This window comes from Phascolarctobacterium faecium, from assembly GCF_003945365.1.
Taxonomy (GTDB): Bacteria; Bacillota; Negativicutes; order Acidaminococcales; family Acidaminococcaceae; genus Phascolarctobacterium; species Phascolarctobacterium faecium.
On sequence record NZ_AP019004.1, the window covers coordinates 2,358,186 to 2,415,856 of the forward strand.

The 57,671-nt window shown below is 45.5% G+C and carries 49 protein-coding genes and 1 tRNA gene (2 of these 50 cut by a window edge); 5 read left to right on the forward strand and 45 right to left on the reverse strand.

What is annotated here, in order from left to right; genetic code table 11:
• From PFJ30894_RS11355 to clpB, 16 genes are all read right to left on the reverse strand, one after another.
• A protein-coding gene (locus PFJ30894_RS11355; RefSeq protein WP_125669862.1) for a 2-oxoacid:acceptor oxidoreductase family protein crosses the window boundary here: on the reverse strand, positions 1-69 show its 5' portion. The gene continues 468 nt to the left of window position 1, outside the view; only the first 69 of its 537 coding nucleotides appear in the window; the start codon lies at positions 67-69; the stop codon falls past the left edge of the window.
• A gap of 2 nt (positions 70-71) precedes the next feature.
• Positions 72-893, reverse strand: coding sequence for a thiamine pyrophosphate-dependent enzyme (locus tag PFJ30894_RS11360; protein WP_044492193.1), 822 nt, complete (start codon positions 891-893; stop codon positions 72-74).
• Between the two features lie 26 nt (positions 894-919).
• Complete coding sequence (locus tag PFJ30894_RS11365) at positions 920-2,056, reverse strand: 2-oxoacid:acceptor oxidoreductase subunit alpha (RefSeq protein ID WP_125668817.1); 1,137 nt, start codon at positions 2,054-2,056, stop codon at positions 920-922.
• Positions 2,057-2,074: 18 nt separating this feature from the next.
• Entirely contained in the window at positions 2,075-2,257 is a 183-nt protein-coding gene (locus PFJ30894_RS11370; RefSeq protein WP_021719091.1) for a 4Fe-4S binding protein, read from the reverse strand.
• An 89-nt stretch (positions 2,258-2,346) separates the two neighbouring features.
• Positions 2,347-3,741, reverse strand: a complete 1,395-nt coding sequence (locus PFJ30894_RS11375; protein WP_125669863.1) for a DASS family sodium-coupled anion symporter — start codon at positions 3,739-3,741, stop codon at positions 2,347-2,349.
• 41 nt (positions 3,742-3,782) lie between these two features.
• Entirely contained in the window at positions 3,783-4,331 is a 549-nt protein-coding gene (locus tag PFJ30894_RS11380) for an HD domain-containing protein (protein ID WP_021716985.1), read from the reverse strand.
• Positions 4,332-4,354: 23 nt separating this feature from the next.
• Entirely contained in the window at positions 4,355-5,887 is a 1,533-nt protein-coding gene (gene citF / locus PFJ30894_RS11385; protein WP_125669864.1) for a citrate lyase subunit alpha, read from the reverse strand.
• Between the two features lie 2 nt (positions 5,888-5,889).
• The gene (locus PFJ30894_RS11390) at positions 5,890-6,765 is read right to left on the reverse strand and encodes an aldolase/citrate lyase family protein (RefSeq protein WP_125669865.1); all 876 of its coding nucleotides are present in this window, start codon (positions 6,763-6,765) and stop codon (positions 5,890-5,892) included.
• 1 nt (position 6,766) lies between these two features.
• Positions 6,767-7,048 carry a citrate lyase acyl carrier protein gene (gene citD, locus PFJ30894_RS11395; RefSeq protein ID WP_113078229.1) on the reverse strand — a complete coding sequence of 94 codons (282 nt, stop codon included), beginning with the start codon at positions 7,046-7,048 and terminating at the stop codon, positions 6,767-6,769.
• A 121-nt stretch (positions 7,049-7,169) separates the two neighbouring features.
• Positions 7,170-8,054: a LysR family transcriptional regulator gene (locus PFJ30894_RS11400; RefSeq protein ID WP_021716981.1), complete on the reverse strand. Its 885-nt coding sequence runs from the start codon at positions 8,052-8,054 to the stop codon at positions 7,170-7,172.
• Between the two features lie 90 nt (positions 8,055-8,144).
• Positions 8,145-9,062, reverse strand: a complete 918-nt coding sequence (locus PFJ30894_RS11405) for a hydroxymethylglutaryl-CoA lyase (RefSeq protein WP_125669866.1) — start codon at positions 9,060-9,062, stop codon at positions 8,145-8,147.
• Between the two features lies 1 nt (position 9,063).
• Positions 9,064-10,254 (reverse strand): CaiB/BaiF CoA transferase family protein, encoded by a 1,191-nt coding sequence (locus PFJ30894_RS11410; RefSeq protein ID WP_125669867.1) that lies wholly within the window; start codon positions 10,252-10,254, stop codon positions 9,064-9,066.
• Positions 10,255-10,267: 13 nt separating this feature from the next.
• Complete coding sequence (locus tag PFJ30894_RS11415) at positions 10,268-11,404, reverse strand: metallo-dependent hydrolase (RefSeq protein WP_113078226.1); 1,137 nt, start codon at positions 11,402-11,404, stop codon at positions 10,268-10,270.
• Between the two features lie 16 nt (positions 11,405-11,420).
• Positions 11,421-12,623, reverse strand: a complete 1,203-nt coding sequence (locus tag PFJ30894_RS11420; RefSeq protein WP_046430900.1) for an acetate/propionate family kinase — start codon at positions 12,621-12,623, stop codon at positions 11,421-11,423.
• A 149-nt stretch (positions 12,624-12,772) separates the two neighbouring features.
• Positions 12,773-14,482 carry an FAD-dependent oxidoreductase gene (locus PFJ30894_RS11425; RefSeq protein WP_125669868.1) on the reverse strand — a complete coding sequence of 570 codons (1,710 nt, stop codon included), beginning with the start codon at positions 14,480-14,482 and terminating at the stop codon, positions 12,773-12,775.
• A gap of 112 nt (positions 14,483-14,594) precedes the next feature.
• Complete coding sequence (clpB, locus tag PFJ30894_RS11430) at positions 14,595-17,144, reverse strand: ATP-dependent chaperone ClpB (protein ID WP_021716975.1); 2,550 nt, start codon at positions 17,142-17,144, stop codon at positions 14,595-14,597.
• Between the two features lie 239 nt (positions 17,145-17,383).
• Here clpB and PFJ30894_RS11435 point away from each other — a divergent pair, with 239 nt between their 5' ends.
• The 3 genes from PFJ30894_RS11435 (at position 17,384) to PFJ30894_RS11445 (ending at position 19,695) form a co-directional block, all read left to right on the forward strand.
• Positions 17,384-18,442 (forward strand): hypothetical protein, encoded by a 1,059-nt coding sequence (locus PFJ30894_RS11435; protein WP_046430898.1) that lies wholly within the window; start codon positions 17,384-17,386, stop codon positions 18,440-18,442.
• A gap of 168 nt (positions 18,443-18,610) precedes the next feature.
• Complete coding sequence (locus PFJ30894_RS11440; RefSeq protein WP_125669869.1) at positions 18,611-18,979, forward strand: CidA/LrgA family protein; 369 nt, start codon at positions 18,611-18,613, stop codon at positions 18,977-18,979.
• Entirely contained in the window at positions 18,979-19,695 is a 717-nt protein-coding gene (locus tag PFJ30894_RS11445; protein ID WP_021716972.1) for an LrgB family protein, read from the forward strand. The genes PFJ30894_RS11440 and PFJ30894_RS11445 overlap by 1 nt, the downstream gene beginning before the upstream one ends.
• Before the next feature lie 170 nt (positions 19,696-19,865).
• Here PFJ30894_RS11445 and PFJ30894_RS11450 read toward each other — a convergent pair whose 3' ends face one another.
• From PFJ30894_RS11450 to PFJ30894_RS11460, 3 genes are all read right to left on the reverse strand, one after another.
• Complete coding sequence (locus tag PFJ30894_RS11450; protein ID WP_021716971.1) at positions 19,866-21,137, reverse strand: SLC13 family permease; 1,272 nt, start codon at positions 21,135-21,137, stop codon at positions 19,866-19,868.
• 705 nt (positions 21,138-21,842) lie between these two features.
• Complete coding sequence (locus PFJ30894_RS11455) at positions 21,843-23,114, reverse strand: SLC13 family permease (RefSeq protein WP_125669870.1); 1,272 nt, start codon at positions 23,112-23,114, stop codon at positions 21,843-21,845.
• Between the two features lie 497 nt (positions 23,115-23,611).
• Positions 23,612-23,791 carry a hypothetical protein gene (locus PFJ30894_RS11460; protein ID WP_046430893.1) on the reverse strand — a complete coding sequence of 60 codons (180 nt, stop codon included), beginning with the start codon at positions 23,789-23,791 and terminating at the stop codon, positions 23,612-23,614.
• A 580-nt stretch (positions 23,792-24,371) separates the two neighbouring features.
• Here PFJ30894_RS11460 and PFJ30894_RS11465 point away from each other — a divergent pair.
• On the forward strand, positions 24,372-25,718 hold the full coding sequence (locus tag PFJ30894_RS11465; RefSeq protein ID WP_021718971.1) for a hemolysin family protein: 1,347 nt from the start codon (positions 24,372-24,374) through the stop codon (positions 25,716-25,718).
• A gap of 38 nt (positions 25,719-25,756) precedes the next feature.
• On the opposite strand, the gene PFJ30894_RS11470 is transcribed toward PFJ30894_RS11465, so the two are convergent.
• The 24 genes from PFJ30894_RS11470 to PFJ30894_RS11585 all read right to left on the reverse strand — a co-directional run bounded on the left by PFJ30894_RS11470 (position 25,757) and on the right by PFJ30894_RS11585 (position 51,698).
• Positions 25,757-27,271: a CYTH domain-containing protein gene (locus tag PFJ30894_RS11470; protein WP_125669871.1), complete on the reverse strand. Its 1,515-nt coding sequence runs from the start codon at positions 27,269-27,271 to the stop codon at positions 25,757-25,759.
• 12 nt (positions 27,272-27,283) lie between these two features.
• The gene (locus PFJ30894_RS11475) at positions 27,284-27,541 is read right to left on the reverse strand and encodes a hypothetical protein (protein ID WP_046430891.1); all 258 of its coding nucleotides are present in this window, start codon (positions 27,539-27,541) and stop codon (positions 27,284-27,286) included.
• Positions 27,542-27,547: 6 nt separating this feature from the next.
• Complete coding sequence (locus PFJ30894_RS11480; RefSeq protein ID WP_021718974.1) at positions 27,548-28,237, reverse strand: TVP38/TMEM64 family protein; 690 nt, start codon at positions 28,235-28,237, stop codon at positions 27,548-27,550.
• Positions 28,238-28,343: 106 nt separating this feature from the next.
• Complete coding sequence (locus tag PFJ30894_RS11485; RefSeq protein WP_021718975.1) at positions 28,344-29,063, reverse strand: ABC transporter ATP-binding protein; 720 nt, start codon at positions 29,061-29,063, stop codon at positions 28,344-28,346.
• The gene (locus tag PFJ30894_RS11490; protein ID WP_021718976.1) at positions 29,056-29,838 is read right to left on the reverse strand and encodes an ABC transporter ATP-binding protein; all 783 of its coding nucleotides are present in this window, start codon (positions 29,836-29,838) and stop codon (positions 29,056-29,058) included. Before PFJ30894_RS11490 ends, PFJ30894_RS11485 begins: the two co-directional genes overlap by 8 nt.
• The gene (locus PFJ30894_RS11495; protein ID WP_021718977.1) at positions 29,835-30,899 is read right to left on the reverse strand and encodes a branched-chain amino acid ABC transporter permease; all 1,065 of its coding nucleotides are present in this window, start codon (positions 30,897-30,899) and stop codon (positions 29,835-29,837) included. Before PFJ30894_RS11495 ends, PFJ30894_RS11490 begins: the two co-directional genes overlap by 4 nt.
• A gap of 5 nt (positions 30,900-30,904) precedes the next feature.
• Entirely contained in the window at positions 30,905-31,798 is an 894-nt protein-coding gene (locus PFJ30894_RS11500; protein ID WP_044492164.1) for a branched-chain amino acid ABC transporter permease, read from the reverse strand.
• A gap of 121 nt (positions 31,799-31,919) precedes the next feature.
• Positions 31,920-33,074 (reverse strand): ABC transporter substrate-binding protein, encoded by a 1,155-nt coding sequence (locus tag PFJ30894_RS11505; protein ID WP_044492165.1) that lies wholly within the window; start codon positions 33,072-33,074, stop codon positions 31,920-31,922.
• 382 nt (positions 33,075-33,456) lie between these two features.
• Positions 33,457-35,823, reverse strand: coding sequence for a homocysteine S-methyltransferase family protein (locus PFJ30894_RS11510; RefSeq protein ID WP_125669872.1), 2,367 nt, complete (start codon positions 35,821-35,823; stop codon positions 33,457-33,459).
• Positions 35,824-35,827: 4 nt separating this feature from the next.
• Positions 35,828-36,457 (reverse strand): vitamin B12 dependent-methionine synthase activation domain-containing protein, encoded by a 630-nt coding sequence (locus PFJ30894_RS11515; protein WP_021718981.1) that lies wholly within the window; start codon positions 36,455-36,457, stop codon positions 35,828-35,830.
• Complete coding sequence (locus PFJ30894_RS11520; protein ID WP_125669873.1) at positions 36,454-37,305, reverse strand: methylenetetrahydrofolate reductase; 852 nt, start codon at positions 37,303-37,305, stop codon at positions 36,454-36,456. Before PFJ30894_RS11520 ends, PFJ30894_RS11515 begins: the two co-directional genes overlap by 4 nt.
• A gap of 188 nt (positions 37,306-37,493) precedes the next feature.
• Complete coding sequence (locus tag PFJ30894_RS11525) at positions 37,494-40,769, reverse strand: response regulator (RefSeq protein ID WP_167457075.1); 3,276 nt, start codon at positions 40,767-40,769, stop codon at positions 37,494-37,496.
• Positions 40,770-40,925: 156 nt separating this feature from the next.
• Positions 40,926-41,492 (reverse strand): chromate transporter, encoded by a 567-nt coding sequence (locus PFJ30894_RS11530; RefSeq protein ID WP_125669875.1) that lies wholly within the window; start codon positions 41,490-41,492, stop codon positions 40,926-40,928.
• A gap of 12 nt (positions 41,493-41,504) precedes the next feature.
• Positions 41,505-42,074, reverse strand: coding sequence for a chromate transporter (locus PFJ30894_RS11535; RefSeq protein ID WP_197714948.1), 570 nt, complete (start codon positions 42,072-42,074; stop codon positions 41,505-41,507).
• A 201-nt stretch (positions 42,075-42,275) separates the two neighbouring features.
• A complete protein-coding gene (locus tag PFJ30894_RS11540; protein ID WP_125669876.1) occupies positions 42,276-42,632 on the reverse strand; it encodes a molecular chaperone Hsp90 in 357 nt (118 codons plus the stop codon).
• Between the two features lie 238 nt (positions 42,633-42,870).
• Complete coding sequence (locus tag PFJ30894_RS11545) at positions 42,871-43,299, reverse strand: MarR family winged helix-turn-helix transcriptional regulator (protein ID WP_125669877.1); 429 nt, start codon at positions 43,297-43,299, stop codon at positions 42,871-42,873.
• Between the two features lie 115 nt (positions 43,300-43,414).
• A tRNA-Ser gene (locus PFJ30894_RS11550) sits at positions 43,415-43,502 on the reverse strand.
• 56 nt (positions 43,503-43,558) lie between these two features.
• A complete protein-coding gene (tadA, locus tag PFJ30894_RS11555; protein ID WP_227203053.1) occupies positions 43,559-44,068 on the reverse strand; it encodes a tRNA adenosine(34) deaminase TadA in 510 nt (169 codons plus the stop codon).
• Positions 44,069-44,075: 7 nt separating this feature from the next.
• Positions 44,076-46,007: an ABC-F family ATP-binding cassette domain-containing protein gene (locus tag PFJ30894_RS11560; RefSeq protein ID WP_113078196.1), complete on the reverse strand. Its 1,932-nt coding sequence runs from the start codon at positions 46,005-46,007 to the stop codon at positions 44,076-44,078.
• Between the two features lie 100 nt (positions 46,008-46,107).
• A complete protein-coding gene (gene galE / locus PFJ30894_RS11565) occupies positions 46,108-47,097 on the reverse strand; it encodes a UDP-glucose 4-epimerase GalE (RefSeq protein WP_125669987.1) in 990 nt (329 codons plus the stop codon).
• Between the two features lie 12 nt (positions 47,098-47,109).
• Positions 47,110-47,991 carry a UTP--glucose-1-phosphate uridylyltransferase GalU gene (gene galU, locus PFJ30894_RS11570; RefSeq protein ID WP_125669878.1) on the reverse strand — a complete coding sequence of 294 codons (882 nt, stop codon included), beginning with the start codon at positions 47,989-47,991 and terminating at the stop codon, positions 47,110-47,112.
• A 92-nt stretch (positions 47,992-48,083) separates the two neighbouring features.
• Entirely contained in the window at positions 48,084-49,457 is a 1,374-nt protein-coding gene (locus PFJ30894_RS11575) for a phosphohexomutase domain-containing protein (RefSeq protein ID WP_125669879.1), read from the reverse strand.
• 112 nt (positions 49,458-49,569) lie between these two features.
• Complete coding sequence (locus PFJ30894_RS11580; protein WP_125669880.1) at positions 49,570-50,349, reverse strand: retron system putative HNH endonuclease; 780 nt, start codon at positions 50,347-50,349, stop codon at positions 49,570-49,572.
• Positions 50,346-51,698, reverse strand: a complete 1,353-nt coding sequence (locus PFJ30894_RS11585) for an AAA family ATPase (RefSeq protein ID WP_021718994.1) — start codon at positions 51,696-51,698, stop codon at positions 50,346-50,348. Before PFJ30894_RS11585 ends, PFJ30894_RS11580 begins: the two co-directional genes overlap by 4 nt.
• Before the next feature lie 115 nt (positions 51,699-51,813).
• Here PFJ30894_RS11585 and PFJ30894_RS11590 point away from each other — a divergent pair, with 115 nt between their 5' ends.
• On the forward strand, positions 51,814-53,031 hold the full coding sequence (locus PFJ30894_RS11590) for a DUF401 family protein (RefSeq protein WP_125669881.1): 1,218 nt from the start codon (positions 51,814-51,816) through the stop codon (positions 53,029-53,031).
• A 67-nt stretch (positions 53,032-53,098) separates the two neighbouring features.
• On the opposite strand, the gene PFJ30894_RS11595 is transcribed toward PFJ30894_RS11590, so the two are convergent.
• A complete protein-coding gene (locus PFJ30894_RS11595) occupies positions 53,099-53,521 on the reverse strand; it encodes a DUF3887 domain-containing protein (RefSeq protein ID WP_125669882.1) in 423 nt (140 codons plus the stop codon).
• Positions 53,522-53,541: 20 nt separating this feature from the next.
• Positions 53,542-57,671 carry the 3' portion of a YadA-like family protein gene (locus tag PFJ30894_RS11600; protein ID WP_167457076.1) on the reverse strand. It continues 3,661 nt past the right edge of the window, so only the last 4,130 of its 7,791 coding nucleotides appear in the window; the start codon falls outside the window, past its right edge — the gene reads right to left on this strand; the stop codon is at positions 53,542-53,544.

Sequence of the window (57,671 nt, forward strand, 5' to 3'; positions counted from 1 at the left end):
TGCCAGAATGATGCCGGCTGTGATCAGGCCCTGGCCGCCGGTACCGGATAAACGTAATTCCTGTTTCATGATTATTTACCTCCCTGCGCTCTGGCGATCAGCTCGTCGTAGGCTGCTGTATATTCCTGTCTGCCTTCAACCTGATACAGTACGCCGATCGGGAATTTGCCCGCTTTTTGTTCTTCGGTCATTTTATCCCAGGCTGCCAGCGGTACTGCGTGGTCGCGCTGCCATTTCATCATGTCGGCGGGACCGCCCATTTTATTCTGGCGTCCGTAGGAGATAGGGCAGGCAGTAACAGCTTCGATCAGGCTGAAGCCTTTGTGTTCGATACCCTTGGCGATCAGGTCGGCCAGGATCTGGGCATGGAAAGTGGTGCCGCGGGCGACAAAGGTAGCGCCGGCCGCTTTGACCAGCTCGGCTACGTTGAAGTCCTGTTCGATCGTCGCATAAGGAGCCGTCGTCGCTTTGGAGCCTGTCGGTGTCAAAGGCGAATACTGGCCGCCGGTCATACCGTAAATACTGTTGTTGTAAAGTACGACGGTCATATCGATGTTGCGGCGGGCAGCGTGGATCAGGTGGTTGCCGCCGATCGCTGTAGCGTCGCCGTCGCCGGTAACGACGATGACAGTCAGGCCGGGGTCAGCCAGTTTAACGCCGGTCGCTACCGGCAAAGCGCGTCCATGTGCGGAATGGACTGTATTGAAATCTAAATAGCCGGAGGCACGGCTGCTGCAGCCGATGCCGGAAATAACTGCGACTTTGTCTTTATCAAGGTCAAGCTTGGCAACTGCCTTGACGATGGTGCCGGTAACGACACCGTTGCCGCAGCCGGGGCACCAGATATGAGGCAGGCGGCCCGGACGGAAATATTTATCGATCATTGCTTCCATGTTCATAATCAAATCTCCTCTCCTTCTTAGGCCATAGCCTTTTTGATCTCAGCCAGCAGCTGAGCGGGGGTAGCCGGTTCGTTGTCGTATTTTGCGTACAGCGCAACCGGTACCTGTCCTGCGACGACGCGCTCTACTTCCAGTACATACTGTCCGTAGTTGAGCTCGTGCACCAAAATACCTTTGACCTTGGAGGCCAGTTCTTTGATCTGCCTGTCAGCCAGCGGCCAGATCGTGATCGGGCGCATCAGGCCGACCTTGAGACCTTCCCTGCGTGCCATATCCACAGCTTCGTAAGCGGTGCGGGCACCGCCGCCGAAGGCGATAACTGCATATTCGGCATCTTCCATCTGGTAGTTTTCTACCTGGACGATGTCGTCAAGATTGTTGTAAAGTTTGTCATGCTGACGGTTGGTAGCGGCTAAAGTAGCAGCCGGTGTACCTTTCGGGAAACCGGTCTCGTCGTGTACCAGACCGGTGACGTGCCAGCGGTAGCCGCTGCCGAAAGCGGGCATGGCGGGTACAAGGCTGTCGTCGGTAGCGTAGGCTTTAAATTCTTCGGGGCTGCATTCAGGCTGTTTACGTTCTGCCTGCGGGATCTCGCTGTAATCGTTCGGCAGTTCGATCTTCTCGCGCATATGGCCGATAACTTCGTCCATCAGCAGTACAACGGGAACACGGTATTTTTCGCTGAGAGCGTAAGCGCGCAGCGTCAGTTCAAAGCATTCAGGCACGCTGGCCGGGGTCAGGGCAATGAGCCAGTGATCGCCGTGCGTGCCCCAGCGGGCCTGCATCAGGTCGCCCTGGGAAGGAGAGGTAGGCTGGCCGGTAGACGGGCCTACGCGCTGCACGTTGACGATGACCAAAGGGATCTCGGCCATGCAGGCATAACCGATCAGCTCCTGTTTTAAAGAAAAGCCGGGTCCGCTGGTCGCGGTCATAACTTTTTTGCCGGTCAGCGCTGCGCCGATAATAGCGCCCATGGAAGCGATCTCGTCTTCCATCTGGATGAATTTACCGCCGACGAGAGGCAGGCGTTCAGCCAAAGATTCAGCAACTTCGGTAGAGGGTGTGATAGGGTAGCCGCCGAAAAATTTTACACCGGCAGCGATGGCGCCTTCGACCACTGCCTGGTTGCCTTGTAACAAAAGGATTTTGGACATGATTTCAACTCCTCCGTTTTACTTTTCTACAAAAATCGCAAAGTCAGGGCAGCGTGTTTCGCACTGGCCGCATTGGATACATTTATCCTCGGCGACCACCTCTACTTTTTCGATCTCGCTGATTGCCAAAACCTGTTTGGGGCAAAATGCTACGCAGATCCCGCAGCCTTTGCAGCGATTTGTATGGACCTTCAGACTCATAATCGCGACCTCCTTCTTTCCTTTGATAAATTTGATACCGGTTTGATTTTTTTATCAAACCGGTATCAAGAAATTTTATTGTAAAAAAATTACCACAAGCCCAGTACTTTCCAATATCCCAGACCGACCGTCATATAAAGGACAAAGTTAAAAGCAACTAAAACTGCTCCTATTTTCCACCATGTCTTTTGCGGCACATAACCGGTCCCAAACAAAACCGGACCTACTGCACCACCGTAATGAGTCAATAAACAGCCATATGCTGAAGATGCACCAAGCAAAAATACCAACGGAAGCGGTGGTACCTGAGCCACAAGCCCTAAAGTGAACAAGACAGGAATAAATGCGCCTACATATGCACCCATGGAAGCAAACACATATCTGACCAGAATACTTATCACAAGCAAAATCCCCATAACAAGAGCTTGATTGACGCCGACAAAATTCATATGCTCACCAACTACTTTTGCCAGCCAAACGAAAAATTTTGCTTTACTCAATATTCCGGAGATCCCCATGATAGCTCCGTACCAGATAAGAGTATTCCATGCACCATTATTCGCAAGTACATTCTTCCAATCAATAAGTTTAAATATAGCACAGCAGGCAAAGAACAATAAGGCTACAGCAGTGCCGTCCAGTTTAGTAAAGCTGCTTGTTGCCCAACCAAGAATTGCCAGAACAAAAAATATTACCAGTAATTTCTCTTTTCCTGTCATTGGCCCAATCTCTCGAAGTCCTTGCGCCGCCAGTTCTTTATGATTAGAAATCTCTTTAAGCTCAGGCGGATACACTTTGTAAATCAAATACGGAACTACCAGACAGACCAAAAGCGCAGGAAAAGCAAGACCGATAAACCAGTCCATCCAGCTGATATCTACTTTTAAAATATCTCTGGCAAAACCTACCGTAAGAATATTAGGAGCACAAGCTGTTAGAAAAACTGCCGAAGTAGACAAACTGATCGCGTAACCGCTGATCGTTATATACGAACCGATTCTGCGTGGGTTATCTTCAGGTTCAGAATTCAGAGTGCTGGCAACATTTCTGAAAATCGGATAAACGATACCACCGGAGCGAGCTGTATTAGAAGGTGTCGCAGGGCTTAAAATAAGATCTGTCAGCATCTGTCCATACACCAGCCCCAAGGATGATTTGCCAAATCTTCCGATCATCCAGTAAGCAACACGTCTACCAAGCCCTGTATCAGCAAAAGCCTGCGTAATAAGAAAAGCTGTAAATACCAGCCACACAGTGCCGTTACCATAACCACTGAGTAGTTGACCGACTGGAACGATAAAAGATCCAAAGGCTATCACACTGAGCATTACCACCGCTTCACCCGCCGGCCTCAGGATCAGTCCTAAGATGGCTGCTATATAAACAGCAAATATTTTCCAGGCCAGCGGTGTCAGTCCACTGGGAACAGGTACCATTAAAATAGAAACCGGGACTAATAATAAAAGCAACCATCGTACTACCATAACACTCGCCTTCTTTCTTTATTTATCCAAATAACTTTTATTTAAATCATACCCACAAAAGCCTTCAAGCCTTCAAAATTCAGCATATCGCATTTGTTGACAATAACCCCTTCCGGACTTCTCAGCGTTCCATCGCCTTCTTTAGCATGATTAGCGATAATGTGTGCAACTTCAACAGGCAGTCTATGTTTTACCGCAAGTGCACAGCCAGAAAATGGATGTCGGAGATTTTTTCCCAGCTGTGATTTCTGTGTTTTACCATCAGCAGTCTTTTCATACTCAATCAACTTTCCTACATCATGTAAAAGTGCTCCTGCCAACAGATAATCTTTATTAAGTTTAAATTTTTCTCCGTATACTTCCCATTCTTCATAAGCTTTCATAGACATTCTTGTAACCGTTCTGACATGGGTCCTGTAACTGATCACTGTATCCGGTATCAATAAAGTAAAGGGTATTGTATCAATATCATTTAGCTGCCATCCGCCTGTCTTCAACGCTTCCTCGTATGTTTCTACCACCTTTTTCTGCAGCTCCTTGTCACTGATCATTACAATTTCAGGAAAAACATCATACCAACTGTTATACATATTATTCACCTCTTTTTATAAAATCACGGCAAATCGTAAACAACATCAATAATTGTACCATCACGGTATTCTACTAAACCACAAACTCTATCACCTAAAATCGTTTTTTCAGCAACTCCAGCCAGTTTTTGCGCTTTCTGATGTAATTCTTCTACTGTCATTACCGGCAGTGATGTTTTTTGTAAAATTTCATATAGATCAAGCCGTTTCGGATTAATTGCAATCCCGTAATCAGTTACTAAAACATCTACAGTTTCACCGGGAGTGACTACTGTTTGTACCTTTTCCATCAGCATCGGCAGCCGTCCACGCAAAAGCGGCAAAGCTACTATCGTCACCTCAGCTCCAGCAGCTGCATCAGGATGACCACCAGGTGCACCAATCAACTTACCATAAGAATCAGTAAGTACATTAACATTAAAATTAATATCTACTTCCGTAGCACTTAAAACAGCCACATCCAACAGATTGACATAGGGATTGGCACTGAATGGATTCGCATATGCAGAAGCAGAAATCTCGTGATGTCTGCTATTAAAATACAGTGATTCAATAGCTTTTGTATCAAAGTCCTGTGGATCAAAAAACGTCCCGATATAGCCATTTACAAGCATCTCAGTCAAGAATCCCGAAGCCCCGCCGATCCCGGCTGCAGCTTTTATACCAGTACGCTGCATTTCTGTCTGTACAAAACCAGCAGCAGAAATTGCTATTCCACCGCTGCCAAACTGAAAAATAATCCCTTCCTTTAGAAGCCCTGCATACTTTATGACCTCAGCCACATATTTAGAAATAACCAGCTCTGCAGGATTTTTGCTTATTCGGATCGATCCTGTAGCTATACCAGAAGGATCACCAATACTTTCCACTTCAACTATATAATCAACCTGGGTTTGCGGAATGCTGACATATTCCAAAGGTACTGAAACTAATCCGTCAGTTACAGCTACAACCTGTTCCGCATATTCGGCATCCGGCATTGCATATCCTAATGAACCACAGGCCGACTTTCCCTGCACACCGTTGATATTTCCATATTTATCACAAGTCGGAGCTGCAATAAACGCTACATCTATGTGCAGCTCGCCGCTTTCAATCGCCCGTGCCCGACCGCCATGAGTGCGGAAAATAGCAGGTTTTTTCAATTTATTTTTTTGAATAAATTCTCCTATCCTGCCTCTTGCCCCACTAGTATCTATAGCCGTAATCGTCCCATCTTCAAAATATGGAAGTAATGCATCCTGAACAAGACTCAGTGAACTTGCTGATAATGTAAGATCTTTAATACCTTTTCTGGAAATGGCCGCTACAACTTTTTGCATCACCAAATCGCCATTTCGCAGCGCATGATGAAAGGAAATCGTCATCCCGTCTTTAAGTTCTACTGCATCTAAAACCTTATCCAGCTCCAATACTTTATCTTTACCGGGCACAACACATTTCACCGGTCTTCCTGCCATTCTCCCAAAAGGTTTTACGGCAAACGCTCCCTGATATGGCATTTTATTTTCCCAACCGGGTATTTTATTAATCAACTCCATAATCCCTTTATCCATTTTCAAACCTCCATTCCTGCAGCTTTAGCATATGACAGGATGGACATTGCTCTTGTAACCATTGGTTTATCAATCATTTTCCCATTAAGCGAAGTAACCCCTGAAGCATTTTTTAGTGCGTCTTCATATGCGTTTAAAATCTCTTTAGCAGACTCTATTTCTTTTATAGTTGGTGTGTACAGCTCATGTACCACGCCAATTTGATTAGGATGCACTACTGATTTCCCCGTATAACCTAATTGCTTACCTAGCTTAACATCAGCTCTAAACCCTTCGGTATTTTTAATATTACTATAAACATAATCCATTGCCATAATTCCCGCAGCATGTGCGTTCAACGAAATCAAATTCCTTGCAAATAATATCTCAGATGCATCTTCGGAACGTTCCATACGCATATCTGTACGGAAATCTTCTGCGCCTAATCCGATTGCCAGCATACGTTTGGAAGCGCTGGCTATTTTATAAGAATTTACTACCCCCAACGCAGTTTCGATACTGGCAACTATTTTAACAGCCCCAATCTCAATAGCATGTTTTTCTTCTATCTCAGTAATCAATACATCTAATTTTTTTATATCTTCCGCAGTCTCTGCTTTTGGTAATCTAAGAAAATCCGGCTGCAAAGGAACCATACTACTTACATCATCTTCATAATATGGTGAATCCGCTTGATTAATTCTTATCCCAACCCTGCAATCCGGGCGATTATACTGCAAAGCATATTTTACTAAAATTCTGGCACTGTCTTTCTCAAAAATTGATACTGAGTCTTCCAAATCATAAATAATACAATCAGGACGATAAATTTCAGCACCTATAATTTTTTTAGAGTCATTGCCTGGCACAAAAAACATCGTTCTATAAAGAGAATTCATGTTAATACTCCTTTTCTGATAAAAATCTTTGTATTGCCGTTTCCAGTCTGGCTCTTATTACAAAATCCAGGGCACCATGATCTTCAATCAGCACACGCGCATTTCCCAAATTGGCTGCTGCTAAAATTTCCTTGACACTTTTTTCAATAGACTGTCCATATTTAACTAGAACTTTACTGGTGATTTCTATTTTTACACCGTCACTTTTAGTAATTTCCAATGTTATTAAAGCGTCGCCTTTATTAGCTGTTCCCGTAGTTATTTCATGACCTCTGAACACCATATTCACACCGCCTTTTTATGTTTTATCCTAATTCAATTATATATACTTTCCAGATATATGAAAAATAGGCATTTTCGATGTTAATCATCAAAAATGCCTATCTCAAAAGCTCCTGTAAATATTAATGATTTCTCTGAAAACTGTCAAAATCAGAATCAATTACAAATTCTAAAAAGACTTTTGGTAATCTTAAATCGAGCAGCTCTTTTTTATAAATCAGCCATGTTTTTCTTTCCAGCTTAGAACCGTTCTTATGCACTAAAGGAATAGAATATAGTTGAGGATATTCTTCAATTAAAATTGATGGCAAAATTCCATACCCCAATCCGTTGAAAACCATTTCTTTACAAAGATCCAAATTACTGACCCGCGTACCAATAATAGGAGAATCCTCAAAAGTTTCATGCCACCAGCCATCAAGTAAATTTTGATAATATTGGTCTGTATCATAATCTACACGGACCATATGGGGAAGATCCTCCAGTTTAAACGGCTGAGCAGCTACGGCACACACATGATTCGTAGTTAAAAGTACGCGTTCGTCCTCCCGCCAGTCAAAATCATTTCTTACAAAACCGAAATGAATTCCCAAGGAACTGGCAAGGCTTATAACATCACTGCTTTGTGCAATCTGTACATCAAATTTCGTTTTGGGATACATATCCTGGAATCTACCCAGCAGCTTTGGCAAAAAATATCTGGCAAGGATACTTGGAGCAGCAATACGCAGGGTTCCTGCAACATCTTCCTGCATATTGGTAATAGTTTCTCTCAGCTCCTGCATTTCGCCAAGTATATGTTCAGCAAATTTTACCGTATATTCTCCGGTTTCAGTAAAAGTTATACCTTTGTTGCCGCGATATAATAATTTCGTTCCTAAAGACTCTTCAATTTGTTTAATCCGGGCAGTCAATGTCGGCTGAGACATATACAAAACTCTTGCCGTTTTTGTTATATTTTTTTGTTCATACAGTGTTTTGATGATCTGCCAGTCCCGTTCTTCCATAATGCACCGCCTAATATACAACCGTAACTTTCGTTAATTATATCATGTCCGTACCCATATATTCATATAAAATAAGCAACTATAATTCTTTTATTTACTTTTAATATCACAATTACGCCCGGCTCTTAACAAAGCACTGGAACGGCTCCCACCTATATACCGCTCTACTTTATATCCAAGCTCTAAATATTTCTCTAAATCTGCTCCTGTCATAATTCCCATTTCCTTACACATATTTATCAAGTCTTCAGTAGCAATATTTCCTGAAGCTCCGGGAGCAAACGGACAACCGCCCAAGCCTGCAAAACAAGCGTCATAATTTGTAATTCCTGCCATTAATCCTGCTAAAACATTGGCTAATCCCATACCACGTGTATTATGAAAATGCAGTACCCATTCGATATCAGGAAATAATTTTTTTATATGAACTCCATACTCATAAACTTGCAGAGGATTAGCCATCCCCGTCGTATCTGACAATGATATTTCCTGAATTCCTAATTTTCGCAGCTGAAAAATAATATTGACCACTTGTTCTAATGGTACAATTCCATCTATAGAACAGCCAAAAGATGTTGATATAGCGCCAGACAGCACTATTTTTTTCTGTTCAGCATATTCAGCCAGTTCAGCAAATGACTTTACAGCTTCCTCCGGAGTTTTATTCATATTTCTCAAGCAATGTGATCTACTGGCCGAAACAGTTATTTTAGCTTTACTGAGACCAGCAGCTTCCGCCCTTTTCAATCCCTGCATATTGAAAATCAGCCCTCTGTACTCAACGCCCGCTTCTCTGTGCAGTCTTGCAGCGATCTGATCTGTATCAGCCATCTGCGGTACTGCTTTAGGATTGACAAAAGATCCGATTTCAATAACTTTTATACCTGCTTCAGCTGCTGTTTCAATCAGTTCCAGCTTTTGTTCGATCGTCAGAAATACTTTTTCATTCTGCAGACCATCCCTCGGCCCAACTTCACAAATTTTAATAAAATCAGGTAAACTTTTCATCTTAAATCACTCTTTCTGCGTGCAGCTCTGCACATACCGACTGAGAAAACCCCAACAGCCCTTCATATATTTCATCATTATGCTCACCAAGCTGTGGCCCTACCCATTTAATTTCGCCTGGGGTTTCACTGAATACAGGTGTTATCCCCGGCATTTTTATTGTTCCCAATACTGGATGAGACATCTCAACAATATCATTTCTTGCGGCATAGTGCGGATCAGCAAAGATATCTTCGATACTGTAAACTAAATTTACAGGCACCCCAGCTTTATCTACAATCTCTTTCAGCTCAATATACTCTTTACTGCCTATCCAATCACTAACTATTTTATCCAGAGAATTGTCGTTGGTTACTCTTGCCCTCATCGTTTCATAGAGCGGATTTGTCATCAAGTCTTCTCTGTGCATTGCTCCAGCCAAATATTCCCAAGTTCTGTCAGTACTGCAGACCAAAACTACCCACTTACCGTCTTTAGTTTTATACGTACCTCCAGGACTGGAAGTCCCATTCAATTTTGGTTTTCTCTCCCTTATAATACCGTTCTTATCATAATCAGCGCACAATATTTCCATAAACCTAAAAATACCTTCATATAAGCTTACATCTATTTCCTGTCCTTTGCCATGAAGGGCATCCCGGTGATATAAAGCCATCATAGTACCCATAGCTGTATATAACCCTGCAATATAATCTGTAAGCGAAAAAGACGGGCTGACCGGAGGCCTGTCTGGGTATCCCGTAATATATGTCATTCCTGAAAAAGCAGTCGCCGGTGTTCCAAAACCAGGAATATTTTTGTAAGGACCTGTTTGACCATAACCTGTCACATGGCTGAGGATTATATCCTGTTTCCTTAATTTCATCGCCTCATAACCAATGCCCCACTTATCTAATGTCCCAGTTCTAAAATTTTCAATTACAACATCACTTTTTTCTACCAGCTGTAAAAATATTTCTTTACCCTTTTCCGTACGCAGATCTAAAGTAATTGATTTTTTATTTCTGCCCATACAGGCAAAACGCATAGCCTGCCCTTCATGATATGGTCCCAGTCTGCGAAAAGGATCTCCTCCGTCCGGCATCTCCACCTTAATAACTTCAGCGCCAAAATCAGCCATCAATCCAGCGGCAAATGGTGCAGCTATTACTGTTGAAATATCTAAAACCCTGACACCTTCCAATAATTTCATACTAATACTCCTCTCATAAAGAAATACTGCGATACACAATTTCTCCACCAGTAATAGTCAGCTGCGGTACAAGCACTTCTCTGCCTATTCTTGTTTCCTTCTGTGTATCACTGAAGCAGATATATTTATCACAACGTTTTAAAATTGCCACATCCGCAAGAAATCCTTCCTGCAGTTGTCCGATTTCGCTTTCCATCCCCATAATCTTTGCCGGAATGCTGGTACAACGCGCAATAATTTCCGGCAGCGGCATTTTTAAGAACAAATACTTTGACATCAGATACGGCATTGAAAACACCGGATCTTTAAACAAAGTTTTTACTGTCAAATCAGTAGAGATGATATCCGGATAAAAGCCTTCAGCTATAGCTTTCTCCGCTACTTTAAATGACCAATGATTGCCTCCATTAGCCGCATCAATAATAACGCCGCGTTTTTGCGCCTCACGAACCGCTGGGAGCACTTTGCCATTATTATCCAAAATCGTATATCCTGTACCATGATAACAATGAGCCAAAACATCGTCAGGACGCAAAAGCTTAACAACTGTTTCCATTGCCTCAGGAGGATTTGTCACATGTACTGCCAGTCTGGTTCCCAGCTTTTCAGCAACATTAACTGCCTGTTTTAAAACATTGATCCCTAAATCGCCAACTATTTCTTTACTGATCCTTATTTTTAATCCCAGCAAAATATCATGGTGCTCTGTCAAAACATCCCTTAATCTTCCAACATCCCAACATGACGGCTCAACATTTTCATGATATTTCATCGTAGCAAGCCCTGCAGGGCAGAGATTCACAAAAGCTTTGATACGCATTTTAGAGCGTTGGATAACATCTTTTTTAAAGCATTCAAAATTTGCAATACCGGTACTACCTGCATCAACAGCAGTTGTAACACCTTGCGGTATAAAACTTAAATCAGGTTCTATTCCTATCTCTGTCCCGTCCGCAAAAACATGACTGTGGAAATCGATCAACCCGGGAACAACCAAATTTCCTGAAGCATCGATAACAATATCAGCGCCCGTAAAATTTTTAGCACTGGCTATTCTTCCGCTTTGGATATAAACATCACGCTGTTCCTGGGTTTTAAATATTGGATCTACAACAACACCATTTTTGATAAGAATATTTTTCTTCATCATTTTACCCTCCTTTAATTTACTGCTTAACAGCAAATAATTTTTTCGTTTCTCTGGCAATCATAAGTTCTTCATTAGTTAAGATCGTCCAAATAGCAACGTCAGAATCAGACTTGCTTAAATCCGCATCCTCTCCGCGCACTTCATTTTTCTTCAGATCCAGATGTGCTCCAACAACTTCCAGCCCACTGCATATTTTAGCGCGCATGTACGGTGAATTTTCACCAAGCCCAGCAGTAAAAACTATTGCATCCAGACCTCCCATTGCAACCACATAACTTCCGATGTATTTTCTTACCTGATAGGCAAAGACATCTATTGCCATCTGTGCTCTCTGGTCTCCTATCTTAGCTGCACTTTCCAGATCTCTAAAATCACTGGATAATCCTGACAATCCAAGTATCCCTGATTTATTGTTCAAATATCTATATACCTGCTTACCAGTCATATCCTCCTGTTCCATAATAAAGGGAATAATAGCCGGATCAATCTCTCCGGACCTTGTTCCCATAATCAAACCCTCCAAAGGAGTAAAGCCCATGCTGGTATCAATTGATCTCCCATCTTTAACAGCAGCAACACTGGCTCCATTTCCCAAATGGCAAGTAATTATTTTCATTTTCTTAAGGACACGGCCTATTTTCTGCGCTAATGTGTCCGCAACATACTGATGAGAAATTCCATGAAATCCATACCGCCTGATACCATATTTTATATACAATTCATAAGGCAGCCCGTAAAGATAAGCTGTTTCCGGAATAGTCTGATGAAATGCTGTATCAAAAACTGCAACCTGCATAACACCAGGAAATAAATCCTGACAAATTTTTATTCCTTCCAGATTTACAGGATTATGCAAAGGAGCTATGGTTATGCAGGAACTGATTGTTTTCAGTACTTCGTCATTTATAACAACCGACTCTTTAAACCTTTCCCCGCCATGTACCACTCTATGTCCAATACATTCTATCTCTTCCAACGACGCAATAACCCCGTAATTTTCCTGTACGATACTTTCTAAAATCAACTGGATCCCAGTTTTATGATCAGGTATGGTCCTTTTGATTTCAATGACATATTCGTGCTTTCCAAGAAATTTTAAAAGGCTTCCATCCATTCCTATGCGTTCTACTTGCCCTTTAGCCAATAACATTTCGTTTTCCATTTCCAGCAGTTGAAATTTAATAGAGGAACTACCGCAGTTTATCACTAACACTTTCATAATATCAGCGCTCCAAATTGTATAATTTCCTTAAATTCATTATATTCTAAGCCTCATTAAATGAAAAATAGGCAATTTCTATATTGAATATAGAAATTGCCTATTACAAATTTTGATGTCACTATTCAGTTAAAATATTTCAAATATAACTATTCTTTCTTTTCGCCGCTTTCAGTTTCATAAGGCCAGCTGCTCATGCTTCCTTCCAGGCTTTGGACATTTTTATAACCTAAGGCCCGCAGCATAGTTTCAGCTTCATAACCACGCAGATTGATCTGACAGGAACAAACAAGTTTAGCGTCTTTATCAGCCAGCACATTCTCGGCTTCACTGCGCACCTTGCCCAAAGGTAAATTGATGATATTAGCACAGCCAGCGATACGGTTACTTTTATATTCTCCCGGAGTGCGCACATCTACCAAAGTATATTCACCGCTTTTACGCAATTCTTTAAAATCTTTCGGATTAATACTGCGCAGGCGTCCTTCTATTTTATTCATCAAAACATTGGCGGCTGTCGCAATATTATCTATTGGCCCGTTAAAAGGCGGCGCATATGCGAAATCAATATTGCTCAAATCTTCTAATGTCGCTCCGAAGTTCATGGCAGCAGCCAAAGCATCTACACGTTTATCAACGCCGCCGGTTCCTACAACCTGAGCCCCTATAACCTTCTGAGTCTTAATTTCCGCCAGCAGCTTCAGCACCAAACGCTGCGCGCCGGGCATATAACCTAATCTGTCAAATCCAGGTACGACCACAGACTCAAACTCAATCCCTGCGGCTTTGGCCGTTTTTTCGTTCAAACCCGTACTTCCGGCTTGCCAGTTCAATATCTGACAGATCCCTGTTCCTAAAACACCGGGATATTTTATCATGTCACCACAAATATTGTCCGCAATAACACGTCCATGTTTATTCGCAGTGGAACCCATTGGTGCAAATATTCTTTTCTTGCTGATAAGATTCATATTTTCTGCACAGTCACCGCCGGCATAAATATCAGGATCACTGGTCTGCAAATATTCATTAACAGCAATCGCCCCGCTTGTACCTAGCTCCAGTCCGGCAGCACTTGCCAACTCTGTATTCGGGCGTACACCTACCGCCACAATAACCAACTGAGCCGGAATCGTACGTTTATCAGTCTTTACTGCTGTAACTCGTCCATTTTCGCCTTCAAAACCCAGCGTCTTTTCTTCCAGATATAACCTGATACCGGCTTTTTCTAATGGTTTCTTAACTAAATCAGCCATTTCCAGATCCAGCATCTGCGGCAGAATACGATCCTGCATCTCTACAATATTTACAGTCAGCCCCTGCTTATGAAAAGCCTCCGCCAGTTCCATGCCTATCAAGCCCGCCCCAACGATAACGACATCGGTGACTTTATAAGCTTCCATCTCTTCCTTAACCTTTAGTGTCTCCCAGGGGAACCAGAAATTATGTATCCCTCCCAGTTCAGCTCCAGGTAAAGACAGCTTTACAGGCGTAGCCCCAGTCCCTAACACTAATACGTCGTATGACATTTCCTGTATTGCCCCAGTTTCTTTATCCATTACGGTTACCGTTTTATTCGCGCGGTCTATTTTTTGAGCTTCATGCCCGGTAACAACATCAAAGCCTTTAACATTTTTAAAAAATTCCGCATCACGTGCAAACCCCTGCGGTGTATGAGTAAAACTGGAAAAATCCTTTACATCTCCGCCAATGTAATAAGGAAAACCGCAGGCTCCATAACTTACCTGCTGTCCACGTTCCACTACTGTGATTTCTGCGTCCTTATCTCTGCGGCGCAGGCGTGAAGCTGTTTTCATTCCAGCAGCAACACCGCCAATAATCACTACCTTTTTAGCCATTCTGATCGCTCCTTCCAATAAAAAAATTCCTTATATACTCATTATATACGTAAACAAGGCTGTGTTCAACGAACACAGCCTTGTTTTACAGAAATCTTTACTTTTTTAATACTTAGGAAACCTGCTCAATATCAATTACACCATTCTTCAGGACTACTCTTACAGTTTCACCGCTCTTGATCTCTCCGCTGACAATTTTTCTTCCCAGCAGATTTTCAACAGTATGTACGATCAAGCGTTTTAAAGGACGGGCACCAAAAGCGGGGTCAAACCCTGTATCTGCCAGATATGCCACAGCTTCATCACTGCATACCAGCGTCAGATCAAGCTGTTTTTCCAGTCTTTCACCAAGCTCTTTCAGAATCATTTTCACGATATCATTAATCTGCTCTTTTTCCAAGGCCTTAAAGACCACGATATCATCCACACGATTCAAAAATTCCGGTCTGAAGAACTGCATCAGCATACTCTGGATATCTTCTCTGGAAATTTGTCCCTGCTTTTTCATGATCTCGGCCGAACCAAGATTACTCGTCATAATAATCAACGTGTTTTTGAAATCAACATTGCGTCCCTGTCCGTCGGTCAACCGGCCATCATCCAGTACCTGCAGCAGTACATTAAACACATCAGCATGTGCTTTCTCGATTTCATCCAGTAAAATTACAGAATAAGGATGGCGACGCACTGCTTCAGTCAGCTGTCCGCCTTCATCATAGCCTACATAGCCTGGAGGTGCACCGATAAGACGGGAAACAGTATGTTTTTCCATATATTCACTCATATCGATACGAATCATATTGCGTTCGTCGTCAAACAATATCTCGGCTAAAGCCTTAGCCAGCTCTGTTTTGCCAACGCCGGTAGGACCAAGGAAAATAAATGAGCCGATCGGACGATCAGGATCTTTTATGCCGGCACGGGCACGAACGACAGCTTCGCTGACAGCCTTAACCGCATCGTCCTGACCGACAACGCGCTGATGCAGGATATCTTCAAGATGTACGAGCTTTTCGCGTTCGCCGCCGCTAAGACGCGAAACAGGGATCCCTGTCCAAGTACTGACCACCTTAGCGATATCTTCTTCATCTACTTCTTCTTTCAGCAGCACATTCTCTTTATCATTTTTATTGTTTGCTTCGACTTCTGCAAGTTCCTTCTCCAAAGCCGGCAGCCGTCCATACTTAAGTTCTGCCAGTTTATTCAGATCATAGCTGCGCTCAGCGCCTTCCATTTCCTGTTTAACGGCATCGATCTCTTTTTTCACTTCGCGCACACGGGCAATAGAAGCTTTTTCGCCGTCCCAGCGTTTAACGAGCTCTTCATTTTCCTTTCTCAGCTCAGACAGCTCTTCTTCAATTTTCACCAGCCGTTCTTTAGACTGCTCATCCTGTTCTTTGCCAAGGGCCTGAGCCTCGATCTCCAGCTGCAGTATCCGCCGCTTACTTTCGTCAAGCGCTGCCGGAAGCGAATCGATCTCGGTCCTCAATCGTGCTGCCGCCTCATCGACCAGATCAATCGCCTTATCAGGCAAAAAACGATCGTTGATATAACGGTTACTCATTACAGCAGCCGCAACTAAAGCCGCATCCTTAATCCTTACACCGTGATGCACCTCATAACGTTCTTTCAATCCACGCAGAATCGAAATCGTATCCTCAACGCCTGGCTGTTTGACCATTACCGGTTGGAAACGACGCTCTAAAGCGCTGTCTTTTTCAATATACTTGCGGTACTCATTTAATGTAGTCGCGCCGATACAACGCAATTCACCGCGGGCCAGCATCGGTTTCAGTATGTTACCCGCATCCATGGCTCCTTCGGCTGCACCAGCACCAACCACGGTATGCAGCTCATCAATAAACATAATGATCTGTCCTGCAGAATCGGAAATAACCTTCAAAACCTTTTTCAAACGTTCTTCAAACTCTCCGCGATATTTAGCACCAGCAACCAAAGCTGCCAGGTCTAAAGCGTATAAAGTCTTGTTTTTCAGATTTTCAGGTACATCACCTGCTACGATACGTCTTGCCAAACCTTCAGCGATTGCCGTTTTACCAACGCCAGGCTCACCTATCAGCACCGGATTATTTTTCTTACGACGCGATAAAATTTCAATTACACGGCGAATTTCCTCATCACGGCCAATAACTGGATCCAACTTGCCTTCCATCGCTTTAGCAGTAAGATCCTGTCCATATTTTTCAAGTGTCTGTTTGCTTTCTTCATCAGCTTGCCCATTAGTATAAGCCATATACAAGCCCTCAACCTTTTTCTTATCAATACCATACTTTTTAAGCAGAGAAACAGTCTCGCTGTCACCGTCACCGGCTAAAGCTGCAACCAAATTGCCAACATTCACTTCACCTTGACCGGCGGCCTGCGCTGCCAGCCCTAATACTCTGGCTAAAGCTGTGCTCATCACCAGCTGACGATCCTGTCCCTTTACAGAAGGAATGCGCTGCATCAACGCTTTAGCCTCCTGTGCAAAGTTTCTTTCATCTGCCTTGACATTAGCGAGTAAAAATCTGAAAAAACCTTCACTGCTGCTTAAGGCCACCAAAATATGCGCACATGACAGCTCCTGCTGATAATTCATTACAGCCTGCTGCTGCGCTGCTTCCAAAATACTTTTTACTTCTTCACTGTAGCGTTCCTGCATATCGCTACACCTCCTGACTATCATCTAATTTAGAATTTATTAACTTATTTTTACAGAAAATTTTTATCGTCACGCAGGGAAACTAAACTCTGCGGCGAATAAACCAATTAAGTAAGCTGCTTTTGCATAGTAAACGAGATAATATCTCTCTACGCCAATGGGCTTCTGCACTTGTTGCTGACCTGTATCATTCAATATCAACCAGCAAATCATCAAAGTAATATAATATGGAGGCAAGTATGAATACATCCATGATCGTTTACAGATTGTTTGACGTCGCCGACGAAATCAACCTGGACCTTGTACAGGCCCTGTGGACCAGCCGCAATAAAATAGCTTCACGTCTGCGTCTGGACAGGATCTCGACAAAATCCATTACCTTTAAAGACCCGCCTGTTTTGGTAGAACTTGGTTCACACGAAATGGAACTTGGCGGCAAAACCTATCTGGCTGAAATCAAGGCCCGTATTTTTGATTTGGGAGTTATCAGCCTGATTATCAGAATCCCATTTGAAGACGATGTAACTTACGACGAATATCTCGATATGGCTATCGTCAGCGAAAATATGCCGGAAGACGAGATCCATCATTATCTGGACGCCGTTCTGGAAACGATTCGTCCCGCCTGCTCAAACGAGCGTGTTTCGGATTTCGACGAAGACTTTGTTGTTTATTACTTCAAAGAGAATATCCCTGACTGGGATCTGGTCCCGCTGCTACTTAAAGATAGAACCCCTGTCAGTGAACAAACTCGCAGGGAAACACTGGAAAATCGCTTCTCCTATGCCGACGACATTACTTATCTGGCCTGGGATTCAGCCGTAGTTTACGACCAAAGTGGAAGCCTTGACGTTCCTGATCTGCTTGAATTTGCCAATGCACAGTTTTTAGAGCTGCGCTATTATGATAACGCTCTCAACAATGCCATTGATAAAACCTATGATGAACTTGAAGAAGCCAATATGACCAGTAAAGCAACGCGGCTCGAAAGCTATCGCCAGATCCGCGGTAACCTGATGGAACTGATGGCCGATGTCAGCAGTCTCACCAGCAATATCAACAATGCCCTGCAGGTAACAGAAGATATTTTCTATGCACGTATCTACACTCGATATCTGTCGTTGCTGCGCGCTTCTGTCTGGAAAGACAATATTGAAAATAAAATCCACGTTATCCAGCGCAGTTATACACTGCTCAATGAAGAAGTATCCATGTACCGCTTCGAACTGCTGGGACTGTTTGCCATGGGCCTTTTAGGTTTGATTCTTTTAACTAATCTTTATATAGCTTTTAAGTAGGATAATTCGCAAGGAAGCTGGCATCGCCGGCTTCCTTAATTTTTATTATAAACGCCAAAAGTCAAAAAGTCAAATATTTTTATTATTATTTTAATTCATCAAAATCTTGACAAACATATATGCAAGAGTACAATAATAGTTATTCTATACAAATTGAGGGGAAAATTTATGACAGCTGGTTCTATTTTACGTGGTATCGCTATTCTGCTGGCTCTGCAATGGGTCAGTGTTTTGTTTTTGCAGGCCCTGCACATTGCTTTTCCACCGGCACTGCTTGGTATGATCCTGTTGGCTGTTTTGCTTTTGGCAGGTGTCATCCGTGAGGAAAGCGTCGAAGACGCCTGTACTATCCTGATCGAAAAGATGGGCATGCTGTTTTTACCAGCCGGTATCAGTATGCTGCTTTATCTCGATATTATTAAAGCTGAAAGCATCGCAATTTTTATCACAATCATCGTCAGCAGTCTGATTATTCTTATTACTACTACAGCTTTTGTCGAGCTGGTTTCCAAACACAGCAAAGGAGGAAAACATTGATGTTCTTTCCCGAAGCCTTATTAAATTCACCCATGTTCGGCATTGGACTGACCATTATCGTTTACGTCTTCTGCGAACTGATCGTCAATCGTTTTGAGCTTAACATTATTCCACCTTTCGTACTGGCCTGCCCTATTATTATGGGCATCATTTATTTTCAGTCACCTCATATAACTTATGAACAATACGCTGCCGGAGCAAACTTCATAAACTTCCTTTTAGGACCGGCTACAGTAGCTTTGGCACTCCCTTTATACCGTAACCGTCAGACCCTTAAAAACAATCTTGCCGTCATCGTCAGCGGAGTTGTTGTCGCTACAGTCATCGGCATTGTTTCCATCTTCGTCTGCGGAAAGCTGTTTGGCGCCAGCGAACAGGTTCTGCTTTCTCTGATTCCCAAATCAGTAACAACGCCTATTGCCATGGATATTTCCAGTGTCATTGGCGGTATCCCCTCCTTAACCGCTGCCTGTGTTATTTTTACAGGTATGTTTGGTTCTACCTTCAATCATAAAATTTTATCCTGGCTGGGCTTTAAAAATGATATCGCTATCGGTCTGGCTATTGGTGCCTCAAGTCACGGTCTCGGAACCAGTGCCTGCGTCAATAAAAGCGCATTGCAACTCGCCATCGGCGGTGTAGCAATTGGTCTTACCGGTATTGCTACTTCTATTTTAGCGCCACTTCTACTGCCATTGCTGACTAATTTGTTTTGAATAAAGCTTTAAATATTTAAGAAATAAAAGAGCCTGTTCTAAAAAGAACAGGCTCTTTTATCATTTTCCTGAAAGACTCATTAATTGCCCACAAAAAAACGGAAGCACCGACATGTGCTTCCGTTCTAAAAAGGAGAGATTTATGTACTATTCTTCCGCAGCTGTCCCAATTAACCGGGGAAGAAAGGCCATACCATTGGGATAACTATAATGGAAACGATAAAACAGAGTACTACCAGAGGCACACCGACTTTTACATAGTCCATAAACTTATAACCGCCAGGTCCAAGTACTAAAGTACATGGCGGAGTTCCGACCGGAGTTGCGAATGCACAGGAAGCAGCTACGCCGATCGCCATCAGTACTGCTTTCGGAGAAGCACCCAGCTGCTGAGAAATCGCTACACCTACCGGAGCCAGCAAGGCGCAGGCTGCTGTATTGGACATAAACTGCGTCAAAGTGCAGGAGATAATAAATAGTACCGAGGTCATAATGATCGGGGTAGGAGATCCACCCATCAGGCTTACTGCCCATTCAGCGATCAATTTGCCGGCACCTGTTTTATCCATAGCAGCCGAAACAGGCATCATACCTGCGAACAGGAAAATAGTTACCCAGTCAATAGCTGAATAAGCCTGCTTTTCAGTCAAACAGCCAGTTAATACACAAACCAGTGCACCAACAATAGCGGTCATTTCCAAAGAAATAGCTTTAAGGTCAAGTGCCATAACAATAATGCACACTGCTAAAATCAAACCAGAAACAATTTGTTTTTTACTGTCAGTCACAGTAGCCTCAATTTCCTGTTCAATTTCCTGGTCAGCGTCCAATTCTGCTTTCGGAAGCAAATACTTACCGATAAACATCATGTAAGCGATAACCACAAAGGTCAAAGGAATACCTATCCAGGCAAACTCGAAGAAAGAAAAGGATTCATATCCAAAGGAAGTAAGAACACCGGATACAATAATATTAGGCGGCGTGCCAACCATCGTAATAACACCGCCGATGCCGGCCGCATAAGCTAAAGGCATCAGCTGGCGGGAAGCAGGAATCTTAGCTGCAGCACAAATACCCAAAACAACGGGCATCAGACATGCTGCTGTGCCAGTGTTAGATAAACAGGAGGACAATGCTGCACTGACAACCATAATACCAAACATTAAACTGCTTTCTTTAGTTCCGGAAATTTTAACAATACCTATACCAATTTTTTGTGCCAGGCCGGTATGAAACAACGCCGCACCCACAACGAACATACCTGCAAAAAGCACTACCGTTGAATCCGAAAGGCCTGAAAAAACCTGTTGAGCCGGAATAAATCCCAAAAGCCCGCAGGCTATAGCTCCTCCCATTGCAGTAATAGCCAGAGGAATAAGTTCAGTAATAAATAATAAAGCCACTATTGCCAAAACAATTAAACATTTTACTGCCGACGACATACTTTCACCTCAGTTTCAAATAATTTTGTAAAACAGCAAATATATGAAATTCACCTCCACTTTTATGTTGATTGCTTTAAGCAATCACAGGTTAAGTATAGAAATTTTATTTTTATGCACTCCAGTTAGAAAACAGTTAAAATAACGAACTTTATTATCTTAAATCTTTTAATTTATTTAAATAAACATCCAATTATTTGTTGCTATTGCAACAGCATATTATTCTTCGCTCTGCACCTGGCTCTGCAATATTTGTTGCTGAAGCAAAAATCATATTTCATGAATATTTTTTATAATTTATTTTCACTTCAAAATTAATTATTATTATATAAACTGCAATAAAATACATTACAAGCACAAAAAATACCTGCTCATCACTCCTTTAGAACAATAAAAAAGCGGAAGTACCAATTAGTACTTCCGCTCCAGCGAAGGAGAACTTTATGTGCTATCTCTCTCGGATCATCTTACTTGACCGGAAAGACTGACATACACGAATTTTGTTTTTTAGAATCAACTTCTAACGAGCCACCAGCAAGTAGAGAAAATAATTGCAATAAGACCACCAGCAATAACTTCTGCTCCCATACCAGTCACACCTTCTTTCCCTCTTAAATCCCAGGTCAACTAGCAGAAATACCACCCAAAAAGCATTTCTACTTTTAAAAGGAGAACTTATGTACATTCTTCCGCAGCTAGTCCCAATTAACCGGGAAAGAAAGGCCATACCATCGGAATAACGATGATGGAAACGATGAAGCAGAGGATAACTAAAGGCACGCCGACTTTTACATAGTCCATAAACTTGTAACCGCCAGGTCCCAGCACCAACGTACAGGGAGGAGTGCCTACCGGAGTTGCGAATGCACAGGATGCTGCTACGCCGATCGCCATCAGTACTGCTTTCGGAGACGCGCCGAGCTGCTGGGAAATCGCTACGCCTACCGGCGCCAGCAATGCTGCTGCTGCCGTATTAGACATGAACTGCGTCAAAGTACAGGAGATAATAAACAGTACTGAAGTCATAATGATCGGGGTAGGAGAACCACCCATTAGGCTTACTGCCCACTCGGCGATCAATTTACCGGCACCGGTCTTATCCATCGCATTAGATACAGGCATCATACCTGCGAACAGGAAGATGGTTACCCAGTCGATAGAAGCATAAGCCTGTTTTTCAGTCAGACAGCCGGTCAGTACACAAACCAGCGCACCGATTACAGCTGCCATTTCCAAAGAGATAAATTTAATATCAAGTGCCATAACAACGATTACTACTGCCAGAATCAAACCGGAAATGATCTGTTTTTTACTGTCATGTACAGTAGCTTCGATTTCCTGCTCGATTTCCTGATCCGCATCCAGCTCAGCTTTCGGAAGCAAATACTTGCCGATAAACATCATGTAAGCGATCGCTACAACTGTCAGAGGAATACCTATCCAGGCAAATTCGAAAAAGGAGAACGGCTCATAGCCAAAGGATTTCAAAGCACCGGAAACGATAATGTTAGGCGGTGTACCTACTAAGGTAATGATACCGCCAACGCCTGCGGCGTAAGCCAAAGGCATCAACTGACGGGAAGCCGGGATCTTAGCTGCGGCGCAGATGCCAAGAACAACTGGCATCAGACAGGCTGCCGTACCTGTGTTAGACAGAACGGAAGATAAACCTGCGCCGACGATCATGATACCAAACATCAAACTGTTTTCGCTGGTACCGGAGAATCTAACGATAGAAATACCGATTTTCTGTGCCAGACCAGTATGGAACATGGCAGCACCAACAACGAACATACCTGCGAAAAGTACTACTGTTGAATCGGAAAGACCTGAAAAAACCTGTTTGGCCGGGATAAATCCTAAAAGGCCGCAGGCGATAGCGCCACTCATAGCTGTAATAGCCAAAGGAATAAGTTCAGTAATAAATAACAGAGCCACTATCGCTAATACGATTAAACATTTGATTGCAGGAGCCATAAACTCACCTCATTTCCCAAAATAGTTTACACATAATCCTCCTTCTTGGTTACTTGATCACCTTTGTGATTACACTTTTATTGTAGAAATTTATAATTACAGCGTCTAGTTTAACAATATATTAAAATGACGAACATTATTGCCGCTAATAGTTTAATTAAATTAAACAATAGTTTAATTTTTTGTTGCTAGAGCAACATGCAATCAAACATGGCTCGCCAACAGCATTTACACCTACTGTTGCTGCAGCAAATTTTAACCATTATAGATATATTTTCATATTTATTTTCGAGTCATAAATTTTAAAAATACTTGCAATAAAATATTAAAGCAGTTCCATCTCTTTTTTAGACGAAACTGCTGTTTCAATAACTCATTTTTCATGATAATGAGCAGTAAAATACTTTTTTCCTTACGATTACTCATACCCCCTCTGCCATAGAACTAACAAAATTACAAATACCGACAAAATTCTCATTCTCTATCTGATCCGTTACTTACTTTTTTAAATACAGTCTCAACTTAAAACAGCTGTAGCTGCAATAATACAAACGTTTGCGCCCAACTCGTTCCATATACACATGATGAGTTTTGTTACAGGCAAATTCTTTTCCACAGATAGGGCAAATCTGCATCAGCCATTTATGGCATTCTTTTTGCTCCTGTTTTTCTTCCATTTACTCCATCTGCCTCCTTTCAAAACCAAAATACTGCCCCGCAGCAGATACATATGCCCTGCCTTTCTGAGTTTGTCAGTTCTTTCAGTCTCCAGCTTCCAACCAAGATACTTAACGATCAATGGTAAATGTTTTTTACATTTAATTTTCAGCCTATCCAGACCATAATTCCACTTTAAGTACCACTGCGCTGTATATTCAGCATTATATTCTGCTGACGTAATATTATAGACTTAATAATTTAAAGATTTCCTGTGCCCAAGCAACATTATAAATTTTTCAAGTTAAATATATCAGATGAAATATAGTTATTTTTTACAATTAACAGCTCTCTAGTTGTAAAAAACCTTTTAAACCAGCCAGTATTTTTGAAAAACTGCGATATACAGCGTTTAGACTACCATACATTCTTCGCAGGAAGTAATTAGCCTCTTACCTGCGAAAATGGCTTGTTAACAACTAATTTATACAAAAATGAAACTTTGTTTATAACATTGATATATGATAAAATTATTTTTATATAATATACTGCTTTAAGCAGTAATGGAGGTGAACATGTTTCCTGACGGAAACAGATTCTTTGGAATATTTTAGTATACTTTTAAATGTTATTATCATCCTGTTTTTAGTTGCTCTCAACGGCTTTTTCGTTGCATCAGAATTTTCTATAGTTAAAGTGCGACCTTCGCGCCTTGATACTTTAATAAAAGAAGGTAACCGGCAGGCAGTCTATGCCCGACAGGTCACAGAGCATCTTGATGCCTATTTATCTGTAACCCAGCTTGGTATTACGCTTGCTTCTTTAGGTCTTGGCTGGATCGGTGAACCCGCCGTAGCTAAAATGCTGACACCGCTTTTTCATTTATTCAATATCCCGGCGCAGCTTGAACATACGATCGCCTTCGTTGTAGGCTTCTCTGTCATTACCGCACTGCACATCGTTCTTGGCGAGCTTGTACCAAAATCTTTATCTATCCAGAAAACAGAAAAAGTAGTGCTGTTTATAGCCTGGCCCCTGATCGTATTCAATAAGCTGATGTATCCGGCAGTCTGGTTTTTAAACCATGTCGCCAACTGGACCCTTAGGCGCATGGGTATCCATGCTGCCAGCGAAGCAGAAGAAGCACACAACGAAGAAGAGATTCGTATTTTAATGGAAGAAAGCTATAAATATGGTTATATCGATAAAACCGAACTGACCTATCTTGATAATGTCTTTGATTTTTCTGAACGTCATGCCAGTGAGATCATGGTCCCGCGTACGGATATGATCTGCCTGTATCTTAAGGATTCCTTTACAGAAAACATCGAAGTCGCTCTCAGTGAACGCATGACCCGCTATCCGATCTGTGAAGAAGACAAAGATCATATTATCGGTTTTCTGCATATCAAAGACCTGCTGCGTGCTTTAAACGCAGGCCAAAAGCCTGACTTACGCACTTTAGCCCGTGAAGTTCTGGTAGTACCAGAATCAATGCCGATCAGTAAACTTCTGCGTCTGCTGCAGAAACAGCGCAAACAACTGGCAATCTTAATCGACGAGTACGGCGGTACTGCCGGTATGGTAACCATCGAAGATATTTTAGAAGAAATCGTCGGTGAAATTCAGGATGAATTTGACGAGGAACGTCCTGAAGTTGAAGAAGAAAGCGATAAAACCTACTCTATTGATGGTAAAATGCTGCTTGAAGATGTCAATGACCTTTTCGGCCTTGAATTAAGTTCTAACTCCTGCGACACAATCGGCGGCTGGGTTTATTCCCAGCTTGATTACCCTCCGCAGCTGGGACAGTCTGTAAAACTGCCCAAAGCGGAATTCCTGGTCGAAGAACTGGATAATATCCGCATTACCCGCCTGAAAGTTAAATTACTTCAGGAGCCCGGAAGTATCCATCAGGGCATGCTTGAAGAACAGCTCAATAAATAAAAAACACCGCGAATTATTCGCGGTGTTTTTTATTGCCATTATTTCTTTAAAGCTTCTACTGCCCTACCATATGCTTTTAAGGCTTTAGTATTGGCAGACTGCATAGATTGCAGACGCCAGCCTATCAAAAGTCCGCTGTCGCGATAAAGCGCACGGCTGTTATTCCCCTTAATACAGTTCAGCAGGCATTTGCTGCTGTAAACATCATAAACCAGTACCTGGATCCGCTGGTACAGTTCTTTGATATCTTTCCAGGCAGTTTTACTGAGCCTGTCAATTTTAAGACTGCGGCGGGCATAATAAATAGCTTCACAGACGCGTAAAATACTTTTAGCCTGCGCTTCGTCTATTTTTTCCCCTTTAATATCAAGTTCTTTCAGCATATTATACCAGTCTTCTACACGACAGCCTGCCAGCTGTTCAACTTCCACATAATAACTGTTCTGCCATAATGATTGTTCAGTCCACGCCAGCAGTTTAAAAATACAGTGACTGTACACTCCCTGTTCCAGCTGTTTTGCTACTTCCGCAAGAATATTTTCTATTTCTTCCGTCAACTTTTCTGCCAGCTGCGGGCGCTGCAAAATAGTGCTGCCCGCCGTTCCATGCAGCAGCTGCCACTGCATCAGCAGCCGTTTATAACGAAACAGTACATCCAGTGTACCAGCAGGTTCCGCCAGTAATTTACGTATTTTATCATACTCCCCTTCAGCCAATAACGGCTTGATAAGCGCCAGTAAAGCCTGCAAATGCTTGAACTGCGGCAGCAGCAGCTTATCGGCCTGCACCAGCACATTTTTATCCGTTATCAGTCTGTTTTGCAGCTTCAAGATCCGATCACCATAATACTCCAGCAATTTGCTGAGCTCATCCTGCACCATACCGCCACGGTCGATTTTCAAGCGTCCCTTTGGTATTTCATGTTCTTCGCCATTACCAAGCAAATGCAGGCCACGGGCAAATTTGCTGCGCGGTTCAATAAAAATCGGTATTTTAGCAGCTATTTGAGCCGTGAAATCTAATAAATCCGCTTTCGTTCCAGCTTTGATTTCCAGCTCAACTTCATCGATTTTTTCTTTTTGTTTTCCGGCATTGATCTTGCCCTGGTCAATCGCCATTTCCAAAACAGTCTCAGGAGTTACCTGCAGCAGCCTGATCTCCCTTTTCACTTCTACGGTAAAAAGCTTCTGCAATTCTTCTCCTGCCAGCAATTCTTCCAGATCAGTCTCCAATCCTAATTCTGTGAAACCACTCACTGTCGGACTATCTTTTTTCAAAGGCATGTTAAACTCACGTCGAGCCGAAAGTCCTCCCCCAGACGCTTGCTCTGTTTTTACTGTAGCCTCATATTTTTTGCCGTTACGCCTGATGCGATATGCCATTCCAGATTCGGTCAATTTGTATGACGCAGTATCGTAATACGTTGTCAGCAGCTCCTGTTTTGCCAAACTTCCCTTAATCATTGTAGCAGTAATAAGCTCAGATGCCAGCAGTTTTTTCAGATCCCTACGGGCAATCGTCAGTTTCATTTCCATTTCCACTGTTTTATCCATGTTATCGCCTTCCTATTCCGCTATTGAACCGCGGACATCTGTAAAAATAACCTGGGGAACATCTAAATCATATACCCTGGGAGTAAGCGCACGCAGGTCTTCGATCCGCCAACCGGCATTCTGTTCCGCCAGCTTTGACAAGGCTTCTTCCAGACTTTCTGCAGCTACGATTGCCAGTGCATCCAGATAAAAATGGTTTTGCACACAGGGCTCATTGATCATACTGTGGCTGTGATAAGTTTTGTTATGACGCCAAACGTAAACCTTCATCAGTATCTACTCCTTTAATTTTTTATGTTCACCGCCCAAAGCCCACCACGCCAGAGGCAGGCCAAAAGCTATAATAACTACAGCTACAGACACATACAATCCTCGGCCGCCTAAAATAGAATCAGCCAGTAAATTATATGCAATCGCTCCCGGAAGCATTCCCAGTACAGTTGCAGCAGCATACAGCTGCAGGTTCATCTTACAGCAGCCGGCAATAATGCTTACCGGATCATACGGAAAAATAGGTACTGTGCGCAGCCACAGCATCTTAACAAATCCGCCGCTGCCGCTTAAGTAATTAGTCAGCCTTTCACCCCACGAGCCGCCATAACGATCTAGCAGCCTCCTGCCGCCGCCAAGACTTCCCAGCGCATAACATAAAACAGCACTGCTCAGACCACCGCACAGCAAATATACGATACCCAGCATTGGTCCAAATAAAATACTGGCGCTGAGATTTAAAAAAATACTTGGAAAAAACAGTACCGGCCGCACAGTATATAAAGCTATATAAACTAACGGCCCCAGACTGCCGTACGACGCTACCCAACGGCGCACATCTTCGACTGAGGAAGGATGCAGGATATAAGGCGAACTATGCAGCTGCCAGACAACCCAGATAATAAATATCGCCAAAACAGAAAAACGCAGCATTTCGCGATGACGCCTGCAACTGTTCAAAAAATTTTCTATCATTTATTTACCACCATTCTCTTTTTATATGATAGCCTGTTCTGACTATTTTCGCAAGGAAATGCTGGAAAATACAAAAACAGCCGGCAAATACTGCCGGCTGCTGCATTTATTTCTGATTTCTTTTTTTGCCAAGGTAAGCGGCTTTGATATCAGGGTTTTCCAAAAGCTCCTGACCGGTCCCGCTCATAGTTATTTTGCCAGTCTCCAGTACATAAGCCTGATGAGCCACCTTCAGCGCCATATTAGCATTCTGTTCGATCAAAAGGATCGTCATACCTCTGCTGTTGATCTCCTGAATGATATTAAAAATATCTTTAATGATGAGCGGCGCCAGTCCTAAAGACGGCTCGTCCATCATCATCAGCTGAGGCCGCGACAGCAGTGCCCTGCCTACAGCCAGCATCTGCTGCTCACCGCCGGATAGAGTGCCGGCCATCTGCCAGCTGCGTTCCTCCAGACGCGGGAACAATTCATATACCCATTTGATGTCTTTGGCTATTTCTTCTTTATCATTGCGCATATACGCGCCGATCTGTAAATTTTCCAGGACCGTCAGATTCGGGAAAACCCTTCGTCCTTCCGGAACTAAAGTAATACCTGTTTTAACGATTTTCTGTGAATTAAGCCCGGTAATATTCTGTTCATTATAGCTGATAGTACCACTTTTAGGCTTTACCAGCCCAACAATGGTCCGCAACAAGGTGCTTTTACCGGCCCCGTTAGCGCCTATCAGCGTAACGATCTTACCTTCCGGCACTTCCAGGGAAATACCTTTGAGCGCTTCGATGCCTCCATAAGCTACAAATAAATCCTGCACTTTAAGCATCTTCATCCACCCCCAGATAAGCGTCAATAACGCGCTTGTTATTTTGGATCAGCTCCGGTGTGCCTTCAGCAATAGTCATACCAAAATCCAAAACATAGATACGGTCAGATATTTCCATAACCAGATCCATATGATGCTCGATCATAAACACCGTCAGATCATACTCGTCACGGATCTGGCGGATAAACTCCGTCAGTTCATCAGTTTCTTTAGGATTCATACCCGCTGCCGGCTCGTCTAAAAGCAACAGACGCGGGCCAGTTGCCAACGCACGCACGATCTCCAAACGACGCTGCTGCCCGTACGGCAGACTGGACGCCTTTTCATCGCGCAGCTCCCATAGATCAACTTTCCTCAGCAGGGCTTCGACCGAAGCTTCCATCTCACGCTGCTCTTTATTATACCAGGGCAGGTGCAGAGCCGCCGACATAAAATCGGATTTCAGGTGCAGATGCTTGGCAATCATAACATTTTCATATACCGAAAGATTTTTGAACAGACGGATATTTTGAAAAGTACGTGCTACGCCCATTTTGGCGATTTCGCTGGGTCTTTTACCGGTTATTTTCTGTTCTTCACCCTGCGCGTCTGTATAGATCACGTCGCCGCTGGTTGGAGTATAGACCCCGGTAATCATATTGAAAGCCGTCGTTTTACCTGCACCGTTAGGACCGATCAGTGCAACAATCTCGTGTTCATTGATCTCAATATTAAGCAGATTTACAGCTGTCACACCGCCAAACTGCATTGTGATATTATCAGTTTTTAAAATCATCTTTCTGCTCCCTTCCGCCCAAAGAAGCTGAATGGATTTTTACAGAAGGCACGGATATTTTTCCAGGTCAGCTCGCTGGTCCCCATGATCCCGTGCCGCCAGAAAAGCACGCAGGCCATCAGCAGCGCCGAGAAAATCACCATCCTGAAACCAGGACGGAAAAGCGGAATATCCATACCAAAAAGCATCAGGGGTTCGTCAAATACACGCAGGAACTCCAGCCCGGCCGTAACGATGACAGCACCCAGCATACTGCCGGTAATACTTCCCATACCGCCTAAAACGATAATCAGCAAAAAATTATAGGTCAATGTAAAAAGGAAATTCTTCGGATCAACAGTTCCCAGCAGCGCACCATACAAGCCGCCGCCCACGCCGGCAAAAAAAGCACTGATCATAAATGCCAGATTTTTGTGCCAGAACAGGCTTACTCCCATCGCTTCAGCCGCGATCTCATCTTCGCGGATCGCTTTAAACGCACGGCCATAAGAAGAATTGATCAGAAGTGCTATAAAAATAAAAGTCACTGCCGTCGCCAGAAAAATATAACGCACATCATTAAGAGGCGGTATATCTTTGATACCCAAAGCCCCGTTAGTGATGCTCTGCGCATTAGTTATCCAGATACGGATAATTTCGGAAAAGCCCAGCGTCGCCACAGCAAGATAATCCCCGCGCAGACGCAATACCGGCGTACCGATCAGAAAAGCCACTAAAGCGGCTAAAAGTCCACCGGCAATCAAGGCCAGCCACAAGGGCATTTGAATATCAGCGATCAGCGGGTTCATCGGTGCCGCATAAAAAACATTAGGCCGCAGCTCTACAGGCACGGTAAAAATGCCTACAACATAAGCGCCTATAGCCATAAAACCAGCCTGCCCCAGCGAAAACTGACCAACAAACCCATTCGTCAGATTCATGGATAAGCCGATAATTGCATAAACCAGACACAGATTGACGATCCTGCGGATATAAGAATCCATCTCGGTCTGGACGAAGCAGGCAACGCCAAAGAGTGCGGCAATAGCGATCAAAGTAAGGAAAACATCTTTCTTTTTCATCTTCGTCACACCTTCTCAGTCGTTTTTTCGCCCAAAAGGCCGGTAGGTTTATAAAACAGAATCACAATAAGCACGATAAAAGCAAAGGCATCTCGGTAACCGGAAAGCTGCGGAAAAAAAGCAACGATCAGGATCTCTCCCAGGCCGAGTATAAAGCCGCCCAGCACTGCACCCTTGATATTGCCGATACCGCCGATAACCGCCGCAATAAAGCATTTCAAACCCGGCATAACCCCCATCATCGGGGTAATGCCAGGATAGCGGATACCCCACATAATAGCGCCGATAGCGGCCAAAGAGGACCCGATAATAAATGTGATCGAAATTATTTTATCAATATCGACGCCCATAACGCGCGCGATCTCATAGTCTTTGGAAACTGCACGCATAGCCATACCTGTTTTAGTATGATTGACGATGTGCAGCAGCACAACAAGGCTGATTATTGTAATAACGGGAATGACCAGACAGATCGCCTGGATCTGAATCCCGCCGATAGAAATATTCTGCGATAAAAGTTCAATATTAGGAAAACGCATCGGACGGCCGCTGAATAAGTAATTAGCCAGGTTTTCCAATAAAAATGAAGCGCCGATAGCAGAAATAAGAACAGAATTTTTCGGTGCGTCACGCAACGGACGATAAGCCGTCCGTTCAATCACTACACCTAAAATTGCCGTAGCAATAATGACTCCGACAAAAGTAATATACCAGGGAATGTGAAAAACGGTAATACCGAAAAAGGCAAAATAACATGCCATCATAACGATATCGCCGTGTGCAAAGTTTATCATCAATAAAATGCCATAGACCATCGTATAACCGATGGCGATCAGGGCATAAAGACTGCCGAGAGATATGCCGTTAGCCAAATGCTGCGCAAGACTGTCACCGGACATATTCGCAATCGCTTGGAAAAATTCCATGAAAAACACCTCATGACACAAAAGAATTGCTCCCTTCCCTTAAGGAGAAGGGAGCACTAACATAAAGCAAAAGGGTTATGAAAGAACCAATGAATTATTTAGCTTCTACAAAATCCAGGAATGTAAATTTGCCGTCTTTAACAGTTTTGATCACAGCGCCTTTAATAGGATCGCCGTTTTTATCAAGAGTAGTCATACCGGTTACACATTCCAGATCTTTAGTTGCTGCGATAGCGTCACGAATCTTAACGGTATCAGTAGAACCTGCGCGTTTGATGCCGTCGATAGCGATCAGATAAGCATCATAAGCCATTGCAGTCAATGCGGAAGGCTCGCCTTTATACTCTTTTACGTATTCATCCAGGAATTTTTTAGCTTCCGGAGTAGTTGCTTTTTCACGGTCAAACGCAGTAGAAAGAGCTACGCCTTCAACATCTTTGCCGCCAACATCGATGAATTCCTGAGTTTCCCAGGTATCGCCGCCCATAAAGGGAGCTTCGATGCCAAGCTGACGGGCTTGTTTTACAAGCAGTGCAGATTCGGTAAAGTTACCGGGTGCGAAAATCGCATCAGGATTTTTAGCTTTGATATTGGTAAGAATAGCACTGAAATCTTTATCGCCTGTTTGATAGTTTGCGATCTCAACAATGCTGTTTTCATCACCGGTCAATTTTATGAAAGCTTCTTTGAAGAATTTTGCCAGACCAACTGCATAGTCATTGGAAACTTCCTGCACGATAGCAACTTTTTTAGCACCTTGTTTAAATGCATAGTTAGCCATAACGGTACCCTGGAACGGATCAATAAAGCAGGCACGGAAATAATAGTCATTATTAGCAGTTACCTGCGGATTAGTACAGCTGGTACCAACAGCCGGAACTTTACTGTCTTTTACGATATTACCTGCCGCCATAGACAGCGAAGAACCATAAGAACCTACGATAACGCTTACTTTATCTTTTTCGATAAGGCGGGCTGCAACAGAAGCAGCTTCAGCTTTATCAGATTTGTTATCAGCTACAACAAGCTCGATCTTTTTGCCTAAAACTTCAGGATGCAGTTTGTTGGCAAGCTTGATACCGCGGAGTTCCAGTTCGCCTCCGGCAGCATTATCACCGGTCAATGGCAGGAAAACACCGACTTTGATCACGTCGGATGCTTTAGCATCTTCCTTTTTCTCGCCGCCGCAGCCTGCTACTAAGCTCATTGCTACTGCTGAAGCCAACAGCGCTGATAATATTTTTTTCATTTTCAATGTAATCTGTCCCTTCTTTACTGTTTGCACAGCTTTTTCCCCTTAACTGTAAATGATTATAACATCAAAGCACGGATGTGACAATATTACTATTTCTTCACAATTTCTTTACAGTTTTCAAACAGCATTTTTCGTATTTTAACATTTTTGTAAGAATAATGTTGCTGTAAAGCGTTGCTTTTTCACTGTTTTGTCCTCACAAAAAGAACTTTCCCGAAAACAAAAACACGACAAGTCCACCTCTCGTGTACAGTGACATCAGAGATTTTCTCGCCGCGCGTTTTTGTATACAATATACTTTGCATATTTTTTTTGTATATCTGCCCTTAACAGCCGTTCTTGCAGCTGTCCCCCGCTGCAAAGGCCTGTCAGCAAATCATTTTTCTACAACTTCGTTGACATAACCAACAGCACTGACAGCGTTAGGCGCGTAGTGATCGGCGCCGATACTGTCAGCATAGTCCTGTGTCAAAACAGCACCGCCCACAACTATACGGCAGTTGCAGACATCACGCAAAGCCTTGATCGTAGCTGCCATTGCACCTACTGTAGTCGTCATCAAAGCTGACAGTCCTACAACATGAGCCTTGCGCTCCAATACAGCTTTCACTATTGCTTCTACAGCTACATCCTTACCAAGGTCGATAACGTTATAACCATAATTTTCCAGCAGTACCTTAACTATATTTTTACCGATATCATGGATGTCACCCTTAACCGTAGCAATAACAACAGCAGTACCTTTTTCCACAGCGCCACCGTCAGCCATCCTGTCGCGGATCACCTCAAAAGCTGCCTTCGCGGCATCGGCGCTCATCAAAAGCTGCGGCAGAAACAGATTTTTTTTCTCAAAACCATTTCCAACAAAATCTAAAGCCGGTATCATCTGAGTATTGATAATATCCAGTGGTTTTTCTGTTTCCAGCAACCGGGTCACAGCCAGACGGCTCTGTTCCTGTAAACCTTTAACGATCGCATCGTGCAGCGTATATTCACTGACAGCAGCTGTCGGAACTTTATTTACGTAATCAGCAAAACGCTTCACATATGCCTTGCAGCCTCCGTCCAATCCTTTTAAAGCTCTATACGCATAGTAAGCATCCAGCATCGCTTTACTCTGCGGATTGATAATAGCGCAGGAAAGCCCCGCCTCCATTGCCAGAGTGAAAAATGTACTGTTGACAGCATCACGTGACGGCAGTCCGAAAGAAATATTAGAAACGCCCATAATCGTTTTGATTTTCTGCTCTGTCAATTTACGGATCACTTCCAAGTCAACAGCAGCGTTGTCAGGTCCCGTACTTATCGTCAGCGCCAGCGGATCAATAATAATGTTACGTTTTTCGATACCGCATTCAGCGGCGCGTGCGATTATTTTCTCCGCAACGGCCAACCTGCCTGCAGCTGTTGCAGGAATGCCGTCATCATCTAACGCCAGGCCAACCACAACAGCCCCGTATTTTTTTACCAGCGGCAGTACCTTTGCCAGCGATTCATCTTTACCGCTGACAGAATTTAACAGCGGTTTGCCATTATATAAACGCAGAGCCCGCTCCATAGTCTCATAATCTGAAGTATCGATCTGCAGCGGTGCCGAAGTGACGGCCTGCAAAGCCAGAACTGTTTTCTCTGCAGCGGCAGCTTCGTTGATACCCGGCACACCTACATTGACATCCAGGATATGGGCGTCATTTTCAAGCTGCTCCAACCCCAGCCGGCAAATATAATCCAGATCTGCGTCTAAAATAGCCTGTTTTAAACGCGGCTTACCTGTAGGATTGATGCGCTCGCCTATGATCACAGGCTCCCCGCCGATAACGACAGCTTTGCCATAAGAAGAAACCACAGTCAGATCACAGCTGCGGCGTCCTCCCGGCTGCATACCATAGCACTTTTCGATCAGAGCTTTAATATGTTCCGGAGTAGTACCGCAGCAGCCTCCGGCGACAGAAATACCCAGTGGTATCATTTCCTGCATCATCGCTGCAAATTCATCTGCGGCAACGTCAAAAACAGTTTTACCGTCACGCTGTACGGGCAGCCCGGCATTAGGATTCAAAACGATCGGCAGCGAGCATGCTTCTATTAGCTGCGGCAGCAGCCTGCGCATTTGTTTCGGTCCCAAGCCGCAGTTAAACCCTACAGCATCTGCCCCCAGCCCCTCCACCATTGCTACCGCGCTCAAAACGTCAGCACCGGTCAACAGCTTACCATCTTCATCAAACGTCAACGTAACGATCACCGGCAGATCACAGTTTTCTTTTGCCGCCAAAAGCGCGGCTTTGATCTCATAAGTATCGCTCATCGTCTCGATCAGGATCAGATCAGCTCCGTGTCTGGCACCGCTGCGTACCATTTCACCATAAATATCCACAGCTTCCTCAAACGGAAGATCACCATAAGGCGCCAGTAATTTTCCGGTAGGGCCGAGATTCAGTGCCACAAACGCTTTTGTACGTCCGGCACAGGCAGCTTTGCCTATTTTTAAAGCAGCCCCCACAACTTCATCAACGGTGATATCCATCCCTTTAAATTTAAGACGGTTCGCCCCGAAGGTATTGCTTTTTATGATATTCGAACCGTTATTCAAATACGCTTCATGTACAGACTGCACTTCAGCCGCATGAGTAAAATTCCACAGCTCCGGCAGCTCTCCCGGCTGCAGCCCCAATGCCTGCAGCATCGTCCCGGTAGCGCCGTCAAAAAATAATAATTCTTTACCTAATAAATCCCTGAAACCCATGCTTTCATTCCTTTCTAAATTCGCACGCTCGATTAACGCACGCCGCACATTTACTGGTATTGCAGACGGTATCTTCAGTCAATCCTATCACAGCCGTCACTGATTTTATAGGAGTCAGCATATAACCATCGGTCAAAGTCAGACCGATTCGTTTTGCACAATCCAGCAGCATAAGCAGCTGACGCTGATCCTCCAGCCGCCAGTCGCCATACCCCGGTGAAAAACGCGGTTTCAAGTGCAGCCCTGCTGCAGCCGCTATCTCGGCTTCGGTTTCATCACAATAACTTTCGATCAGAGCCGCGCATACAGCCTGAGCAGCTGCTGCCTGTGCTACGTTAGTCAATGCCAGACGCCTCAAAACAGTATCGGCATTACTGCCTAAAGTAGCAGCCAAAACCGCCGCTTTTTGACAGCCCTGCAAATGTCCTGCCAAATTTTTGCTTTCAAAACGCATGCCATTATCTACTAAGGTCACGCCTGCATCATCTACACGGCACGCAAAAATCTGCCAGCAGCTTCTGGGCCGCACTTCGTTCCGCAGCTGCAAATAAGCCAGATCAGCCAAAACCGCCGCCTCATTATCATCTTTTTTCGCGCCCATATACCTCACGGCTTCAGCTCTGTCATACTTCATTTTACGATCTCCGACAGATTTTTCATGATCCCGCCGATGATTTCCGGCCGGTTCATCGTATAAACATGAATATTTTTCAGTCCGTTAGCGATCAAATCAACAATCTGCCCCGTAGCATAAGCAATACCCGCCTGTTTTAACGCTTCGGGATCATCTGCAAATTTCTCGACGATAGCGCGGTAATTCGCAGGCAGTTTGGTCCCGCTCAATTCACAGATCCGGTTGATCTGTTTGGCATTTGTCACCGGCATAATACCCGCCACGACCGGCACATCGATACCATGCCGCAGCAGTCTGTACATATAATTGTAAATAATATTATTGTCAAACACCATCTGCGTCACTAAAAAGTCGCAGCCACTGTCGATTTTCCGTCTGGTATTGACAATATCACGATCCAGAGAGCCGGCTTCCGGATGTCCTTCCGGATAACAGGCCCCGCCGACACAAAAATCACCGGCTTTTTTGATTTTCCCCACCAAATCACTGGCATGGGCAAAATCCCCGTCATTGCCATTCACCGCATCTCCGCGCAGAGCCAAAACATTCTGGACGCCAGCAGCCCGCATCTGTACCAAAACACCGTCGATCTTGGCTTCATCAGCATCGATACAGGTCAGATGCGCCAGCGCTGGGCGTCCGCTGGCTTCTATTGCCCGGGCAATAGCCACCGTCTGACCCACAGATGTACCGCCGGCCCCATACGTAACACTCATAAAATGCGGACCCACCTCGGCAATATCACTTACTATATTCAAAGCATTCTGCAGCTCTGTACCTGCTTTAGGTGGAAACAGCTCGCAGGAAATGCACACCTTTTCGTTTTTTAATAAATCAATAATTTTCATCAGCAGCAACCTCTTTCCCCTAATACACATTTCTAATAATTCTAAACAAAAATGCTAATAAACGCAAATACTATTTATTCTTTACGTTTAACCATTTACTATTTCGCTACAGATGTTACAAAAACAGGTCAAGAATAAAAAGGTATGGGCATGCCCATACCTTTTTATTCAGCTTACTATCAATCACCTTAAATAAATTCCTGCAAAACTGCGAACAGCTTTTCCGGGTCAATCGGCTTTGCCAAATGTGCGTTCATACCCGCTGCGTGTGATTTTTCCACATCCTCGTCAAACGCATTAGCCGTCATAGCAATAATCGGGATCGTCTGCGCATCACTTTTATCAAACAGCCTGATATTACGTGCTGCTTCCAGCCCATCCATAACAGGCATCCTGATATCCATCAAAACAGCATCATAGTACCCAACAGGAGTTGAACAGAATTTTTCTAGTGCCTGCAGACCGTTGCAGGCACTTTCTATCGTCAGTCCCTTCATTTCCAGCAGACTTGCAGCAACTTCCAGATTCAGCTCATTATCTTCTACCAGTAAAATCCGTTCTCCAGCAAACTGTACTTCTCCTTTTGCTGCTTCCGGCTCATATACTGCTTCACTGAAATCATTGATCTTTTCAAACAAATCTACCAGCTCGGAACGGAACAGCGGCTTGGTGATAAAAAAGTCCACACCTGCATGCCTTGCATCTGCTTCAATCTCCTTCCATTCATATGCTGTCATAACGACTACTAATGTCTCAGCTCCAACCAGCCGTCTTATAGCTTTCGTTGTCTGAATTCCGTCCATATCCGGCATTTTCAGATCTACCAGCACAATATCATAAGGTTTCATTTCCCTGATGCCTTTTTCGATTTCCAGTACTGCCAAAGCCCCCGAAGTCACATATTCTGCCTGTACCCCCAAATCACTCATAATCAGGCTGGCATGTTCACAAGTCACAATGTCATCGTCAACTATCAGCGTTTTCAAATCCCTGAACTTTAGAAGATCAAGATTTTTACGTCGATAGCTTTCTTCCGTTAGGCCTAACTTTACATCGACGCAGAACTCACTGCCAACACCTTCGATACTGTGCACATTTATCGAACCGCCCATCAGCGTTACCAGATTCTTGCAAATAGCCAATCCCAGACCAGTACCGCCGTATTTGATAGAAATATTGGGATTTTCCTGTTCAAAAGATTCAAAAAGATGCTTTTGAAAAACCTTGCTCATGCCAATACCTGTATCGCTTACGGTAAATCTCAGCCAGGCATCCTTATCACCCCGGCTCATCTGCCTGATCGTAAACTGGATTCTGCCGCCTTCCGGAGTAAATTTTAAGGCATTAGATAAAATATTTAATAAAATCTGACGCAAACGTAATGAATCACCGATATAAAGCTCTTCTGTCATCCCTTCGATAACAGTATTAAATTTCAAGCCCTTCTCTTCTGCCTGCGGATAAAAAAGAGAGTTCAGACCGTTGATCATTTCTTCAAAATCAAATTTTTCATGTGCCAAACTCATTCGTCCGCTTTCGATACGCGACATATCTAAAATATCGTTGATCAGGCTCAGTAAAAACCTTGCCGAAATACCGATCTTCGCCAGACAATCGCTGATACGCTCTTTATTATCCAATGCAGACAATGCTATAGCTGTCATACCGATAATGGCATTCATCGGCGTACGTATCTCATGGCTCATCCGCGATAAAAATTCCGTTTTAGCATTGTTTGCAGCCTCTGCCGCACCTAAAGCAGTACGCAAAATCTGATTTTTTTCCGCCTCATTGTCCTTTTGCTCGTCAATGCAGCGAATCAGCGAAACTGTAAGAATATCATCATTAACGGGATTTTCCACCTTGATTTTATGTGCCGAGACCCAATGATACTGTCCATCATCCAAAAGCTGGCGGTGCTCCATATAAGTTTCGTGAGCACCTCGTTCATACTCTGCCAGTTGGTTCTGACAGGCAAATTTACTGGTAAACTCATCTCTATACTCAGGTGCTACTGAACCCAGCACTCCATTGACCATAGCATCATAGCTGCCGCAGTCCAGCGAATGCAGGCTCTGTCCCTCCTGATCTAAAACACTGCAGGTATTCCGTGTAAGGTTTCCGAAAATGATCATCGGATAAGCTGATGTGATAGCCGTATATAACGCGCTGCGCTCCATCAGATCCCACTGCTGGTTTTTGCGGCGCAGCTGCAGGATTTCGGTAACATCATGGAAAATTATCTGATAGATTTTTTCCCCCTGCTGATTTTGAATAACGCAGGCAGCAGACCGTACCCATCTTTCCTCGCCTGCTGCAGTTTTGATACGGTGGCTTGAATTCTTGACGATCCCTTCCTCTGCAATACTGAAAAGTTCCTCTAAAACCTTTGTTCTATCTTCCGGATGGATACAGCGAAGAATATTATCACACACATCCCTCCGCAGAAAAAACTCATGCTCATTCTCGAACCCTAAAATATTAGCCCCGGTCCTGTTGACCATCAAAGCTTTGGGTATCCTGTCAAAGCTGCATTGCAGCAGGCCGCTGGGCATAGTATCGATAATATTCTGCAGGATATTCTTCTGCTGCCTGTTCTCAACGCTTTCCTCGAAAAGCTTTTGTTTTGCTTCTATCTCACCAGAAATATCCCTGATCACACTGATACAGGCAGCATTTCCGTTCACAGCCAGAACCTTTTTCCCAACATCACTGACCCAGATATAACTGCCGTCTTTCTTTTTCATCCGATACTTAACTTCATACTCACTATCCTGATCCATCGCCCGGCTGGCAATCTGCTCCACCCGTTCTAAATCATCAGGATGGATGCCGTTCATAACCAGACCTTTGGTATCTGCTACAAATTCCTCATAAGTATAGCCAAGATAAGCAAGCATTCTTTCATTAACATAATACAAAGGAAAACCTGGCGCAACATAACCGCCTAAAATACCACCTGGTATACTGCGGTTAAGCAGACCCAGCATTTGCCTGTTAATGCTGCTTTCGACCTCGGCAACCTTTTCCATACTGAACGCTGCCGGGAAAAAATCACCTGTCTCCGGTCCCATATTTGCCTGTGAAACATGCAGCGCCGCAATTTTCCATACAGAATCACAGCAATTGCAGGCTGCCATTACACGTATGCTTATGTCACTGTCATACCCATCTTTATTTTTTTTGAGCAGCAGATCACAAAGAAATACTGCCGCCGTTTCAGACAGCATCGTATTTTGAACATTTTCATATTCAAAGAAAACCGCATATGGTGCAGCTGCAATTTCAGCCTGCAAAAATTTTACAGCCTCACTGCGATCTCTGGCACTGCAGACTGCCCCCAGACCTATCCATCTGATATCTTCACGCAGAAAGCCTGCGGCAGCTTTATAATCGCGTTCATTAAAATAAGCAGTAAAAAAGTCCTGCATCAGCTTGTTTACTTTCTGCCCGGCACTGATCATATTAAGCTCTCCCGTATTCTTATCCGTCATTTTTTTAATTATATTAAATGAATTATTAAAAAACAAGAAAAACAATTCTTAACATTAAAATATTATTTTAAAAGAAAATTCCTGACTGCAAACAGTCAGGAATCCTTTAATTACTTTTCAACCATATTATTTTATAAAAAAATGCAGCGCCAAACTCAATAACCCCGAACCAACCAGTGTTTGGATCACGCCGCAGATTTTTTTCTTGATCAGGACCAGTGAAACAAGCAAAACGATCGTGCTGACCAGATCAGGATCAGTCCAGACAGCCGGCAATTTTTCTTCGTTCCACAAAGACAGAGTTAAAAACATCACACCGGCAGAAGCTATCAATGCGACTACAGCGGGGCGCAGGCCGTTCAAAACACCCCTGATCGCTCCCATATCTCCATATTTCGCCAGCAGCTTTGCCAATGCGATCATAATAATAAGCGAAGGCGTAACAAAACCTGCCGTCGCCGCTACCGCGCCGCCAATACCTGCCACCTTTGTCCCTACGAAAGTAGCGGCATTGATACCTATTGGCCCCGGTGTCATCTGCGAAATAGCAACAACGTCCATAAATTCACTGAATGATATCCAATGATGGACATCAATGACCTGCGTCTGGATCAGCGGTATGGAAGCATAACCTCCGCCAACGCAAAAAGCGCCGACCATACAGAAACTCCAGAACAAACTTATATATATCACTTCCATACCTCCTTAGCTGTATTTTTCATCCTGCAGCCATAAATAACCGATAACGGCATCGATCAGAATAAGATACATGATATTGACCTGAAAAAAATAATTGGCGATAAAAGTGCCGAAAATAATCAAACACGGCAGCAGCAGCTTCTTTTTCAGCTCTTTCTGCAGCAGATTTATGCCTACGTCAAGTATCAGCGCTGTAGCCCCGCACTGCATACCACGCAGCAAAATCTGCACATAATAATTATGGGCAAAAGCATCATAAAAATACGAAATCACCGTCAGTGTGATCAGCGGCGGCAGCACTATAGCCAGCAAAGTAACTGCAGCGCCGGTATACCCTGCCAGACGATAACCTATAATGATAGCGGCATTGACGGCCACCACTCCAGGAGCCGACTGCGCTACTGAAACAAGATCAAGCGCTTCCTTATCACTCATCCATTTATAATGATCGACATATTTGGCTTTCAGCAGCGGGATAATGACAAAACCACCACCCACTGTAAAAGCACTGATCAGGAACGTAGATTTAAACAGTTCCCAGTAAAACTTTTTATCTATTACCACAGAATTATTCACTTCATGCCTCCATCACTAATTTGGCTGATGATATTATCATAACAAAATTTTAATCTGCCGTACAGCTTCCGAAGCCTGACTAAAATTAAAAATCCGGCATCAATACTTAATTATAAAAATAAAAGGAGCTTCAAATAAATGAAACTCCTTTTATCAGCAATATTCTGTTGCAAGCAGTCGCAATCAACCTGCTAAAAACCTTCACAGCAATTCTTTTTTTCTGGCAAGTATTTCTGCTACAGCCGCACAGGCAGGGCAATCGCAGTATTCAGCCCCAGCAAGCTTTATTTCTTCAGCATGTGCGGTAATATTCTTGGCCAGTTCGGCACCAAAATATCCGGCTCCGGCCTCAGATCCTGCAAAAGCTATCAGATTGTCGATCGGCATAATATCCGCTTCCAGTTCGGCAATATATTTTTTGGTTTCATCGGCTTCCCGTTCTGTACCGACCGCATCCAGCCAGCTCTGCGCCGCTGCCTTAGCTTCACTGCTGCAGGAAGCAGCATTCATCAATTCATGTGTCTTTTCAATAACATAATCCAATACTTCTTTTTTCATAAAACTCAACTCGCTTTCTTTTATTTACCCCTTTCAGGGCCTGGTAATCACTCGATCCAGCCGCTTGCACACCTAGCCGCAGCCTGCTTTGAATTTCCGCAACACTGCCGCAGACCTTTCATCTGCCAGCCTCCTTTCCCCACGTAAATCTCATGTTTCTCTATCATAAAAATATTGTTATCCATTGTTTATCAGCTGCTAAAATTAGTTCGAGCTCTAACTATTTTTCTAAAAAATTTTACCCCAGATTATCCAGAATTTTTTGCAAAGATATTTCCAGCTTTTTCATTTCTTCCTGTTCCATATTTTGAAAAACTTTTTGAACTAAATCAGCAGAAACTTTTTCGAAAAGCTTTTGCAATGCTTTTCCCTGCTCAGTCAGCTCCACATAAATGACCCGGGAATCCTCCGCTGCCTGAAATTTCTTCACCAGTCCCAGCTCTGCCAGCTTATTTACGAGCACCGTCACCGTTGGTTTCGTCCGATGGATAGAGTCTGAAATCTCTTTCATCGTCACTCGCTCCCTTTGATACAGACACGCTAAAATATCTCCATGTGAGGGAGCCAGTTTGGTAATACCATGCTGCGCCAGATCTACCAGAATGAATTTATTGGCCTTTTCTCTTATTTTACTGATCAAAAAAATCGTTTTTGTCTGCTTCATCATATCTCAATTATAATTAGACATCTAACTATTGTCAAATATTTTTTATTCTTGCTGATGTCTGCCGCTGCAAAAAAATAAACGGTCCTTCAAATAAATGAAGAACCGCATAATCATCTGGCGGAGAGGGTGGGATTCGAACCCACGGTACGTTGCCGTACATTTGATTTCGAGTCAAACACCTTCGACCACTCGGACACCTCTCCGCGTAAACCAGCCTTATCTATTATATCATAAATCCGTATTTTGCAAAGAGTTTTTCTTAATTTTCCGCACTGTCAGCAGCTATTCCAGCCTTTGCCAGCCTGTTTTCCGCACGTCTGCGTCTAAAAAAATCCTTCATTACCTGTGCACATTCGGCTTCACAGATGCCGCTGACGACCTGTGCCGTATGATTAAGATTGGGATTACTGATGATATTAAAGATCGACTCTGCCCCTCCGGCTTTAGCATCAGGACAGCCGTAAACAACCTTGTCGATACGACTGTTGACGATAGCGCCCGAACACATTGGACAGGGCTCGACTGTAACATAAAGCACGGCCCCCTCTAAACGCCAGCGGCCCAGCTTTTTACACGCCTCCCTGATCACGATGACCTCGGCATGCGCCGTCGCATCGTTCCAGGTTTCGCGCATATTATGCGCCTTCGCTACAACTTCACCTTCAACCACAAGTACGGCGCCGATCGGTATCTCGCCGATCACGTCAGCCGCCCGGGCTTCCTGCAGCGCCAACTGCATATATTCTTCGTCCGTCATTGCATTTAACATCTTCTGCTTACTCCTGTAACGCTTCTGCCGCTGTCATCAGTTCTTCCCAACGCAGCATCAGCTTCTCGATTTCCGCTTGCAGGGCAGCATGCTCCGCCGCCAAAGCAGCGCTGGCTTCCGGGTCTGTATGGCTGGCAGGATCGGCCATTCGTCCTTCCAACACCCCCAGCAAAGCCTCCTGTTCACGAATACTCAATTCAACTTTTGCCAGCAGCTTTTCTGCTTCCTGCGGGCTGTAGGCACGCTTATGCCTGCCGGAACTTTTTACAGTACTGCTTATCGGCTCAGGCGCAGCCTTCCTCTGCACAGGGGCGCTGCTCGGCACGGCAGCCTGCAGCAGCCGTCTTTTAGCCTTTTCTTCTAAATAAAAATCATAATTGCCTTTATAATCACAGACCCGGTGATCTTCCAGTTCCCAGATCCTGTCAGCGATCTCGTTGATAAAATAACGGTCATGGCTGACCACCAGCACCGTCCCGTCAAAAGCAGTCAAAGCAGCTTCCACAGTCTCCCGCGCCATAATATCAAGATGGTTGGTCGGCTCGTCCAGCACCAGGCAGTTTGCCCCGTCCAGCACCAGCTTCAGCAATACCAGACGTGCCTTCTGGCCGCCTGACAAAGTGCCGATCTCTTTAAAAACGTCGTCGCCGTGAAACAGCATCCCGCCAAGCAGTGAACGCGTACGTTCCTCAGTAAAGCCATATTCCACCAAAAAATTATCCAGCAGCGTCTGTTTGGGAGCAAGCCTTTCATAGCTCTGCGAAAAATACCCCACCTTCACACGATTGCCGATCTGCGCTGTTCCCTTCAGCGGCGGCAGCTCGCCTAAAACAGTTTTCAGCAATGTCGTTTTACCGGTGCCGTTAGGGCCCAGCAAGCCAACCTTTTCACCCTTACGCAGCACCAAATCTATATCATGCAGCAGTACATTATCGCCATAACCAACAGAAAGGTTATCCAAAATCAGCACCCGTTCAGCAGACTCCGGCGCAGGCGGCAGGCGCAGGGCAAATTCCTCATGCTGCACAGGCGCGTCCATCCGCTCCAGACGATCCAGCTGAGATTGGCGTCCACGCGCCATCTTACTTTTGATGCCCGCTTTAAAACGACGGATATAGGCTTCCGTCCGTGCGATATAATCCTGCTGCGAAGCATAAGCAGCTTCCAGTGTTGCAGTCTGGAGCTCTTTCTGCACCAGATATTTGCTGTAATTGCCTTTGAAGGAAGTCAGATGCCCGCCTTCCATTTCCAGTATCCGTGTAGCGATATTATCAAGAAACGCACGGTCATGACTGACTACCAATAGCCCGCCCTTAAATTCCTGCAGATACTTCTCCAGCCACTCAGTCATAGCAATATCCAGATGATTTGTAGGCTCATCCAAAATCAGAAAATCAGGCTGCCGCACCAGGGCCGCCGCCAGCATCATCCTGGTTTTCTGTCCGCCGGAAAAGTGCTCCGCCGTCTTATCCCAGACCGCTTCTTCAAAACCCAGTCCAATCAAGACTCTTTTAATAAACGCTTCATAATTATATCCGTCGACATGTTCGTAACGTTTGGTCACACGGGCGTATTCCTCTAAAACCCCGTCCAGCTCCGCACCCGGTTCCAGCTGGGCAGAACGTGCTTCCAAAGCCGCCAGTTCTTCACGCATCGTCACTATCTCCGGGCAGGAGCGCAGCATAAACTGCCACAAACTGCCGGTGCCGATATTCTGAAACCCCTGCTCCACATAACCGATCTTCAAGCCGGGTTCAAAACGCACCACGCCGCCGTCAACCGTTTCCGGAGCTAAAAGACAGCGCAGCAGCGTTGTTTTGCCGCTGCCATTTACGCCTACCAGCCCAATTTTTTCACCTTTATCGATCATAAAGCTGATATCCTTAAATATTTCATTAATGCCAAAACTCCTGGCAATTTTATCTACAACAAGCTGCATTTTTTCGTCCTCTGTTTTCTTCTTCCTGAACTCTTATTTTAACAAAAAAACGGCTTGAAAGCAAAAAGACCGGCTGCCCAGGCAAACCGGTCTTACATTTTCAGCCTTCATAGCCCTGCGGGTGTCCCTTATGCCATTTCCAGGCCGTACTGATAACTTCATTGACAGTACTGCACTTAGGCACCCAGCCCAGCTCGTCCCTGATCTTCTCCGAAGAAGCGATCAGCACAGCCGGATCGCCGCTGCGGCGGCTTTCTTCCACCACAGTAAAGTCTATCCCCGTAATCTTTTTAGCAGCATCAATGATCTCGCGCACGCTGAAACCATTTTCACTGCCCAGATTATACACGCGGCTCGCTCCTCCAGCCAGCAGATGCTTGAGTGCCAGAACATGTGCCGTTGCCAGGTCGCAGACATGAACATAATCACGCACACAGGTACCGTCTGCAGTAGCATAATCAGTACCATAGATGGCAACCTGCCTGCGTACGCCCTGCGCAGTTTTTAAAACCAGCGGGATCAAATGCGATTCAGGATCATGGTCTTCGCCGATATCACGGCTCGGCGAAGCTCCTGCGGCGTTAAAATAACGCAGCGCCACATAACGCATCTCATAAGCCATATCATAATCAGCCAGCATTTTTTCGATCATCAGCTTCGTGCGGCCGTAAACATTAGTCGGGTTCAGACAGCTGTCCTCTTTAATGGGAACTCTCTCAGGCTCTCCGTATACTGCCGCCGTCGACGAAAAAACGATATAATCTACGCCGGCGCCTTTCATTGCTTCTAAAAGATGCAGCGACCCCTCCACATTATTAAAATAATACTTGGAAGGATTTTCCATCGATTCGCCGACCAGACTGCTGGCAGCAAAATGAATGACCGCGTCGATCTCAAACTGGGCCATGATATGCTTCAAAAAAGCAACATCATGGATATCGCCCTCCACCAGCTGCACCTCTTCAGGCACTGCCGCCGCATGGCCTGTGGAAAGATTATCGTAAACGATCGGTGTGAAACCGTTTTTCTGCAATTCTTCAACTACATGTGAACCAATATAACCGGCACCGCCGGTAACCAGAACATTCATCATTCAATCTCCTTAGTTCTTACTGACAATAGTCTGTAAATATGCTAAAAACTTATCCTTCAGATCAGGACGCTTCAGCGCCATTTCCACCGTCGCCTCCAAAAAGCCCTGTTTATCGCCGACATCATAACGACGTCCTTCAAAATTATAAGCATACATCTTCTGCAGTTTAGCCAGCTCCTTCAATGCGTCCGTCAGCTGGATCTCATTACCGCGTCCCGGCTTGGTAGCCTCCAGGATCGGGAACACCTCGGGATTGATGATATAACGCCCCAAAACAGCCAGCCGCGAAGGCGCTTCCTCAACGCCCGGTTTCTCGACCATATCGCTGACCGTAAAGGTGCGCGGTTCGGCCGTAGGCTCGGACGCTACGATACCATAAAACGATACCTTTTCCTGCGGCACCTCCTGTACACCCAAAACACTGGCCCCGGTTTTATCATAAACATCCATCAGCTGTTTCAGTGCCGGTACTTCACCGTCTACTACATCGTCGCCCAAAAGCACCGCAAAAGGCTCATCGCCGATAAACTGCTTCGCGCATAAAATAGCATGCCCCAATCCGCGCGGCTCTTTCTGGCGGATATAGTGGATCCGGATATCAGAGATCTTTTTGACCATCTCCAGCTCCTGCGCTTTACCGCCGGCCGCAAGGTTCAATTCCAGTTCGATACTGCGGTCAAAATGATCCTCGATAGCACGTTTGCTGCGCCCGGTAATGATCAGAATATCTTCTATTCCCGAAGCAAGCGCTTCTTCAATAATATACTGGATCGTCGGCTTATCAACGATCGGCAGCATCTCCTTCGGTGTAGCTTTAGTAGCAGGCAGAAAACGCGTGCCTAATCCGGCCGCCGGAATAACAGCCTTGCGTACTTGTTTGATTGCAGTCATCTGTATCACTCTTTCTCCACTTGAACAGGAAATAAATTTTTAGATAAACACTTACCTTGATTGCCGCCGGCACCGATCAGACACGGGCTCTGTCAGGCTTCTTCGCCGCCGATCAGTTCCAGCAGTTCCGCTGTTTTTTCAGCCAGCAGCTTTTTATCGCCTCTGGTCTCAACATTCAGACGCATCACCGGCTCTGTATTGGAAACACGCACATTGAAACGCCATTCGGAATAATCAATGCTCAGCCCGTCCAGCTTATCGACCTGACCGCCGGGCGCATATTCAGCCTCGATCGCCGCCAGTACGGCCGCTGAATCTTCAACCTTACGGTTGATCTCGCCGCTGCAGGGAAATTTTTCCATCCGTGCTTCGACCAGCTCCGACAAAGTTTTACCGCTGGTGCATAACAGCTCCGCCACCAACAGCCAGGGTATCATGCCGCTGTCACAGTAGGAAAAATCTTTAAAATAATGATGTGCCGACATTTCGCCGCCGTACAGCACCTCATTGGCACGCATACATTCCTTCATAAAGGCATGCCCGCTCTTGCAGCGCACAGCAACACCGCCGGCCGCATCCACAACCTCCTGCGTGTTCCATGTCAGACGCGGGTCATACATGATCTTGGCGCCCGGCTGCTTGCGCAGAAATACCTCTGCCAGCAAACCGACTATATAATAGCCTTCAATAAATTCGGCTTTTTCATCAAACAAAAAGCAGCGGTCAAAATCGCCGTCCCAGGCCACGCCCAGATCAGCCTGATATTCGCGCACCAGTTTTGCCGTAGCCTCGCGATTTGGTACCAAAAGCGGATTAGGCACCCCGTTCGGGAAAGTCCCGTCAGGTATTTCATTGATCTTGATAAATTCAAAAGGCAGATATTTGGCCAGCTCGTTCAAGACTGGGCCGGCGCCGCCGTTCCCAGGGTTAGCCACTATCTTCAGCGGTTTCAGCGACTTGATGTCTATATATCCCAGCAAATGCTCGATATATTCCGGCATGATATCATAACGTCTTACAGCACCCTCCGTCTTGCCCGGCACCTTGACATGAGGAAAATCCTTACTGTCAACCACCATATCAGCGATCTCCATCAGTCCCGTATCGGCCGAGATCGGTCTGGCTCCTCGGCGCACGAGCTTCATCCCGTTATACTCTGCCGGATTGTGACTGGCCGTTACCATAATCCCCCCGTCAGCGTCCAGATGTGCCGTCGCGAAATAAATCATCTCCGTACCGCACTGCCCGATATCAATCACATCACTGCCGCCGTGCCGCAGCCCTTCCGTCAAAGCATCGACCAGCTCGCGCCCGCTCAAGCGTATATCATGCCCGACCACAACTTTTTCAGCTGCAAACATCGCCGCAAAAACGCGCCCTACCCGATAAGCCATCTCCGCATTGACCTCTGTCGGCACAACGCCGCGCACATCATATGCTTTAAACGCTTTCTTAGTTAATTCCATATTTCTCCGCTCCCCTATATCTTTCTGCAATTATCTGAAAACATGATAATTATTACTTTCTACCTCCACAAAAAAACTCCTGCTTAAAAAGTTATTTTTAAGCAGGAGTGCGTTACATCGCATAATTATTTTCCCTTAAAATATCCTCGGCAAATTCACCCAGATACCAGCGCGCCACTGAAAAAAACGGCTGATAATTGCCATCTTCATCCGGCAGCAGGATACTTTCCGCCAGCAGCGGCAAAAACTCCTCCAGCACCGCTCCGCCAGCCAAAGCACTGTTTATCTCGTCCTCCAGTATCCTGATCAGCGCCAGTCTCATCCGCTGCAGCCGCGGCGCGTTCAGATTCAGCTCGCGGATCGTATTGCGCGCCTTGGCCTGCAGTTTTTTCGGACAGGAACTTTCGTCAACGATCATCTTACCGGTATGCTCCTGATAACGAAACAGCCTGACTGACGCCGGTATCTTCAGCGGGTTCAGTATCCGCTCGGAAATCGGTTTCCCGCCCTTTGGTACATCACAGCTCCGGTCATTCTTCCTGCTGGAATAACGCCATTCAGGGTCCGACACATAGGGCTGGCTGCCGCCATGGCAAACACCAAGCAGATTATGCCAGTCCAGGTGATAATTGTGTTTTTCAAGCTGTGTAGCTACTTTGGGGAAGAAATGCTCCACCCTGAAATCATCAACATTGTCCTCAAACTCAGCCAGCTTGATACTGATCTCACAATACGCGCATAAACCGTGTTGATCCTGCAGAAGCTGCTGCTTTACTTCGCGGTAGCCCCTGCGGTTGCGCCGGCGGAAATGCTCCCAGGTTTCGTCCGGAAACGCCTTCACATAACTGCGCAGGCGCTCGGGTGTAGCCGGAGATTTGTACACCCGTTTCATTTTTTCTTCCTCCTGAAAGACTTCATCCTGATTTCCGTATCAGCACGGACCAAAGCCGGTTCACACCCTTTAGACCATTCGTCCAGACGTTTGCGCAGCTCCCTGGCCTCGTCCGTATCCCATTTATCCTCGCTCACAAGCATCAGATACCTGTACAGATCCTTCACGATCGGCAATGCCTGCGGGCGCGTGTCGACATTCTGAATATCCTTGAGCAGCTGAAAGCTTTCAGCGCCTAAAGAAAAGGCAGGTTTATCGATATTGATCAGATTATTGTCCCAGCGCAGGATACGGATAGCCTCAGCAGGGACCGTGCTCAGAACCTGCGGACTGTGAGTCGTCACAATAAACTGTACGTTGGGAAACGCCTTCCGCACATCATACACTACCGCCTGCTGCCAGGAAGGATGCAAATGCATATCGACTTCGTCGATCAGTACGATGCCCGGCGTTTCAAGAGCCGCCATGGCTCCAAGGTCAGGATTCAGCCGCACCATCCGGTACGCAAGATCTGCCGCCATACTGATCACGCTGCGGGTACCGTCACTCAAAGCCTCCAGCGGCAATACACCCATCGTTTCATGCATAATGATCAGATTTTGAAAAGCAAAGCTGTAATCTATATCCGTCCAGCCCATACTGCCGATACAGGTAATGATCGCCTGACGCACAGCCTTCAGCACTTCCGTATACGGATTCTTTTCATCCTTTTTACCGCTCTCGGCCAGATAACGGTCAAATTCCATCGCGCTCATCGCCGCATATTTGAACCACTGCCCAAAAGTATTATATGATGACGAAGGCTCCATACAATCGACGTAGCCGCTGCCGCGCTCCAGACTGATATCCTTGCGCAGCTCGAACAGCTTATTATCCTTCCACATCCTGCTGGTACCATAATAAGCCATGACCGGCAAAATTATTTTACTGTCGTTGACCTCCCGCAGCGCCTTGACCATATGCCGCCCATACTCGCTCAAAGCCTTCGCATTCAGGATCGTCGTCCGCCCCCCGGCCGCCTTCAATTCTCTTTTCCATGTGATCTTTTCGCCGTCAACAACGCCTTCTGCCCCGATCACAACGGGATACTGGCTTTTCATCCGCAGCACATGCTCCAAAGTCCTGCCTACAGTATCTTTGGTCTGGCGTACGTCCGTATCACTGATCTGGTTGGCCTTAACACCGTCAAAGCACGCCAGATAAGGACCTAAAGCTACAGCGACCGCATCTAAAATAGCTGTTTTGCCCTTACCGTTTTCAGCTACGATAACAGTCAGTTCTTTGTTGAAATCTATCTCAAAATTATCATAACAGCGGTAATTCTGCAAACATAAGCGACTGATATACATAGTACACCTCCAGAAGTATATTTTCTTTTATTATACCTTTTTTCAGCCGAATATGGAAATTTCTCTGCATTCTTTGTATAATAGATATATTATTTGAGAGTGAGAAGGTTTTAAAATGAATATTTTTCTCGTGATCGCTTTAGCAATGCTGCTGATCATCATCCTGCTGCGCCGCCACATCCCCATCGGTCCGGCGATCCTGGCAGGCGGCCTGCTGATCTGGGCTTTAGTAGCCCCTCAGTTCCATTATCTGGTCAGCGCCTTCACCACCACGCTTACCATGCAGCGCACCTACGACCTGATCCTGGCGCTCTATTTTGTCATGTGCCTGGAAATCGAGCTGCGTACCAGCGGCGCTTTAGACGGAATGATCCGCGCCCTGCAGCGCTTATTTGCCAGCGAAAAATTTACACTGGCCATTATGCCAGCTTTTCTCGGCCTGCTGCCTTCGCTGGGCGGCGCACGTTTTTCTGCGCCCATCGTCGAAGCGGCCAGCCGCAATACAGACCTGACCAAAGAACATAAAGCCGCCATCAATTTCTGGTTCCGGCATATCTTTGAATTTTCCAGTCCCATCATCCCCGGCATGATCATGGCCTGCAGCATCGCCGGCGTTGCCTTCAGCGACTTTATCGCCCACCTGTGCTGGCTGACCCTGCTGGCATTTGCCCTGGGTTGGCTGGTGCTCATCCGGCCGCTGGATATGCCCGCTAACAGCAATGTAGATGTCGATCCGGCCGAACGCCGTCAGGACATTATGAACCTGGTACTGTCGCTTTCCCCGGTCGTAATCAACTTCCTGCTGGTAGTTTTCTGCGACCTTAACGCCTCCACCGCTATGGCTCTGGTCACCTTCGCCATGATCCCGGTCCTGCGTATGACAAGCCGCGTCCTGAACATCAAAGAAGTTTTTACCGGCGCCTGCGACTGGAAAATGCTGATGAACGTTTTGTGCATCCTCTATTTTATCCAGATCCTGACCGATACCAACGTTCTGCATACCATCGTGGAAGATTTTAAAGCCTCACCGCTGCCCGTACCTGTCATTATCGCAGCTATCTCCTTTATTATCGGCATCCTGACAGGTCTGTCACAGGGTCATGTAGCGATCGTTATGCCCATCGTAGCAGCCCTGTCGCCCGGCGACCTGAACCTGGCAGGCGTGGCCATGGCCTTCGGCGTAGCCGGACAAATGCTGACGCCGACCCATATGTGTTTTATCGTCACCCTGGATTATTTTAAAGCCGACTTCTTCAAGACCCTCAAACCGATGTTTATTTTAGAAGTCATGCTGCTGACAGTATTCAGCATCTATACCTGGTTCACCTGGTAACAGACCTTATCTATATAAAAAGGCCGGACTTAACAGTCCGGCCTTTTTTATTGGGTTTTATTGATTTTTATTTCTGGGCCGCCTTTACTTCCAGCGGTACAAAAACGAATTCGCTCAGCTTACCGTTTTTATCGAAACCATATACCGCGCGCACAGCCTGCTGCCTGCTGTAGCCTACAAGATACGTCAGGCGGTCGCCCTGGTCGAACCGCTCATAAACCGCAAAACGCACCGATTTCTGAATACCAAACTGTTCCTTCAGCTGCTTTTGCAAAGCGGCAAAATTAGCCGCCGTCATCTTCTCTGCCAGCTCCGGCACCATATCTACCTGCAGCTGCGTTACAGCCGCAGCATCGCCGCTGAGTACTGCCATAAACTTATCGGCCACCTTCTGCTGCCTGTTCAAGTCACTGCCATCTCCTGCCGCATAACACATACCACTCACCACCATCATCAAAGTTAATATCAATAAGATTACTGTCTTTTTCATTACCATCCAACCCCCAACATTTATTCTTCAGCCTCAGCTTGTTCAGGCTGCTGCCTGTCAGCAGTTTCTTCTATATATTTTTCTTTCAGCTGCGTATAATCAGCAGCCAGTTTCTCATAAGCAACATCACGCTTTTCATTATCAGCCTGCAAACGCCTGTTATCCTGCTCCAAAGCCGCCAGACGCTCCAGCACCCTGTTCAGTGTTTCCTGCTCAACGCCAGCAGCTCTGGCCGCTTCCTTCGCCTTGCGCTCTGCTTCCGGCAGCCTGTCCAGCGCTATGCTGATACCCATATTCATCATATGCTTGCTGCTGGTCGTCGATGCTCCTATACTCAGCATCGTCCGTTTGTCAGGGCGATAGAACCCGCCTACTGCCAGCGCCTGCTTGCCCTCATAACTGCCCATCGCCATGGCGAAATCCGCACGGCTGTTGGCGTTTTCAGGCTGCGGATGCAGACCTGCCAAAGCGGCGCTCAGTGCGCCCACTTCCTTGATCTCGACTCCCATACGGTTGACCCTACCGTCCAGCTCTCGCATATCACTCTGCATACCTTCAATGGCGCTGCCTACTTCTATCGTGCTGCCGTCCTCGCGTTTCAATGTCACTTCGCCGCTGCCGATCGTGGTGCCGCTGGTCTTGGTGACTTCTTTCTCGTTGCCGTCAGCGTCTTTTTCCGTAGTCGTCGTTGTTTTGCTGACGCTGATACTGTCGCCTGTCATCGTGGTCGTGCCGCTGGTGTCTTTAGTAACCTTTCCGTCTTTGTCAGTTACCTTATTGCTTGTGCTCAGCGTCATACCTTTTTCATTCGTGCCGAAGCTGCTTTCCTTCACCGTCACATTGTCTTTGCTGTCGGTCGTGGTCCTGCTGGTCGTCACGCTGGTACCGCCTGCCGAGGTATTATTGACGGTCTTGGTGCTTTCCTTACCGTCAGCCGAGGTTTTCTCAGCCGCCTGTGTCGTTCCGTTCACAGCGCTGGTCTTAAAGTCATTGGTCACTGTATTCCCGTCGGCATCAGTACCGCTCAAATGGTTGTCTACGGCGTCAGTCTGGCCGATAGTACCTCCGGCTACAGTTACCTTATTACCGTCTACGTATAACTCGTCCGTATCTATCCTGCCGGTAGTCACCTTATTGCCCTGGATCGTAGTATCCAGCTGGCTGCCTGTGCCGTAAGCCGTATCACCGCTGTGGGTAAATTTGGCGCCGTCTGCCGAGGTATTGCTGAAACCGTAGTCTCCAGCTTTGCTGCTCAGGTTGCCGTTAGGGGCAACGCTGAATTTGGCTGTGCTGGTATCGCTGCTGCTGCTGACGCCGATATACAGTCCTTTATCCGTAATAAAGCCGTCGGTGTCGTTGACGACCGAGCTGTTTTTACCAACGTGGATACCATCTTCATTGATCTTGACCTGATTCTTTTCGCCTTCGGCCACCAGAATACCGTCTTTACTGATAACTGTTTTATTCTTTTCACCATCAGCGACAACGATCGAATCGCTGGCATTGACTTTATTAGTGTCAATACCGTCAGTAGTGATACTGGTATTGCCTTCGATGTTAGTAGTATCCCTGTCAGGCTTGTGGATGCCGCTGGTATTGGCACTGCTGCCACCGCCGCCCGTACCGCCGCTCAGGCTCACGCCGCCGATTTTACCATCACTGCCAAAAACAACGCCGTTGATACTGCTGACGCCTGTCACTGCGCCTGCGGCAAAATTCACGCCGCCGAAAGCAGCCGTCGCCGCTTCCAGGTTCGCTGTTTTCAAGCCGTCTTTAGTAAAGCTGGTTGTGTCTTCGATTATTGTTTTGCCACTGTTTTCTACAACGTCAGTGCGTTTGATGCCGCCCATGTCGGCGGTAGCCACGCCATCCTGTTCCAGGCTGTCCAGACGTTCCGACAATGCTTTGATACTGACGCCGCCTACACTCAAACCGTCAGTTGCGTTGCCGCTGATAGCGACGCCGTTCAGATTGTCCGCCGTTACCGAGCCTGTTACCAGACTGGTGTGATCGATATGTGTACCGTCAGCATCGGCATATAAAGCAATGCCGCCGGCCGCTTTTTTACCTACGTGGATACCGCTGGCATCTACTGTGACCTGCTTATCAGTGCCCTCACCGAAAATAATCGCATCATCTGTGATTTGAGTATGGGTTTTAGCACCCTCATTGCCAATAACCACGCTGCCGCTGAACTTACTGCTTCCGGAAGCAGTATCATAACTCAGCCCTGCCGTTTTGCCAGTCACTTCATCCAGACCGCTTTGAATATCTGTTACGGTCGCGCTGGTCGCCAGATCCTTCGTTGCTTCAACGATCTTCTCATTGATTTCGGTTTGCGTATACGCGTCAGCAATGCCGTAACCGGCCAGCGTAGTCGCTTTATCTGCCTTGCCGCTTTGCAGCTCCGTAACATCTTTTACCAGACCGCCATCAGCGTCACCAACTGTTGTTTTTAAAGTATCGACGTCACCTGCTTTAGCAAAGGCCGTATCCGCCGCTGCTTTGCTGTAAACGCTGTCGCTCTTAGCGTAATCAGCAAGTTTGGTGTCTACTGCTGTAGTAGTTGCGTAATCAGCGAACTTCGTATTCATATCTGTAGTAGTCGTATAATCAGCCAGCGCTGTTTTAGCAGCATATTTATCAGAAAGTTTTTGGCTTCCTTCTACAAATTCACCTGCTTTTACCGTACCGCTGGCAGTTACGGCATTAGTAGTGATGCCGCTGCTGCTGATCGCCGTATTGGTTTCGATAGTAGTCGTTGCCGTATCCTGATTCCGGCCGATGCCTTTGGTATTATCGGTAACTACATCACCATTGCTCAGCGCCGTCAGGTCGATGCCGCCTACCATTACTTTCGATTCGTCTTTTTTGATCTCTATACCGTTGACAGTTTTAGCCGTTAAAGCGCCGTCATTGCCAAAGCCGAAGCCTGTTGCGCCGACTTTAAACTCTCCTGCCGTCAGTACAGTCGCCGTCACGCCGCCAGTAAAGGTGGTAGTATTCTTGCCAGCGTCATAACTCATACCTGTAGCGGCTGTTTCCAAGGCTGCCGCTCTGTCGCTCAAAGCCGTATCTGCTGCCTGATAAGCGCTTTCAAGCGCTGTTTTAGCTGTGCCGATATCTGCCGTTACCTGCGTTTTAGTTGCCATATCGGCAGTTGCCGCAGTTATTTTTTCATCAGCAGCAGTCTTTGTATAAGCGTCGGTAATGCCGTAACCTGCTAAATCGGTCGCTTTCTTAGCTTTTTCATCAATGGCAGTATTCAGCTCTGTTTTTAAAGCCGTATCTGCTGCCGCAAAATCAGTCCGTATCTGCGTATCCGCTGCTTTGTAAGCAGTGTCCAAAGCGCCTACTTTGGCATTGACTGCCGCCAACCCTGTAGTGCTGTCATTGACCGCCGTTTCCAAAGCTGCTGCCCTGCTGCCTAAAGCAGTATCGGCGCTGTCCAAAGCGCTCATTTTCGTATCATAGGCAGCCTGTGCCACTTTTGCATCGATATTATTTTGCAAAGTCGTATCCGCTGCCGCAAAATCAGTCCGTATCTGCGTATCCGCTGCTTTGTAAGCAGTATCCAAAGCACTGACCGTCGTATTGGTCGCGTTAAGCTGCTTGCCTGTTACAGCTTCCGTACTGACAGCACTCAAAGCCGCGTCCGTCAGTCCGCTCACTTTGCCGCCGCTCACTGTTACAGTTCCTACAGTTACTTTGCTGGCCGTCAGTCCTGCCGTCGTCAGTTTATTATTACCGTCTACCGTCAGACTGCCATTATTCAAACTGCTGCTGCCCACTGCAAAACCTGTATTCTGCACTGTAGCTGCGCCCACCGTCAGCTTGCCGTTTTCCAGCGTTGTAGCTGTCGCACCGCTGACCGTTGCTTTATTCGTTGTTATACCACTGCTGCTGACACTGGTGTTTGTTTCGATAGTAGTCGTTGCCGTACCTGTCGTATCACGTTTGATACCTGCCGTATCAGCAGTGCCAACGCCGTCAGCACTGATGCTGTCAACAGTAGTTTTCAGCGCGCTCACATCCACGCCGCCCACTTTATAGTGATTGTCGGCGCCTTTTTCCAATGTCACGCCGTTGAAGCTGTTATTGGTTATCGCAGCACCGTTAAATACACTGGTGCCGCTGATACCTGCCGCCG

Coding starts and splice junctions, on each gene's coding strand:
- PFJ30894_RS11575 (WP_125669879.1), bottom strand. CDS start 49,457: ATGGAATTAACTAAGAAAGCGTTTAAAGCATATGATGTGCGCGGCGTT.
- PFJ30894_RS11390 (WP_125669865.1), bottom strand. CDS start 6,765: ATGAATTCTCTTTATAGAACGATGTTTTTTGTGCCAGGCAATGACTCT.
- PFJ30894_RS11365 (WP_125668817.1), bottom strand. CDS start 2,056: ATGTCCAAAATCCTTTTGTTACAAGGCAACCAGGCAGTGGTCGAAGGC.
- PFJ30894_RS11595 (WP_125669882.1), bottom strand. CDS start 53,521: ATGAAAAAGACAGTAATCTTATTGATATTAACTTTGATGATGGTGGTG.
- PFJ30894_RS11455 (WP_125669870.1), bottom strand. CDS start 23,114: ATGGCTCCTGCAATCAAATGTTTAATCGTATTAGCGATAGTGGCTCTG.
- PFJ30894_RS11370 (WP_021719091.1), bottom strand. CDS start 2,257: ATGAGTCTGAAGGTCCATACAAATCGCTGCAAAGGCTGCGGGATCTGC.
- PFJ30894_RS11495 (WP_021718977.1), bottom strand. CDS start 30,899: ATGAAAAAGAAAGATGTTTTCCTTACTTTGATCGCTATTGCCGCACTC.
- PFJ30894_RS11585 (WP_021718994.1), bottom strand. CDS start 51,698: ATGTATATCAGTCGCTTATGTTTGCAGAATTACCGCTGTTATGATAAT.
- PFJ30894_RS11470 (WP_125669871.1), bottom strand. CDS start 27,271: ATGGATAAAACAGTGGAAATGGAAATGAAACTGACGATTGCCCGTAGG.
- PFJ30894_RS11540 (WP_125669876.1), bottom strand. CDS start 42,632: ATGAAAAAAGAAGTATTGGATTATGTTATTGAAAAGACACATGAATTG.
- PFJ30894_RS11450 (WP_021716971.1), bottom strand. CDS start 21,137: ATGTCGTCGGCAGTAAAATGTTTAATTGTTTTGGCAATAGTGGCTTTA.
- PFJ30894_RS11440 (WP_125669869.1), top strand. CDS start 18,611: ATGACAGCTGGTTCTATTTTACGTGGTATCGCTATTCTGCTGGCTCTG.
- PFJ30894_RS11380 (WP_021716985.1), bottom strand. CDS start 4,331: ATGTATAACAGTTGGTATGATGTTTTTCCTGAAATTGTAATGATCAGT.
- PFJ30894_RS11525 (WP_167457075.1), bottom strand. CDS start 40,769: ATGATCAGTGCCGGGCAGAAAGTAAACAAGCTGATGCAGGACTTTTTT.
- PFJ30894_RS11445 (WP_021716972.1), top strand. CDS start 18,979: ATGTTCTTTCCCGAAGCCTTATTAAATTCACCCATGTTCGGCATTGGA.
- PFJ30894_RS11375 (WP_125669863.1), bottom strand. CDS start 3,741: ATGGTAGTACGATGGTTGCTTTTATTATTAGTCCCGGTTTCTATTTTA.
- PFJ30894_RS11490 (WP_021718976.1), bottom strand. CDS start 29,838: ATGATTTTAAAAACTGATAATATCACAATGCAGTTTGGCGGTGTGACA.
- PFJ30894_RS11505 (WP_044492165.1), bottom strand. CDS start 33,074: ATGAAAAAAATATTATCAGCGCTGTTGGCTTCAGCAGTAGCAATGAGC.
- PFJ30894_RS11400 (WP_021716981.1), bottom strand. CDS start 8,054: ATGGAAGAACGGGACTGGCAGATCATCAAAACACTGTATGAACAAAAA.
- clpB (WP_021716975.1), bottom strand. CDS start 17,144: ATGCAGGAACGCTACAGTGAAGAAGTAAAAAGTATTTTGGAAGCAGCG.
- PFJ30894_RS11475 (WP_046430891.1), bottom strand. CDS start 27,541: ATGAAGGTTTACGTTTGGCGTCATAACAAAACTTATCACAGCCACAGT.
- PFJ30894_RS11405 (WP_125669866.1), bottom strand. CDS start 9,062: ATGAAAAGTTTACCTGATTTTATTAAAATTTGTGAAGTTGGGCCGAGG.
- galE (WP_125669987.1), bottom strand. CDS start 47,097: ATGAATGTTCTGGTTACCGGCGGTGCCGGTTATATTGGTTCACATGTA.
- galU (WP_125669878.1), bottom strand. CDS start 47,991: ATGACTGCAATCAAACAAGTACGCAAGGCTGTTATTCCGGCGGCCGGA.
- PFJ30894_RS11480 (WP_021718974.1), bottom strand. CDS start 28,237: ATGATAGAAAATTTTTTGAACAGTTGCAGGCGTCATCGCGAAATGCTG.
- PFJ30894_RS11515 (WP_021718981.1), bottom strand. CDS start 36,457: ATGAAGTATGACAGAGCTGAAGCCGTGAGGTATATGGGCGCGAAAAAA.
- tadA (WP_227203053.1), bottom strand. CDS start 44,068: ATGTTAAATGCAATGACGGACGAAGAATATATGCAGTTGGCGCTGCAG.
- PFJ30894_RS11510 (WP_125669872.1), bottom strand. CDS start 35,823: ATGGGTTTCAGGGATTTATTAGGTAAAGAATTATTATTTTTTGACGGC.
- PFJ30894_RS11485 (WP_021718975.1), bottom strand. CDS start 29,063: ATGCTTAAAGTGCAGGATTTATTTGTAGCTTATGGAGGCATCGAAGCG.
- PFJ30894_RS11580 (WP_125669880.1), bottom strand. CDS start 50,349: ATGAAACGGGTGTACAAATCTCCGGCTACACCCGAGCGCCTGCGCAGT.
- PFJ30894_RS11410 (WP_125669867.1), bottom strand. CDS start 10,254: ATGAAATTATTGGAAGGTGTCAGGGTTTTAGATATTTCAACAGTAATA.
- PFJ30894_RS11520 (WP_125669873.1), bottom strand. CDS start 37,305: ATGAAAATTATTGATTTATTAAAAAACGAAAAGGTGTGCATTTCCTGC.
- PFJ30894_RS11590 (WP_125669881.1), top strand. CDS start 51,814: ATGAATATTTTTCTCGTGATCGCTTTAGCAATGCTGCTGATCATCATC.
- PFJ30894_RS11560 (WP_113078196.1), bottom strand. CDS start 46,007: ATGCAGCTTGTTGTAGATAAAATTGCCAGGAGTTTTGGCATTAATGAA.
- PFJ30894_RS11425 (WP_125669868.1), bottom strand. CDS start 14,482: ATGGCTAAAAAGGTAGTGATTATTGGCGGTGTTGCTGCTGGAATGAAA.
- PFJ30894_RS11435 (WP_046430898.1), top strand. CDS start 17,384: ATGAATACATCCATGATCGTTTACAGATTGTTTGACGTCGCCGACGAA.
- PFJ30894_RS11420 (WP_046430900.1), bottom strand. CDS start 12,623: ATGAAAGTGTTAGTGATAAACTGCGGTAGTTCCTCTATTAAATTTCAA.
- citD (WP_113078229.1), bottom strand. CDS start 7,048: ATGGTGTTCAGAGGTCATGAAATAACTACGGGAACAGCTAATAAAGGC.
- PFJ30894_RS11360 (WP_044492193.1), bottom strand. CDS start 893: ATGGAAGCAATGATCGATAAATATTTCCGTCCGGGCCGCCTGCCTCAT.
- citF (WP_125669864.1), bottom strand. CDS start 5,887: ATGGATAAAGGGATTATGGAGTTGATTAATAAAATACCCGGTTGGGAA.
- PFJ30894_RS11545 (WP_125669877.1), bottom strand. CDS start 43,299: ATGATGAAGCAGACAAAAACGATTTTTTTGATCAGTAAAATAAGAGAA.
- PFJ30894_RS11415 (WP_113078226.1), bottom strand. CDS start 11,404: ATGATGAAGAAAAATATTCTTATCAAAAATGGTGTTGTTGTAGATCCA.
- PFJ30894_RS11460 (WP_046430893.1), bottom strand. CDS start 23,791: ATGGAAGAAAAACAGGAGCAAAAAGAATGCCATAAATGGCTGATGCAG.
- PFJ30894_RS11500 (WP_044492164.1), bottom strand. CDS start 31,798: ATGTCCGGTGACAGTCTTGCGCAGCATTTGGCTAACGGCATATCTCTC.